This window comes from Brevibacillus ruminantium (genome assembly GCF_023746555.1).
Lineage (GTDB): Bacteria > Bacillota > Bacilli > Brevibacillales > Brevibacillaceae > Brevibacillus > Brevibacillus ruminantium.
This window is the reverse complement of record NZ_CP098755.1, coordinates 553,187-609,942: the sequence shown is the minus strand read 5'-3', so window position 1 is coordinate 609,942 and position 56,756 is coordinate 553,187. Positions and strand designations below refer to the sequence as shown.

Annotated in this window: 55 protein-coding genes and 2 riboswitches (2 of these 57 running past the window's edge); of the genes, 15 read left to right on the top strand and 40 right to left on the bottom strand. The window is 50.3% G+C overall.

Going from position 1 to position 56,756, the window contains the following annotated elements:
• Positions 1-1,202, bottom strand: partial view of an alanine racemase gene (alr, locus tag NDK47_RS03150; protein ID WP_251873495.1) — the 5' portion only. It extends 1 nt beyond the left edge of the window; only the first 1,202 of its 1,203 coding nucleotides appear in the window; the start codon lies at positions 1,200-1,202; only part of the stop codon is in view: it crosses the left edge, with 2 bases visible at positions 1-2.
• Between the two features lie 3 nt (positions 1,203-1,205).
• Positions 1,206-1,646, bottom strand: a complete 441-nt coding sequence (locus tag NDK47_RS03145) for a hypothetical protein (RefSeq protein WP_251873494.1) — start codon at positions 1,644-1,646, stop codon at positions 1,206-1,208.
• A 748-nt stretch (positions 1,647-2,394) separates the two neighbouring features.
• Here NDK47_RS03145 and NDK47_RS03140 point away from each other — a divergent pair.
• The gene (locus tag NDK47_RS03140) at positions 2,395-2,763 is read left to right on the top strand and encodes a hypothetical protein (protein ID WP_251873493.1); all 369 of its coding nucleotides are present in this window, start codon (positions 2,395-2,397) and stop codon (positions 2,761-2,763) included.
• Positions 2,764-3,020: 257 nt separating this feature from the next.
• On the opposite strand, the gene NDK47_RS03135 is transcribed toward NDK47_RS03140, so the two are convergent.
• The 3 genes from NDK47_RS03135 to NDK47_RS03125 all read right to left on the bottom strand — a co-directional run bounded on the left by NDK47_RS03135 (position 3,021) and on the right by NDK47_RS03125 (position 5,017).
• Positions 3,021-4,055, bottom strand: coding sequence for a DUF4367 domain-containing protein (locus NDK47_RS03135; protein WP_251873492.1), 1,035 nt, complete (start codon positions 4,053-4,055; stop codon positions 3,021-3,023).
• Positions 4,056-4,300: 245 nt separating this feature from the next.
• Positions 4,301-4,708: a holo-ACP synthase gene (acpS, locus tag NDK47_RS03130; RefSeq protein WP_251875941.1), complete on the bottom strand. Its 408-nt coding sequence runs from the start codon at positions 4,706-4,708 to the stop codon at positions 4,301-4,303.
• 117 nt (positions 4,709-4,825) lie between these two features.
• Positions 4,826-5,017, bottom strand: a complete 192-nt coding sequence (locus NDK47_RS03125) for a gamma-type small acid-soluble spore protein (protein ID WP_251873491.1) — start codon at positions 5,015-5,017, stop codon at positions 4,826-4,828.
• A 275-nt stretch (positions 5,018-5,292) separates the two neighbouring features.
• Here NDK47_RS03125 and NDK47_RS03120 point away from each other — a divergent pair, with 275 nt between their 5' ends.
• Positions 5,293-5,544: a glutaredoxin family protein gene (locus NDK47_RS03120; protein WP_251873490.1), complete on the top strand. Its 252-nt coding sequence runs from the start codon at positions 5,293-5,295 to the stop codon at positions 5,542-5,544.
• A gap of 23 nt (positions 5,545-5,567) precedes the next feature.
• Here the strand turns inward: NDK47_RS03120 and NDK47_RS03115 are convergent, their stop codons facing one another.
• The 5 genes from NDK47_RS03115 to pstB (NDK47_RS03095) all read right to left on the bottom strand — a co-directional run bounded on the left by NDK47_RS03115 (position 5,568) and on the right by pstB (NDK47_RS03095) (position 9,625).
• The gene (locus tag NDK47_RS03115) at positions 5,568-5,903 is read right to left on the bottom strand and encodes an ArsR/SmtB family transcription factor (protein WP_251873489.1); all 336 of its coding nucleotides are present in this window, start codon (positions 5,901-5,903) and stop codon (positions 5,568-5,570) included.
• Positions 5,904-5,996: 93 nt separating this feature from the next.
• Positions 5,997-7,634 carry a GMC family oxidoreductase gene (locus NDK47_RS03110; RefSeq protein ID WP_251873488.1) on the bottom strand — a complete coding sequence of 546 codons (1,638 nt, stop codon included), beginning with the start codon at positions 7,632-7,634 and terminating at the stop codon, positions 5,997-5,999.
• Positions 7,621-8,223 (bottom strand): gluconate 2-dehydrogenase subunit 3 family protein, encoded by a 603-nt coding sequence (locus tag NDK47_RS03105; RefSeq protein ID WP_251873487.1) that lies wholly within the window; start codon positions 8,221-8,223, stop codon positions 7,621-7,623. Before NDK47_RS03105 ends, NDK47_RS03110 begins: the two co-directional genes overlap by 14 nt.
• A 6-nt stretch (positions 8,224-8,229) precedes the next feature.
• The gene (locus NDK47_RS03100; protein WP_251873486.1) at positions 8,230-8,622 is read right to left on the bottom strand and encodes a hypothetical protein; all 393 of its coding nucleotides are present in this window, start codon (positions 8,620-8,622) and stop codon (positions 8,230-8,232) included.
• A gap of 250 nt (positions 8,623-8,872) precedes the next feature.
• Complete coding sequence (gene pstB / locus NDK47_RS03095) at positions 8,873-9,625, bottom strand: phosphate ABC transporter ATP-binding protein PstB (RefSeq protein WP_251873485.1); 753 nt, start codon at positions 9,623-9,625, stop codon at positions 8,873-8,875.
• Positions 9,626-9,833: 208 nt separating this feature from the next.
• On the opposite strand from pstB (NDK47_RS03095), the gene NDK47_RS03090 reads away from it, so the two are divergent.
• Positions 9,834-11,912: a methyl-accepting chemotaxis protein gene (locus NDK47_RS03090; protein ID WP_251873477.1), complete on the top strand. Its 2,079-nt coding sequence runs from the start codon at positions 9,834-9,836 to the stop codon at positions 11,910-11,912.
• A 98-nt stretch (positions 11,913-12,010) separates the two neighbouring features.
• Here NDK47_RS03090 and pstB (NDK47_RS03085) read toward each other — a convergent pair whose 3' ends face one another.
• From pstB (NDK47_RS03085) to NDK47_RS03070, 4 genes are all read right to left on the bottom strand, one after another.
• Positions 12,011-12,787, bottom strand: coding sequence for a phosphate ABC transporter ATP-binding protein PstB (gene pstB, locus NDK47_RS03085; RefSeq protein WP_251873476.1), 777 nt, complete (start codon positions 12,785-12,787; stop codon positions 12,011-12,013).
• 16 nt (positions 12,788-12,803) lie between these two features.
• Positions 12,804-13,694 carry a phosphate ABC transporter permease PstA gene (gene pstA / locus NDK47_RS03080; protein ID WP_251873474.1) on the bottom strand — a complete coding sequence of 297 codons (891 nt, stop codon included), beginning with the start codon at positions 13,692-13,694 and terminating at the stop codon, positions 12,804-12,806.
• Positions 13,691-14,686 carry a phosphate ABC transporter permease subunit PstC gene (gene pstC, locus NDK47_RS03075; RefSeq protein WP_251873472.1) on the bottom strand — a complete coding sequence of 332 codons (996 nt, stop codon included), beginning with the start codon at positions 14,684-14,686 and terminating at the stop codon, positions 13,691-13,693. The genes pstA and pstC overlap by 4 nt, the downstream gene beginning before the upstream one ends.
• Before the next feature lie 76 nt (positions 14,687-14,762).
• A complete protein-coding gene (locus NDK47_RS03070; RefSeq protein WP_251873471.1) occupies positions 14,763-15,713 on the bottom strand; it encodes a phosphate ABC transporter substrate-binding protein in 951 nt (316 codons plus the stop codon).
• 423 nt (positions 15,714-16,136) lie between these two features.
• On the opposite strand from NDK47_RS03070, the gene NDK47_RS27775 reads away from it, so the two are divergent.
• Entirely contained in the window at positions 16,137-16,226 is a 90-nt protein-coding gene (locus NDK47_RS27775) for a hypothetical protein (protein ID WP_407653426.1), read from the top strand.
• Positions 16,227-16,254: 28 nt separating this feature from the next.
• Positions 16,255-16,410 (top strand): DUF5050 domain-containing protein, encoded by a 156-nt coding sequence (locus tag NDK47_RS27770; protein WP_407653376.1) that lies wholly within the window; start codon positions 16,255-16,257, stop codon positions 16,408-16,410.
• Positions 16,411-16,551: 141 nt separating this feature from the next.
• Here NDK47_RS27770 and NDK47_RS03065 read toward each other — a convergent pair whose 3' ends face one another.
• Both NDK47_RS03065 and NDK47_RS03060 read right to left on the bottom strand, forming a co-directional pair.
• Positions 16,552-17,088: a GerMN domain-containing protein gene (locus NDK47_RS03065; protein ID WP_251873469.1), complete on the bottom strand. Its 537-nt coding sequence runs from the start codon at positions 17,086-17,088 to the stop codon at positions 16,552-16,554.
• A gap of 33 nt (positions 17,089-17,121) precedes the next feature.
• The gene (locus tag NDK47_RS03060) at positions 17,122-18,855 is read right to left on the bottom strand and encodes an N-acetylmuramoyl-L-alanine amidase (protein WP_251873467.1); all 1,734 of its coding nucleotides are present in this window, start codon (positions 18,853-18,855) and stop codon (positions 17,122-17,124) included.
• Positions 18,856-19,254: 399 nt separating this feature from the next.
• On the opposite strand from NDK47_RS03060, the gene NDK47_RS03055 reads away from it, so the two are divergent.
• Positions 19,255-19,680: a hypothetical protein gene (locus NDK47_RS03055; protein ID WP_251873465.1), complete on the top strand. Its 426-nt coding sequence runs from the start codon at positions 19,255-19,257 to the stop codon at positions 19,678-19,680.
• 42 nt (positions 19,681-19,722) lie between these two features.
• Here NDK47_RS03055 and NDK47_RS27680 read toward each other — a convergent pair whose 3' ends face one another.
• The 4 genes from NDK47_RS27680 to NDK47_RS03030 all read right to left on the bottom strand — a co-directional run bounded on the left by NDK47_RS27680 (position 19,723) and on the right by NDK47_RS03030 (position 23,834).
• Positions 19,723-21,099 carry a M28 family peptidase gene (locus tag NDK47_RS27680; protein WP_305883365.1) on the bottom strand — a complete coding sequence of 459 codons (1,377 nt, stop codon included), beginning with the start codon at positions 21,097-21,099 and terminating at the stop codon, positions 19,723-19,725.
• Between the two features lie 164 nt (positions 21,100-21,263).
• Positions 21,264-21,767 (bottom strand): hypothetical protein, encoded by a 504-nt coding sequence (locus NDK47_RS03040; protein WP_251873463.1) that lies wholly within the window; start codon positions 21,765-21,767, stop codon positions 21,264-21,266.
• A 21-nt stretch (positions 21,768-21,788) separates the two neighbouring features.
• Positions 21,789-22,049 (bottom strand): hypothetical protein, encoded by a 261-nt coding sequence (locus NDK47_RS03035; RefSeq protein WP_251873461.1) that lies wholly within the window; start codon positions 22,047-22,049, stop codon positions 21,789-21,791.
• Positions 22,050-22,184: 135 nt separating this feature from the next.
• Positions 22,185-23,834, bottom strand: coding sequence for a peptide ABC transporter substrate-binding protein (locus NDK47_RS03030; RefSeq protein ID WP_251873459.1), 1,650 nt, complete (start codon positions 23,832-23,834; stop codon positions 22,185-22,187).
• Between the two features lie 292 nt (positions 23,835-24,126).
• On the opposite strand from NDK47_RS03030, the gene NDK47_RS03025 reads away from it, so the two are divergent.
• The 4 genes from NDK47_RS03025 to NDK47_RS03010 all read left to right on the top strand — a co-directional run bounded on the left by NDK47_RS03025 (position 24,127) and on the right by NDK47_RS03010 (position 28,796).
• Positions 24,127-25,854, top strand: a complete 1,728-nt coding sequence (locus NDK47_RS03025; RefSeq protein WP_251873458.1) for an alkaline phosphatase — start codon at positions 24,127-24,129, stop codon at positions 25,852-25,854.
• An 80-nt stretch (positions 25,855-25,934) separates the two neighbouring features.
• Complete coding sequence (locus NDK47_RS03020; protein WP_251873456.1) at positions 25,935-26,624, top strand: ABC transporter ATP-binding protein; 690 nt, start codon at positions 25,935-25,937, stop codon at positions 26,622-26,624.
• A complete protein-coding gene (locus tag NDK47_RS03015; protein WP_251873455.1) occupies positions 26,621-27,919 on the top strand; it encodes an ABC transporter permease in 1,299 nt (432 codons plus the stop codon). Before NDK47_RS03020 ends, NDK47_RS03015 begins: the two co-directional genes overlap by 4 nt.
• A 13-nt stretch (positions 27,920-27,932) precedes the next feature.
• Positions 27,933-28,796, top strand: a complete 864-nt coding sequence (locus tag NDK47_RS03010; RefSeq protein WP_251873453.1) for a hypothetical protein — start codon at positions 27,933-27,935, stop codon at positions 28,794-28,796.
• An 84-nt stretch (positions 28,797-28,880) separates the two neighbouring features.
• Here NDK47_RS03010 and NDK47_RS03005 read toward each other — a convergent pair whose 3' ends face one another.
• The 11 genes from NDK47_RS03005 to NDK47_RS02955 all read right to left on the bottom strand — a co-directional run bounded on the left by NDK47_RS03005 (position 28,881) and on the right by NDK47_RS02955 (position 43,476).
• The gene (locus NDK47_RS03005) at positions 28,881-29,612 is read right to left on the bottom strand and encodes an NPCBM/NEW2 domain-containing protein (RefSeq protein ID WP_251873452.1); all 732 of its coding nucleotides are present in this window, start codon (positions 29,610-29,612) and stop codon (positions 28,881-28,883) included.
• A gap of 662 nt (positions 29,613-30,274) precedes the next feature.
• Positions 30,275-31,906, bottom strand: coding sequence for a peptide ABC transporter substrate-binding protein (locus tag NDK47_RS03000; RefSeq protein WP_251873450.1), 1,632 nt, complete (start codon positions 31,904-31,906; stop codon positions 30,275-30,277).
• A 176-nt stretch (positions 31,907-32,082) separates the two neighbouring features.
• Positions 32,083-33,741 carry a peptide ABC transporter substrate-binding protein gene (locus tag NDK47_RS02995; protein ID WP_305883389.1) on the bottom strand — a complete coding sequence of 553 codons (1,659 nt, stop codon included), beginning with the start codon at positions 33,739-33,741 and terminating at the stop codon, positions 32,083-32,085.
• Positions 33,742-33,886: 145 nt separating this feature from the next.
• Entirely contained in the window at positions 33,887-35,536 is a 1,650-nt protein-coding gene (locus NDK47_RS02990) for a peptide ABC transporter substrate-binding protein (protein ID WP_251873448.1), read from the bottom strand.
• Positions 35,537-35,795: 259 nt separating this feature from the next.
• On the bottom strand, positions 35,796-36,635 hold the full coding sequence (locus NDK47_RS02985; RefSeq protein ID WP_251873446.1) for a MetQ/NlpA family ABC transporter substrate-binding protein: 840 nt from the start codon (positions 36,633-36,635) through the stop codon (positions 35,796-35,798).
• A gap of 77 nt (positions 36,636-36,712) precedes the next feature.
• Complete coding sequence (locus NDK47_RS02980) at positions 36,713-37,372, bottom strand: methionine ABC transporter permease (protein ID WP_251873445.1); 660 nt, start codon at positions 37,370-37,372, stop codon at positions 36,713-36,715.
• A 3-nt stretch (positions 37,373-37,375) separates the two neighbouring features.
• Positions 37,376-38,389, bottom strand: coding sequence for a methionine ABC transporter ATP-binding protein (locus NDK47_RS02975; protein WP_251873443.1), 1,014 nt, complete (start codon positions 38,387-38,389; stop codon positions 37,376-37,378).
• A gap of 83 nt (positions 38,390-38,472) precedes the next feature.
• Positions 38,473-38,590, bottom strand: a riboswitch (SAM riboswitch).
• A 91-nt stretch (positions 38,591-38,681) separates the two neighbouring features.
• Positions 38,682-39,833: a Ger(x)C family spore germination protein gene (locus NDK47_RS02970; protein WP_251873442.1), complete on the bottom strand. Its 1,152-nt coding sequence runs from the start codon at positions 39,831-39,833 to the stop codon at positions 38,682-38,684.
• Positions 39,814-40,938: a GerAB/ArcD/ProY family transporter gene (locus NDK47_RS02965; protein WP_251873441.1), complete on the bottom strand. Its 1,125-nt coding sequence runs from the start codon at positions 40,936-40,938 to the stop codon at positions 39,814-39,816. The genes NDK47_RS02970 and NDK47_RS02965 overlap by 20 nt, the downstream gene beginning before the upstream one ends.
• A gap of 18 nt (positions 40,939-40,956) precedes the next feature.
• Positions 40,957-42,414, bottom strand: coding sequence for a spore germination protein (locus NDK47_RS02960; RefSeq protein WP_251873440.1), 1,458 nt, complete (start codon positions 42,412-42,414; stop codon positions 40,957-40,959).
• An 81-nt stretch (positions 42,415-42,495) separates the two neighbouring features.
• Positions 42,496-43,476: an LCP family protein gene (locus NDK47_RS02955; protein ID WP_407653425.1), complete on the bottom strand. Its 981-nt coding sequence runs from the start codon at positions 43,474-43,476 to the stop codon at positions 42,496-42,498.
• 215 nt (positions 43,477-43,691) lie between these two features.
• Here NDK47_RS02955 and NDK47_RS02950 point away from each other — a divergent pair, with 215 nt between their 5' ends.
• Complete coding sequence (locus NDK47_RS02950) at positions 43,692-44,939, top strand: MFS transporter (protein WP_251873439.1); 1,248 nt, start codon at positions 43,692-43,694, stop codon at positions 44,937-44,939.
• A 183-nt stretch (positions 44,940-45,122) separates the two neighbouring features.
• On the opposite strand, the gene NDK47_RS02945 is transcribed toward NDK47_RS02950, so the two are convergent.
• Positions 45,123-45,995: an aldo/keto reductase gene (locus tag NDK47_RS02945; RefSeq protein ID WP_251873438.1), complete on the bottom strand. Its 873-nt coding sequence runs from the start codon at positions 45,993-45,995 to the stop codon at positions 45,123-45,125.
• Between the two features lie 104 nt (positions 45,996-46,099).
• Positions 46,100-46,531, bottom strand: a complete 432-nt coding sequence (locus NDK47_RS02940) for a BrxA/BrxB family bacilliredoxin (RefSeq protein WP_251873437.1) — start codon at positions 46,529-46,531, stop codon at positions 46,100-46,102.
• 68 nt (positions 46,532-46,599) lie between these two features.
• Between NDK47_RS02940 and NDK47_RS02935 the strand changes: the two genes are divergently transcribed.
• Positions 46,600-47,385: a hypothetical protein gene (locus NDK47_RS02935; protein WP_251873435.1), complete on the top strand. Its 786-nt coding sequence runs from the start codon at positions 46,600-46,602 to the stop codon at positions 47,383-47,385.
• Positions 47,386-47,461: 76 nt separating this feature from the next.
• Here the strand turns inward: NDK47_RS02935 and NDK47_RS02930 are convergent, their stop codons facing one another.
• Positions 47,462-48,400 carry a bile acid:sodium symporter family protein gene (locus NDK47_RS02930; protein WP_251873434.1) on the bottom strand — a complete coding sequence of 313 codons (939 nt, stop codon included), beginning with the start codon at positions 48,398-48,400 and terminating at the stop codon, positions 47,462-47,464.
• Between the two features lie 176 nt (positions 48,401-48,576).
• The gene (gene rnjA, locus NDK47_RS02925; RefSeq protein ID WP_256481329.1) at positions 48,577-50,229 is read right to left on the bottom strand and encodes a ribonuclease J1; all 1,653 of its coding nucleotides are present in this window, start codon (positions 50,227-50,229) and stop codon (positions 48,577-48,579) included.
• A gap of 457 nt (positions 50,230-50,686) precedes the next feature.
• Between rnjA and NDK47_RS02920 the strand changes: the two genes are divergently transcribed.
• Positions 50,687-51,127, top strand: a complete 441-nt coding sequence (locus NDK47_RS02920; protein ID WP_251873433.1) for a hypothetical protein — start codon at positions 50,687-50,689, stop codon at positions 51,125-51,127.
• Positions 51,128-51,454: 327 nt separating this feature from the next.
• The gene (locus NDK47_RS02915) at positions 51,455-51,970 is read left to right on the top strand and encodes a hypothetical protein (protein WP_251873432.1); all 516 of its coding nucleotides are present in this window, start codon (positions 51,455-51,457) and stop codon (positions 51,968-51,970) included.
• A gap of 166 nt (positions 51,971-52,136) precedes the next feature.
• Here NDK47_RS02915 and NDK47_RS02910 read toward each other — a convergent pair whose 3' ends face one another.
• The 5 genes from NDK47_RS02910 to NDK47_RS02890 form a co-directional block, all read right to left on the bottom strand.
• Positions 52,137-52,760 (bottom strand): SCO family protein, encoded by a 624-nt coding sequence (locus NDK47_RS02910; RefSeq protein WP_251873431.1) that lies wholly within the window; start codon positions 52,758-52,760, stop codon positions 52,137-52,139.
• 27 nt (positions 52,761-52,787) lie between these two features.
• Positions 52,788-53,105, bottom strand: coding sequence for a rhodanese-like domain-containing protein (locus NDK47_RS02905; RefSeq protein ID WP_251873429.1), 318 nt, complete (start codon positions 53,103-53,105; stop codon positions 52,788-52,790).
• A 67-nt stretch (positions 53,106-53,172) separates the two neighbouring features.
• Positions 53,173-54,198: a cytochrome d ubiquinol oxidase subunit II gene (locus tag NDK47_RS02900; RefSeq protein WP_251873428.1), complete on the bottom strand. Its 1,026-nt coding sequence runs from the start codon at positions 54,196-54,198 to the stop codon at positions 53,173-53,175.
• A gap of 21 nt (positions 54,199-54,219) precedes the next feature.
• The gene (locus NDK47_RS02895; RefSeq protein WP_251873426.1) at positions 54,220-55,533 is read right to left on the bottom strand and encodes a cytochrome ubiquinol oxidase subunit I; all 1,314 of its coding nucleotides are present in this window, start codon (positions 55,531-55,533) and stop codon (positions 54,220-54,222) included.
• A gap of 193 nt (positions 55,534-55,726) precedes the next feature.
• A complete protein-coding gene (locus NDK47_RS02890) occupies positions 55,727-55,897 on the bottom strand; it encodes a hypothetical protein (protein ID WP_251873425.1) in 171 nt (56 codons plus the stop codon).
• A gap of 155 nt (positions 55,898-56,052) precedes the next feature.
• A riboswitch (SAM riboswitch) is annotated at positions 56,053-56,160 on the top strand.
• Between the two features lie 78 nt (positions 56,161-56,238).
• On the opposite strand from NDK47_RS02890, the gene NDK47_RS02885 reads away from it, so the two are divergent.
• Positions 56,239-56,756 carry the 5' portion of a homocysteine synthase gene (locus tag NDK47_RS02885; protein WP_251873423.1) on the top strand. 784 nt of this gene lie beyond the right edge of the window, so the window shows 518 of its 1,302 coding nt (coding positions 1-518); its start codon is at positions 56,239-56,241; the stop codon falls past the right edge of the window.

Here is a 56,756-nt window from a genome sequence, read left to right as displayed (position 1 = left end):
TAGTTATTTACACTTTCGGCTGGCATATGCGTCATCGCTAACGGATGGAACACTTCGGTCCTCTTTCCCTCTCGCTGATAGACGCGCGGAATCCGGTAATTCAGCATGCATGGTATCTCATAATTAATCGTCCCTACAAGGGCAGCCACCTCATCCAGCGAAATCTCCTCCTCCCCCTGACGACCGTACAACACCACTTCGTCGCCGACATGGGCGGTATCGCTTTCGATTTTGACCATGATCTGATCCATACAGACTCTGCCCACAATCGGAGAGCGTTTCCCAGCGTGTAAAACGGACCCTCGATTGGAGAGCGACCGGGAAAAACCATCCGCATATCCGATGGGAAGTGTGGCAATCTGTTCTCCCGGACTGGCTGTATACGTTGCTCCGTAACTGACCGTCATTGCTTCCGGAGAGGTTTTTACATGAGTGATGCGCGTCTTCAGGGACAATGCCGGCAGCAATGACACTGCAGAACGCTGCTTCAGATACGGCGAAGGATATAACCCGTATAAACCTATGCCCAAACGGATTGTATCATACCCCCATTCAGGAAAGACCATCGCAGCAGCCGTATTGCAGCAATGGACACGAGGAATCTCTTTTCCCGCATCCCGCAAGGCGGAGAGCAACGTCTGAAAGGATCGATGCTGCTCAATCGTATGAGTCGTGTCCTCTTCATCGGCACAAGCAAAATGGGTAAAAACTCCTGTCCACTTCAAATATGGCGTTTTTTCCAGAGCTTCCACGACACTGAGCAGCTCGTCTGACGTACGCACGCCCAGTCTGCCCATCCCGGTATCCGTTTTGATATGAATACCGACTGGTTGAGCTCCACTGTGTTTCAACTTTTCATGCGCCTGTTCGATCCACTCAGTATGATACGCAGTCAGCTCGATTCCGAGCTGGCTGGCCTGCTCTACAGACTCAACCGGCGTATAGCCCAAGACAAGAACAGGAGCGGTGATCCCAGCTTTTCGCAGCACAACGGCTTCATCGAGCATGGCTACAGCAAGCGAATCGGCCCCGCTTCGCAGCGCTTCCTCCCCTACCTGAACAGCTCCATGTCCGTATCCATCTGCCTTCACGACTGCCATGATCCCTGTGCCGGACGGAATATGCCTGCGAAAGCTCTCTACATTCGCACGAATGGCATCCAGATCAACCTCTATCCACGTGTCGCGATAAAACGGTTTCATCTGCTATCTCCTCTTCTTGCCCTTTTGATATAGGAATAATTGTTCATTCAGTTTGCTGAGAAATTGCCTCGAAACCATCAGCGACTCGCGTTTTCCGCTCAGTCTGTACAGATGGCGCCCTTCGAAGATCGGTTCCACCTCAGACAGCGGATAACGGGTTTCCTGTCCGCTGATGGTGACGATCAGATGTGTTTTGCTCAGCTTGTACGAAGGTCGCAGCAGAGACTTGTACAGAAACGGTGCCAGCCCGACAACTGCAATGGCAATCGCAAAAGCCATCACTTTGAATACATCCGTTCGGGTGTTGAAGAACTGGGAGAGCATGAGCATCCCTACCACAAAAGCCAAGGTTTCTGTCAGTCTCATCTTCATACTTTTCCGCAAAAGGAGATCTTTATATCCGGATTCTTCTTGATACAAAATTTCATTGTCCTGTTTCTTCATGGACGCCCCTTCACCTCATAGCATAGTTACTTTGACTTTATCTCTTTTGGACAGAACGTGTCAATTGAATGGAAGGGAATCCATCTGTTTTTTGCACAAGAAATGAACATTCGGTTCAAACTTTCGGTCGGATTTCGATCAGGTTCCGTGATGAGAAGAAGCATGCTTCCCTGTTTACTGCGCATTTCACCTGGCTTCAGATGGTCCCCCGCAGGGAAACATGGTTCTTCTTCCGTACATGGCTCCTTTCCCTTGTACGGTGCCAACCTTTTGGTTTGCCACGGTCCTGTTACCTACATTTTGGGTCCATTTTTTGTTCTGCACCCAGATGTTGCTATTTGGACTATACAAGAGTCCGAGCAAAATTTCATTGGGAACTGTTTCCCTTTGGGCAAACCTTTCAAGTTAAAGGAAAAAAGAGTGCTTTTCTGCGTGCGGATGCAGTGTTCTTTCGTTAGCCTCAGGAAGGAAAAATGGTCCGTGATACGAAGCCGTGGTGAGAAGAATCCTGTTTCCCTGCTTGGCTCCGTATTCCGCCCTGCGGGGAGGATTATACTGTCCGCTCCACAGCGGCTGGCGGGGGTCCGCAAAAGCCGTGTCGCTCTGAAGTCATCCCAAGGTTGCGGCCCTGTTTCCCGCCATCCGCTGCTCCGCTGAGCTGGGCTACACAGTCGCACCGCAGGGAAACAGGATTCTTCTCCAAACATGCTGCTTCTTCCCACTTTTTTAAATGAGGAAAGAGTTAAAAATGATTTTGGATGAAAAACCAAAAAGCTTCGGCTGTACGATAGCGGAGAAGCGTTCAACCACCGGATATCGACACTTAGGAATGATCCGGGTTTCTTTGGGTGGAAATAAATACGATAATTCCTCGGAAAGTGCTTTCTTTAATTGTTTTGTTCTATTGTTTTATTCAATTGTTTTGTTCATTAGCTTTGTTCTCTGGTTTGTTTTTCATTTTATTTTTAGGTTTTCTCAATCTTTTTCTACTTCGCTTCCCCCACAAATTTTAAAGCTCCGGCTTCATGAAGAAGCATGTTTCCCTGCGGTGCGACTGTGGAGCCCTGCCCCAGCGGAGGGGGGATTCGCGGGAAAAAGGAGCGCAACCTTGGGATGACCTCGGAGCTGTACTGCTTTTGCGATCCCCCGCGAATCTCCCCGGAGCGGACAGTATATGCTCCCTTGCGGGCGGAATACGGAGCTTAGCAGGGAAACATGCTTCTTCTCACTGCAGCCCCGTTCCTATAAATTTAATAAAAAAACAGTAAGTGATGTAAACGCAGATATAGACCCCAAAATCTTAATAAACGATTGTCACAAAAAAACACGCTGATCCTATTGAGGACCAAGCGTGTTTTCCGCAATATCGATTGGTTATTTTCCGCCCAAACCGTATGTCGATTGAGCAACCTGAACCATTTCCTCTTCAGGTAGGTCGCCCGTAAGCGTAAACTCGACACCATCCAGCTCCCAAGTCAAATAACGTTGATTATCCGCTGTTTGCATCAGCACGCCGAGCGTAAAGCCGAGGTTAACCGGCATACCCATTTCTGCCGTCACAGTTGCTTCTGTAGGCCGGGATTCGATCAGCCTGTAATTGTATGTTCCTTTGTACTGAAGCACGACGGTCTTTTGCCCATTTCGCGTGACGGATTCAATGTCGCCCTGCTTCACGCCTTCCGGCAAATAGCTGGGGACAATGACGCCAAACTGGCTGGAAGGCTGTTTATTTGCCTCTGCGCCTTGTGCCATCGTCGGGATCACAGACATCGAGCTGGTGCTCATGTTACGATCCTTGTCAAAAGAATCCTTGTCAAACGGTGGATTGAATACAAAATCGGTAAAATCAATCTTTACCAGCGTATCCAGGTTGGAATCCATAATCTCCGCGCGCTTCGGTTTCAAATCTTCGGACAGCCAGATTTTTTGTTTGGTAAGTGAGCGGTTTCCGCTGTAGTTTGCCTTTACCTCAAAGAGGTAATCTTTGTTTTCCGTGCTCATCTTGCGTTCTGCGTCGTCGATAATGCTGCGAGCGAGGGTTTCGTACAGGTACAACGGCCCGTTGTTCTCCGGCCATCCGCTTTGGAAACGGAAGCTTTTATTCAAATGGGGGGTCAGTACAAAAACACCTTCGTTATTTCGCAGTATGATTTGTGTAATTCCTCGCTGCTTCGAGGTAAGCGCTACCCGATAATTCGTAGGTTTTTCGTACCACACTTGCACATCATACTCCATCGGGGTAGAGCTTGTTTGCATGGTCAGAACCGCTTGTGACTTGTAGCCGGCCATTTTGTCCAGCGTACTGCTCAGATCATCGACAATGTCCTCCGGTGTCTTCTGACCGAAGCAGCCGCCGAGCAGCAGAGAGAATACCAACATGAGCGCCAATGGAAATGCTGCCCGTTTCATTCAATGAACTCCTCCTTGTCTGCATTTTTCGACGAAGAAGGGCTCGCCTGTCTATTTCCTGGGAAATCTGTCAGTCCGATTTCCGATCAGCGCGCATCCTGTCATTCTCTCTGTTTGTCGCACATTGAGGTCGACTTGATCCCGCTGATCAGCAGCAAACTCCCAGTCCCGCCAGAACAGGTAGTCCCTCCTAATCTACGCGATATAAATCTATGTGCGACCTCGTCCCAATATGCAGACAAGTTTCAGTTCTTCGGTGCTTCTCCTTCCGTCCATTCCAAAACGACCTGGGCTACGGCATATTCCTTGCTGTGGGAAATACTGAGATGAACCCGCAGATGTTCTGCGTTTCTTCCAAGTCTTTGACAAGCGGCTTCACTAATTGTCATTTCAGGCTTCCCGCTGGGTGTGGAAATAATCTGCATATCATGAAATCCGACTGTTTTCCCGATACCGGTTCCCAACGCTTTTGCACCTGCTTCTTTTGCCGCGAATCGTCCGGCTACATACTCTGCGAGCCTGACTTCGCCTTTTCCTGCCATCTGCTCTCTTTCTGATTCCGTAAAGATTCGGTTCAGCAACTGAGGCTGCCGTTTTACAAGCGTATGTATGCGCGTAATTTCTACGATATCGGTCCCGATGCCAAGTATCATGTCCGTCTCTTCTCCCTGACTAAAGTTTGCTGTCAACATATCACTCTCCATCCATGATTGGCAAGTATGCATGCAAACAACCCCCGCAAAAGCTGCGGGGGTAAATGCGAAAACTTGTTATTCAGTCGGTTGTTGTCCTTGAACGGGAGCTTTTTGCGCAGCTTTTGCAGCAGATTGCTGGTTTTGGCGGCGCACTTCCGACACGTTGGTCTCACTTGCAAATTCAGTTGCATTGGTTGCAGTCTGGTTTTGCATCGCTTGGTTTTGCATCGCTTGGTTCATAGCTGCTGGGTTGTTCTTTTTCGGCACGTCTATTCACCTCCTCCACGTCACTGAGTATAATGTGCGCGGAGTCATAGGCTTGTATGCACCTCATTTGTATCCAGGAATTGCAACTGGACTCACTAAAAGGGGCAAAAACCTGTCCTTTTCTTACTCTGTCCAGGCAAAATCCGGTTTCTGGTGAATGCTCCCTGATGCGATCCGGCACACTTTGGACACTCTATTCGAAAGGAATCAGCAGGAACCCGGCTTGTTGATCACGAATCATTTGGCAATCCCTTATTTCGAGAGGAGAATCTACTATGGCCCGTACCATTATTGTTTATACACAGCAAACCTGTGGCCCTTGCCAAGAGGAAAAAATGTGGCTCACGCAGCAAAATGTCTCCTTCGAGGATCGAGATATCCGTGAAAATGACATTTTTTTCCAGGAAGCAATTTCGCTTGGCGCCAATATGACCCCTGTTACACTAATCGAAGAGGAAAACGGGGACCGCACCGTCATCCACGGATTTGACAAGGAACAATTGAAAAAAGCGTTGGATCTGGGCTGATCCAACGCTTTTTTCGTTATGACTTATCTGAGCGAATGAGCTGCTGTTTCCTGTTTGACTTTAACGATTGGCGAAACATCCGGTAAATGCTGCAAAATTTGCCGGATGGTTGGTGAGCACTCCGTATTGAGGGAGTAATACACCCATGGTCCCTTGCGTTTTTCCTTGACCAATCCGTGTGTTTTCAATTTGGCTAAGTGCTGAGAGACAGATGGTTGGGACGTTTGCAGAATCTCGACGAGATCTCGCACACAAAAGGATTGTATTTGCAAGAGAGCCATGATCGTCAAGCGTGTTTTGTCACCGAGCAGCTTGTAGATCTCAGACAAATACAACACCTGCATCAGATCTGTGTCCATAAAAACCCACCTTTGCCTTGCGTATCTGACTTTCAGTATACTACACAGACATAAGGCAGGGAAGATATGATTCGACAAATCCATGAACGTGTCCTACAACTCCTGCTGTCTCATGGCTTCAATCAGTTTATCTGCAGTTCGTGCAGCCAGTGCCATTACTGTATTGGTCGGGTTGCTCCCGCTCGAGGTAACAAATGTCGAAGCACCAGCAATAAACAGATTCGGTATATCATGGGACTGCCCAAATTCATTTACTACCGATGTATTCGGGTCATTCCCCATTCGGCAGCCGCCCATCAAATGAGCGGTATCGTCAACCACATGCTGCGGCTTTCCGCCCATCGCTTCGATCAATCGATTCATTTGCTTAATTGCATGAGCAATCATTTTCTGATCATTTTCACCATAGCTAAAGGTTACCTTGGGTACAGGCATCCCGTATTCGTCTTTTTCTCCGCTCAGGGTCACACAATTTTGCGGGTTGGGCAGGACCTCACCCACCAGCGTAACACGGGCATAGTGGTTGTAATCCAGCATCGTTTCCCTGAGTGACTTCCCCCACAGAAAACGCCCATCCAGCCGTTCGGCGGCGATCCCGCCCGCCATAGATACCGGGCGAGAACCATGGGCGTTGAGTGTATATCCTCTGGCAAAGCCTCGCTCCCGATCGGTTTCATAAAAATGTTGGGTCAGCGCCAAGACAGGAGTGCCTTTGTACAGCCTGACCTCATCGGGCAGAATCCCATACACATCCTGACTGGAATGCGGCATGATCGCTTTTCCCACCCATCCGCTGGAATTGGCCAATCCATCGGGGAAATGAGGCGTAGCCGAGTGAAGAAGCAGTCGCGGTGTCTCGACCACAAAGCCGGCGAGAATAATCACCCTCGCAGTCTGTCTGTAGGTCTTTCCATCATGCGAAAACACCACGCCGGTAACCCGCGAGCCATCTGTCAAGATTTCGGTGACCATACAGTCGGACAACACCTCTGCCCCCTCCTGGATCGCCTTGGGGATGTGGTGGATCAATCCGCTGTATTTGGCGTTTGGCATGCACCCTTGGTTGCAAAAACCGCGGTTGATGCAGGGCGGCCGACCGTCGAACGGACCAGACAAAATGGCCAGCGGCGCTACGACACTGTCCATCCCCAGCTTGGCACATGCCTCGCGAAACAACTGCGAGTTTGCACTGATGGGTTCCCGTACCGGGTACGGATATGGTCCGCGAAAGGCTCCCCAGGGAAAGTGGTCGGGGCCAGAGACGGCAATTTCCCGATCGATTTTATCGTAGTAGGGAGCCAGGTCCTGGTAGCGAATCGGCCAATCCTCCCCGACCCCGTCCACCGTTTTTGTCATAAAGTCGCTTTCATGAAATCGCAGAAACACACCGGTAAAGTGAACCGTTCCTCCCCCGACGCCTCGACCAGAGTTGTTATGGCCGAGGCGCAGAGGGTTTTTCCCGTCCACCAGCCGGGTTTCTTGCCAGCCCAAATTTCTCATCGTCAATTCGTCGCTGGCAAAATCGGTCTGCGGATTCCAAAAAGGTCCCGCTTCAATGACGACCACCTTCAGCCCTGCCTGTGCCAGTTCATAGGCGAGAACTCCGCCGGCCGCTCCCGCTCCCACAATACAGACGTCAGCGCCATCTGCGTATTTCCGCTGATCAAGCTGCTTGGATCGATGGCCTTGGTAGTGGTCACTATGATGGGTGACCGGGTCACGATTTTCCATCCGCTTTCGCCTCCCAGGGGTCGGTCAACCCTTTTTCTACCCGGACATAGCCGCGCGGATAAGCCGGACCGCCGTACCCGATATCGGACCAGACCAGCGGATGAGAATAATACGCGCTGACTGTGTCGTGCAGCAGCTTTTGAAAGAAGTCTTTAGCCTGTACCTGTGACCAGGAAGAAGCATGACTGGCCCGGTTCGCCGCGATTTCCTCCAGTACAGTCTGCTGCTCTTCTCGTTTTAAGGCAATAAAATCAGTGTGGTAGTGAAAGTGGCTCTCCTCGTTAATCCCGGCAAGGCCCATGCGGAAGAGCTCTTTTTTCGGGGGAAGGCCCACTTTTCGCTGCGATTCGCCAATCGGACTGGCCAGTGACTCATCCAGATGCTGCGTGACGTACGTCAGCACCTCCAACCTGTGTTCATCTACCAACACACTGACGATGGTCTGGAGCAGCATCGACTCTTCCTTGGTCAAAAACTGGCAGGCCACCTGTGGCGTTTTTCGACTGCCTACAATTTTCCGAGTGTGGGGGTCCCACTCGCTGTGCTCCTCCCAGACATCGTAAGCAGGGTAGTGACTATTTTTTGCCATCGCTGTTCACCCCCAGTACAGGGCCAGCAGCCCGAGCGCTGACATCGCCGTCATCATAAGGGGGAGCATGATCGGCGGACCCACGAGAAAGTTTTGACTTTGGGAATAGCCCCCTACACGCTGACCTACTCCAACCGTATGCAGATAAGCGCCATACAAGCCACCGACCAGTCCAATCCACATGAACAGGGCAAACAAGAGGCGCAGCCAGCCTGCATTGAGAAATGCCAAAACAATGGCGGTTACCGCAAACAGAGGGGCTTCAATAACGGGTATCCACATCGCCCAGTGACGAAAATTCTGCCGGGAATGAAACATGGTTACTTGCACAAAAAGCATCGAAAACGCAAGCCCAACAAACAGCAACAAGACCCTCTCCAAGGGCCACCCTTGCCACATCGCCATCTCCTCCTGAGATTCATTCCTTCATTACCTGAAGTTGCAGTTCCTATTTTTCCCTCCCTAACGAATGTTATCCTCATTTTTCCAAATGTGTGGTCACGAGAATCCACCATTTGGTTCAGCGCTTTTCCTCCAACTTCAAAATAAAAAAGAGCGACCATGATCGTCGCTCTTCCTCTGTAATCGTTCTTTTGTTCATCGACTCTTCCGCTATCTCTCTTCTTCCTCATTTCCACTCTTGCCTTTTTTATCCAAAGCGTCCCGTAATGTAATCCTCTGTCCGCTTGTCACAGGGATTTTGGAAAATGACCGGCGTGGAGTCGAATTCCACCAGCTCTCCGTTGAGGAAAAATGCTGTTTTGTCCGAAATGCGCGCGGCCTGCTGCATATTATGTGTCACGATGACAATCGTGTAGGTCGATTTCAAGTCCGCCAGCAGCTCCTCAATCTTTGCAGTCGAAATCGGATCGAGTGCGGAAGTCGGTTCGTCCATCAACAGGATTTGCGGATTGACTGCCAGTGCGCGTGCAATGCAGAGACGCTGCTGCTGGCCGCCCGACAAGCCCAGGGCTGACTTGTGCAGAACATCCTTCACTTCATCCCACAGCGCAGACGCCTTCAGACTTTTTTCCACAATCTCGTCCAAGGTCTGTCGGTCACGGATGCCGTGCAGTCTCGGACCATAGGCGATATTATCGAAGATGCTCTTGGGAAACGGGTTGGGATGCTGAAACACCATCCCGATGTTTTTACGGAGATGCTCAACATCTACTTTTCCACTGTAGATATCTTCATCAAATACCTTCACGGTACCCGTAATGCGTGTGTGGGGAACAGAATCATTCATCCTGTTCAACGTGCGTAAAAAGGTTGATTTTCCACAGCCTGAAGGGCCGATTAATGCTGTTATCGAGTCAGACTCAACATCCAGATCTATATGATGAAGGGCTTGCTGCTTACCGTAGTAGAGGTTCAACTCCCGTACTGAAATTACGCTCATACGGTTTTCTCTCCTTCGTCTCTCTTCTGTAATTGGTACGCCTAAAACTATACCTCTCGATTGTTGTCGGATTGTTTATGAATTATTAAGTTTCCATAAAGATTTCAGTCCGGGTAAAGATTTGGTAAATCTTCCTGCGAACCAATCGACTCTCTCATAGGCAATACCTACAATAGGACTAGAGATATGGAATAGGGGAGAGACATTGATGATCAACAGAAGAGCAGAAGCAAGCGGTGCCTCATTTCAGTACAAATCCATTTTCGCCAGACTTTTCTTCGGGACTTTAGTCATGGTTGTCAGCATGATGGCCATCACTGCCTTTTTTATCGGCTCCCAGGCAAAAACGATGCTGAATGAAAAAACCAAGCAGCAGTTGCAAGAAGCTTCTCTCTCTACCTTACAAGAGGTAAACAGTCGCGTAGATACCATCGCTACTTCTTTGGAATCCTTTTCTTCTACTTTTCGAAATGCAAAAGTCACCAACAGTCAGGTGTTTTCCATTTTTTCCGATATGGTTGAGAAAAACCCGATGATTTCCGAATTGCAGCTGGCAAAGCCGGACGGACATTATCTTACTTTTCCGGGATCACCGGTCAGCAGTGAGTACGATCCGCGAAAATCGGACTGGTTTCAGCAGGCGAGCCAACAGAAAACGCCGTACCTATCTGATGTCTTCCGTTTTTCGGAGACGGAGTTTCCCAAAATCGCGATCTCTCTTGCTTTGCACGATGACAACGAAGAGTTCGCGGGGGTCGTTGTCGCTTTTGTCTCCGTGCCCAAGCTGAGCGAGTTCATCGAGAACATCAAACTGGGGGAAACCGGCTATGTGATGGTGGTTGACCGTCATGGAAAGCTGGTCGCCCATCCCGATAAAACGTATGCGCTGCAGCGGCCCTCCCTGGATCATCTCCCTCTGGTTGGCGAGGTGATCGCTGGCAAGACGGGTGTCGATTTAATGAACCTGGATGGGACGGACTATTTCGCAGCGCACGACTACGATGAGCACTTACAATGGGGGTTGATCGTTCTAAAGGCGGTCGCTGAAGTAGAAAAAGAGGTTCGCAGTCTCCAGCTGACCATCCTGATCGTCTCGCTGCTGGGTCTGGCTGCACTGACCATTTTCCTCTTCCTGTACGTTCGAAAAATCACAAATCCGCTCAAAGAAGTACAGGCCAAGCTGTTTTCTTTCAGTGAAGGAGATCTCTATCAAACCATGAAGGTGGATACAGATGATGAAATCCGGCAGCTTGCAGACAGCTTCAACCGGATGAGTGAACAGATGCGCTCCATCATCGGCAAGATACAGGTGGTGATCACCGACGTCAAGAAAGTAGCTGATCATGTCGGATCAGGCTCCCGCCAGTCTCATGCGATGCAAGCCGAGGTGGCTGCCGCAACAGAACGCCTTTCAGCCGAGATGGAATTGCAGCAATCTCAGGTAGAACAGATTGATGCGATTGTCGCTGACATTACCCATGAAATTTCCCGTATCGCCGCCTCTATTCAGACCACGATTGAGAAAAACCGCGAGTCACGGAAACAAACGGCATTGGGTACGCAGTCAATCGAGCTGCTCACAGGCAACATGCAGACCATCTCTGATGATATGAAAGCTTCCCTGGAAGCCGCTGCCTCACTCCAGGGAACGATGGATGACGTAAAAGAAATTCTCGAACTGATCATACAGATCTCCAAACGCACCAAACTACTCTCGCTAAATGCCCGTATCGAAGCGTCTCGGGCCGGGTCGGCAGGTTTAGGCTTTGGCGTCGTAGCAGAAGAGATCCGCCTGCTCTCCGAACAGACGGAAGATGCCACTACCCGCATCCAGGAGGCCATCTCTTCCGGCCAGGAACGCATGAGTCTCGTATCTGAGCGGATGGTACAGACTGATCTTGCCACTGTCGAAGGAATCCAGACCTTGCAAAAGGTTACCGGCATTTTTGCCCAAATCGTGAAAATCGGAGATACGCTCACAGAGGAATTTGAAACCATTGGCAGCTATTCGCAAGCAATCCACGAACAAAGCCAACGAATCAAACGACGGGTCGACAAGCTCTCCCTCTCTGCACAAGAGGTCGTGGCCAGCACGCAGCAAACCGTGGCAGCCACCCAGGAAAGCTCTTCGTTATCTGAACAGTTTCTGCATGATTCCAAGCATCTGGGGAACATCGTGATCGATCTGGAACAAGAAGTTCGCTTTTTCCGAACAGATGAGAAAGCGGAATCGATGGCCCCGCCACTTTCGACCTCCCCCCTCACGGCAATCCCCCTTTCCAAATAAGAAGCATGGTACACTTCATTACCATCTGTGGATTCAAAAAGTCCCCTGGCAGATGATCTGCCGGGGGACTTACCCTGTGAATAACGGCCTGAGCCTGATCAACCGAAGCGACCGCTGATGTACGCTTCTGTCTTTTCGTTTTCCGGAGAGGTGAACATCTTCGCAGTATCATTCATCTCAACCAGCTCACCCATCAGGAAGAACGCGGTTTTATCAGAGATGCGTGCTGCCTGATGAAGATTGTGCGTGACGATTACGATGGTATACTCTTCTTTCAGCTCCAGGACCAGCTCTTCGATTTTCATCGTGGAGATGGGGTCGAGAGCGGATGCCGGTTCGTCCAACAAAAGAATAGTCGGCTCCATCGCAATCGCGCGGGCGATGCAAAGCCGCTGTTGCTGCCCCCCTGACAAGGACAGGGCCGATTCACGCAAGCGATCCTTTACCTCATCCCAGAGCGCCGCTTTGCGCAAACTGCGCTCGACCAGCTCATCCAGCTCCTGTTTCCCCTTAATCCCGTGGAAGCGCGGAGCAAACGCGATGTTTTCATAAATCGATTTAAAAAAAGGATTCGCCCGCTGAAACACCATGCCAACGACCTGACGCAGACCTTCCATGTTCATTTGTTCGTGATTGATCACATCAATGCCGTCGATCACGATAGAACCCGTGACACGGCAGCTCGGCACCAAATCATTCATTCGGTTCATGCTGCGCAACAATGTCGACTTCCCGCAGCCGGATGGACCGATAAATGCGGTGACGGAATGGCGCTCAATATCCATGTTGATATTGGTGACTGCGCGTTTTTCCCCATAGTAAACGGAGACATCGCGCACTTCCATGATCGTGTCTGCTACTGTGTTTGCTTGCATCTTTCTCCCCCTCTTCCTACGATCTGCCCGATGTCATTTTTTTATAGAGCCAGTTGCCAAACCAGCGAGCCGACACGTTAAACAGCAGGACAGCCAGGATCAGAACAGCAGCCGCTCCATCGGCAACATCCCGCGCATCTGGCGTTAGACCTTCACTGTTGACTTTCCAAATGTGAACAGCCAAGGTTTCCGCTGGACGGAATGGATTTAACGGAGAGGTAGAGCTATTTAGGGTAAAATCAGTGAAATTGAGATCGGGAGAAGACATGCCTGCCGTAAACAGCAAAGCCGCAGCTTCACCAAATACCCGTCCGGAAGCCAGGATGGCCCCCGTGATGATGCCTGGCAAGGCTGCCGGCAATATCACCGACACGATCGTCTTCCATTTGGTGATCCCCAAAGCGAGACTCGCTTCCTTTTGGCTTTGAGGCACATTTCGCAGGGCATCCTCCGTAATTCTCACCAGTAACGGAAGGTTGAAGACGGTCAAGGCCAAAGCACCGGAGACCAGGGTATACCCCCATCCCGTCATCGTCACGAACACCAGAAGTCCAAACAGCCCCACAACAATGGAGGGAAGAGAAGACAGGACTTCAATACTGGTACGGATAAACTGGGTGAACTTGTTTTCCGGCGCGTATTCCGCCATATAGATACCCGCGCCGATCCCCAGCGGCAAGGCGAACAGCATGGTCAGAACCAGCAGATAGAAAGAGTTGAACAACTGCGGACCAATTCCCCCGCCAGCCTGTGTAATGCTAGGCGGTGAGGTAAGAAAATCTACGGTGAGCTTGTGCCCGCCCTGTGACAGAATAAACCCGAGCATGCCGACAAGGGCCATGATGATGAGAAACGCAATCAATGTGAGAACGACTGTTGCCGTGCGATCAAGTATCTTGGCTCTCATTTATTTACCAACTTCTTTCTGCTGAGAATGCGTAAGATCAAGTTGAATACAAATGACATCAATAAGAGCAGCAAGGCCATTGACCATAAGGCGTTATTATAAGGCGTTCCTTGAATCGTATTTCCCATATTCAGCGTAATTCCGCTCGTCAGAGTGCTGATCGGGTCGAGCAGTCCGCCAGGCAGCTTGGTTGTGTTTCCAATAACCATCTGTACAGCCAGCGCTTCCCCAAACGCACGAGCCATACCCAATACGATCGCGGTCAAGCATCCAGGCAAAGCGGAATGCAAGACAACATTCCAAATGGTTTGCCAACGCGTCGCTCCCAGAGCCAAAGAGGCATTGCGAAGATCTTGCGGCACGGCTTCGATGGCATCTGTAGCCACACTCGTGATCGTCGGCAGAATCATCAGCGCAAGCACAAGCCCCCCTGCCAACAGGCTGAAGCCCAGGACATCAAAATGGCCGCGGATAAACGGCACCAGCAGGGTAAGACCGACGTACCCGTATACCACGGACGGAATGCCCACCAGCAATTCGATAACCGGCTTCAATACCTTTTTTCCGAATCTCGGATAGATTTCCGTCATGAAAATGGCTGCACCGATCCCCAACGGTGCGGCAATGAGTGCTGCCAGCATCGTAACCAAAAACGAACCTGTAATAAACGGGAGCACACCAAAAGCAGCTGGCTCGCCTTCCGGGTCCCATTTTAATCCGGTTAAAAACTCTTTAATTTGAACCCCATCGAAAAAGAACGTTGTCAGACCTTTCGATGCAATAAAGTACGTGATCGATACGACCACTGCCACCAATAACCCGGCACAGATCATCGCAATCGTTTTTCCAGTCAGGTTTTGTACGTACTGGCGTTTGTTGCGCGTCAACAATTTCTTGGCCAGATAGTCGGTCCGCTCCCCTTTGTTTGGAGTGTGATGGTCGCTGATGATATTGCTTTTGATCACAGTGGTCCCTTCAGAACGACGACTCATAATCTCCCTCCATATACGTAGCAAAATGAGGGGTAGTGGGTCCCCCTCTATTCTGCTAGCAACATATTTCTCTCTCTTACTTTTGGTTTACCTTTCCGTCTGCCGTGCGTTCTACCTTCATCTCGGTGATCGGCAGGAAGCCCAGTTGAGTAATGGTTGTCTTTTGTGTTTCTTCGCTCATGATATACTCCAGGAACGCTTTTGCTGTACCTGTTGCTTCACCTTTTGTATACATGTGCTCATATGCCCATACTGGATATTTGTTCGTCGCGATGTTTTCCCCGTTTGCTTCGACGCCATCCAGCTTGAGAGGTTTGACTGTGTCATTGAGATAGGACAGGGCCAGATAACCGATGGCACCAGGTGTTTCTGCGATAATTTTGCGAACCGTACCGGAGGAATCCTCAGTGATGCCTTCTGCTTCTTCATTGCCGTCCAGAGCAAAGGTGTGGAAGGTTGCACGTGTACCGGAGCTCTTCGGACGATTTACCAGCGTGATTTTTTGGTCTTCTCCGCCAACATCTTTCCAGTTGGTGATTTTGCCTGTGAAGATGTCAATCAGTTGTTGCTTGGTCAGGTTGTCCACTGTGATTTTCGGGTTCACAACAGCGGCCATGCCTACTACTGCTACTTTATGGTCGACCAGCTCGTTTGCTGGAATTCCTTTTTTCTCTTCTGCGAAAATATCAGAGTTCCCAATAGTTGCTGCCCCACTTGCTACCTGGCTCAGACCCGTTCCGCTTCCGCCGCCTTGCACTTGGATTTGTGCGCCGGCATTTTTCGCCATGAAATCTTTTGCAGCTTGTTCAACCAGTGGCTGGAGAGCTGTAGAACCAACGGCCGTTACAGGTTCGCTGGACACTTCTGCCGGCTTTTCGGAGCTGCCTTGATTGGCGTCAGCAGGTTGCGCTGCCGGTTTTTCCGATTGTGCTGGCGCAGCCGGTGCCGCATTGTTGCCGCTGCCACATCCTGCGAGCAGTGCACCTACAAAAGACAAAGCGATAAACATTTTACTGAGTTTTTTCATCTGATGAAAATCCTCCTTAGAGATCTGTGTTTTTCTCTTTACATGACAAATCATACAGGCCGAATGTTGTTGTATTGTATTGGCTTTGTAAAGCTTTCTTAAAGATTGGGGAGATCTAGACTAAAAAATAGGAAGTGTGGGCAAACTGACAGGCTTTGCTCGTCAGCCAGATCGCGTGTACGCTGGTCGGGATCGCCGGCATTTACTCGATCAAATTTTGGGTCGAGGATCGGGAGCAAACCTAGATCCAAAGGCAAAGCCCGGAGTATTTGCACTCCGGGCTTTGTTTTTCAGTTTTTGGGCAACTTGTAGTGGATCAGTGCTTATTGTAGGAATTGACTCCAGATGTTGGTATAATTTGGAACAACGGTTGACGGGTGGTTTTATTACGCAAATAGCAGTGACGATTATAAATTATACAAAATAAAGTCGGATGGAAGTGAACGAACCAAATTGTCCGATGATAAGATCGGTTCTCTAGTCGTTGCCGGAGATTTGATTTTTCTACAGTAATTATTCTGACGGCGACAAATTATATAAAATGAAAACAGATGGAACGGGAAAAATAAAGATTTCCGATGATACAGCTACGCGAATAAACGTTGCTGGTGAATGGGTGTTTTATTGGAAAGATCGTTTTCGGGAGAATCTGTACCGCGTAAAGTGGGATGGAACCGATAGACAAAAGGTTCGATAAGCGATTACAGCTCCTTCCGGCAAGTGATCACAAAGCAAATCTTGATGGCTCGCCTTGCGTAATACGGAAAGGAGCCGAACATGGTATATGCTCGGCTCCTTTTGATAGATTCGCCTGTTGATCCTCTGGCGCTTACCTCTTTTAACGTGTCAACGGTTCGTCGATACTCACATGACCCATCAGCGAATCTGTCGGTTTCCCGTCTACCAGGATCACAATCTTCTCAATCTCTTTGAACTGAAACAGCGTTTCACGCAGCGCATCAATCGCCATTCCTTCTCCGCTTGAGCCGAGGTTGTAGACGTTTTTGCTGTCTGTATCAATCGTCAGAGTCCCTTTGTCAAAGGTGACGCTGTGATAGTGAAAGTCTTTCCACAGTGGAAAATGTTCCTTTTCTTTCGGTTTTTCCAGGAGTGTGATCGCCTGCTTGTATTTGTCCAGATCGTCCGCATACGCGATTTCCTGCTGCTCCTTGATCATTTCCATGAGATTGTCATCCGAGTAATAGACGGTGATGGTCTGCTTTGTTTTTTCCGGTTCTGCTGCAGGCTGTCCCGAGGTTCCGGGTGTCTCCGTTTGCTCTGCAGGCGGCTGTGCTTGCGGCGCTTTTCCCTGCCCGCATCCAGCTACCAGGAGTACGGCTACTGCCGCTGTCAGCCAAAAAGTTGTACGCTTCATTGAAAGCCTCCCTTTCCCAATTCCCTTCCAGCATTAATAGTAGGATTGATAGTACTCACGGATTGCTGCCGCAAGCGCTTCGGCTACTTTTTGCTGGAAAGCAGGGGATGTCAGTTTGGCATTCTCCCCAGGATTGGAGAGGAAGCCTGTCTCCGTCAAAACAGCAGGCATCTTCGTATGCTTAATGACGTAAAACCCTGTGTTTTTTACGCCGCGGTTCGGGAATTGCGTCGCTCCTTGCAGGTGGCGATGCACCACTTCGGCAAACGCTTTGCTGTTTGCATTATAGTAGAAGGTTTCTGTTCCTCCGGCCGTCTGGTTGGTAAACGAGTTGGCATGAATGGACAGGAACAGATCAGCATCCCGCTCGTTGGCAAACGCTACTCTTTCCTCCAGCTTCAAGTATTCATCGGTGGTCCGGGTAGCCTCTACCTGAAACTCCGGATACTGCTTCAGCAGCTGAACAAGCTTGTTTGCAACCGATAATGTGAATTCCTTTTCGTGGTTGCCGTTTACACCGCTTGCCCCTTTGTCGCTGCCGCCATGTCCGGCGTCCACCACGATCCGGAACCCGGTCTTTTTCGGCACCGGATTCAGCTTAACCTCGATCCCCTCGCTGGTATACTCCAGATTATACGCGCTCTTTTGGTTTAGCTCAATAACCACGCGTACGGTTTGCGGCGAAGAGCTGTATTGACTGTAGCGAACATCTGCGATCAGCTCTGATTTTCCGGCAGGTTCGCCTGAATCTTTTTGGGAAGCGTTCATTTCTGACACTTCTATATCCTCGTCCGCTTGTTCGGAAGTGTCTGCTTCTTGTTGGTTTTCTTTACTGACTTCGGTATGTACATCATCCCGGTCAGCCTCCAGCTCCTTGCTGGACACTTCCCTTTCGTCAGAGCGAGCCTTTTCGGACTGGCTTCCTTTTTCCAGCTTGTCCAGCAAATCCTGATCCAGCTCGGTTTGCGGAAGATCCAGAACAATTCGATGCGGACCCTGGAGTACAAACGCATTGGCTGTCACGGCGAGCGATGTCTGAATCCGCACGACCTTGTCATCATAACGAACTGCACTCAAATGGGCGAGACGTTCAATGTCGACCTGGTTTTTCTCCTGCTTCCAGGTAAATTGGCCGCCTAGCTCCTCTTCCAACACTTCCAAAGGCAGGGTCAGCTCACCATCGATGGTGAATCCACGCTCGGGATGCTTCCATACGTGTGCGCTTTTCCCCGCTGACTCAGCAACGGCCTGGGCTGACAGATAAAGCTTGTCCCCCTGTTGAAACCCTTTGATTCCTTTGGTTGGCTTGTTTCCATTGAAGCGTATGTCCGGGCTTTCATTGGCAATGACGGTGCGCGAAGCGTTGTCCCAGCCTACCGTTACCCCCAGCGATTCCGCGACGAAACGCAAGGGAAGCAGCATACGCTGATTCCGCATAAGCGGTACCGCATCCAGCTGGACTTTCTTTCCGTTTACCAGCGCATTTTTTGATCCGACCGTAAGCTGCAGCTTTTGCTGACCGAGTTCAATAACGGCGGTCCTGGTGTCCTGATTCCAATCCACCTGCGCTCCCAGACCTTCTGCAATCACTCTCACCGGTACCAGGGTGCGCCCTTGTTCGATGATTGGCGGCACATCCGGTTTGACCGCTTGTCCGCCGATCAAAAGCTGAACGGCCTGCTCCGCGTTGTTCCCCGCTGCGGCTGCCCACCCGGGGAAGATCAGCAGGAACAACAGTGCAAATAGTGGATACAAACGTGTTTTCATTCTGACCTCCTTCTTGATGTTGTACGTTTGGCAAATGAAACCCAGTTCTGTTGCGCCATATGGTTAGACGCATGAGGACACGCAAAGTTTGTAGTCTTTTGGTACCAAATCCGGTCGGAAAGTATAAAAAAGTGCCGAAAAACGGCACATGATCGCTTCGACCTTCCTGGCCGTAGTTGACGGTTTCGGATAAATCCTTGCGGAGACTTTGGTTCTAACCCCATCAACGCCATTCCCTACCTACCGCTGTGATTTCCTTCCCTTTCGGCCCAAGTCTCAGTCCGCCATTAGTCAAAAATTGTTGAATCATGGCGAAAACTTTCGGGTTAGACAACACGTTTGTTTTCACGAAGACGGTATAATGGGAAGACGCTATAATAGGTAGAAAGGGAGGATATGATGATAAAAAAACAGCTACTTTGGCTTGTTGTTTGTCTACTCCTTATCGGTTGTAATAAAGAAACGGCCAATGAACTTTCCCTGGATACCGTTGTTCAGGCTTTTTCGTCTAACAATGTGCAGCTTGAAAAAGCTGAGTATGATGGAGATTATTTCCGTCTTCACCGCCAAACACCATCCAAATACGTGTTAAATGGGAATGTTTTATTTATCTACACTTTTGCAACCCCTGAGGATGCGCAACAAGGGTTGAACGATTTCTTTACCCAAACTGAACAATTGAACATCGTGATTCCTAAAATTTTTCAAGCTAGGAACGCTTTGCTTTTCTATCTTACTTCTGAACCGAGAACGGACCCCTTTTTGCAAAGAGATCTGGATATCCTGGCGGTCGTCACTTCCCTCAACGAGGATATTCAAGGGTAAGGGCTGCCGAAAAAACTCGGCAGCCCGTAGCGGTCTCTCCTGCTATTCTGTTTCCTGTTGACTGCTTTCAAACTGATTGAAGAATCCTTTTTTCGGGCCAGCTTTCGTCTTTTTCACTGGCGGCGTATCTTCGTGTGCGATCAGATAGACGGCAGCTCCGACGATTTCCGCTACCTCCTGCAGTTTTGCCTTGCTGATCTTGTCGATTGTGTCCTCTGGCGTATGGTACCACGGCTCAGTTGGCGAATGGATAAAGAGCGCAGCCGGAACTCCTACTTCCGAGAAAGGCACGTGATCGCTTCGACCTTCCTTGCCGTAGTTCACCTTTTCCGACAGGCGAGCGCCCACACCTGATCCCAGATCGGTGACGATATTCGCCTTGCCATCTACGGTAAACATCGTCAGCTTGCCCGCATCGCGGCTGCCAACCATGTCCAACTGGAACATCCCCACGGTGCGCCCAATCTCATCCTCCGTCAGTGTGTCAACATAGGCGTAAGAGCCGAGCAATCCATTTTCCTCTGCACCAAAGGTGATAAAGCGCAGCTCGGTATCGTTCGGTATATCAGACAGGACTCTCGCCAATTCCAGAGTCGTAGCCGTACCGGAAGCATCGTCATTGGCTCCTGGAGCACCTTCCACTGAGTCATGGTGAGCACCTACGATGACAATCTGCCCGCTATCCTTTTCTTTATCAGGTTTCTTCGTAGCGATTACATTGTGGGAGGTGCTTTCACTCACCTCTGCTCCTTCAACCGCCACGGTCACTGTCAGGGTTTCACCTGCCTCCAGCTTCTCCAGCAGCTCCTCACCCTGTGCTTTGCTCAGACCCAAAACAGGCACAAAATCACTGTTTGTTCCTCCCAATGTCCCATTCATTGCACCCGAGGCGTTGTTGAATATCACAACCGCTTCGGCGCCTGCACGCGCCGCATTCAGGACCTTGTCGGCAAAGCTGATATCGCCGCGTTTGATCAGCGCAATCTTGCCGCTCAAATCAACTCCTTCCAAGTCGCTGGCGAGTCCTAACCCCGCGTAAACAAGTTCCCCTGTGGCTTGTCCATTTACGCCGTATGAAAAGTTACTGATCTCCCACTCGACATCCTCAAGCTCGCTGATCGAAAGAGAAATATCATCTGGCCCTTTGTAGCTTTGGAACGTAAATGGTTGCACCTGTGTGTCATAGCCGAAGGATGTAAATTTTTCCTCGATGAATCTCACTGCATTGTGCTCAGCTTCCGTCCCTGACACTCGCGGCTCCTTGGACAGATAATCAATCGTGTTATAGATGTTATCAGCATTGATCCTCTTCAGAATCTTGTTGTCGAATCCACTGTCAGGCTGTGGTGCTGCATATGCAGGGAGACTAAAGGCAAGGCTGGCTAAAATCGCGAAGGGGAGCATCTTCCTTTTTAACATTTTTTCTTCTCCTCCCAAAATTTGGTATTACCTTCTATTATCAGCGTATTCCTGTTGTTTGTGTAGTCTGAATCACCAGACAATTTCGCTGTCCATCCGACAGATTATACAAACTCCTCCTTCGACAAAGAAAGGCTTCGCCCATAAAGAGCGAAGCCTATTTTCTATCTCCATATACGCCTTTCCCTGCGACTTACCGGTGTGATTCCCTTTCCTTTCAGCCCAAATCCCCCCAATCCCCCCAGTCCACCATTGGCCAAAAATTGTTGAATCATGGCGATAACCGCCGGGTTGGACAACACTTTGATCGACTCGCTTACCTTGGGGTTCTTCAATTGCGGAATCACCCCCCCGAGCTGTGGGAGCAAGGGAAGCAAATCCTCTAAAGGAAGTGCACTCTTTGGTTTTGGCGGTTCGATCTCGACCGGGGTCGAACGCCGTCTGCCAAACAAGAACCCACCGCGTGGACGGAAAGGCTTCTTTACCTGTATGCGACTGAGGGTATCCTTCATCTCCTGAATATCCGAACGCATTTGCTGCATTTCCCGCAAAACTTGTTCGTTACCGGAGTTTTGAGACTCGGCTATCCGGTTGATCGCTTCTTCCAGTCTGGCATGCGCAAGGTTTTTTTTCGGTTTCCCCTTTGTTTTTGTTGCGATCGGACCCACCTCCCTCCTTTCATTTCGCCATTATTTTTTGAATTTCCGTTTGATGGCGTTCAGGTCGTTGGCGCTCACTCCTTTTTTAGACAATTTGTTCATCAGGCTGCCGACATTTTCGTTTCTGGCCATCTTGCGAAACTGCGCCACATACCCGTTCAGTTCCTGCTCGGTAAAATTCTTTCCGGACTTTTTCCCCACCTCGCGAATCACTTCTTTTATACCGCTGTCGGTCTTTAGCTTATCTTTGGGGATAGAACCCACAATACTGAGCAATTTCCCGATATCCATCTTTTCTTCCCCTTCCTGTGTATCTGTACTCCTTTTTACTCTATGTAACGAAAGGGGCGGGGGATTGGTCATTTGTCCCATGCGGGCAAAAAAAGAAGAGAGCACGCAGTGTGCCCTCTTCTCCCAAAGACTTTCTTATTCCACAGTAGCCCATTTCCAGTCTACGTCGCCGAGACCGCTGATGACTACGCCTTTTACATTGTCTTTTTGTACCCAGGATTGCGTGTAGAAGTAGATCGGCATGATCGGCATTTCATCCATCAGGATTGCTTCTGCATCGCCGAGAACTTTCATACGCTCATCGTGGTTTTGGATCGTAGCGGATTTGATCAGGAGCTCCTTGTATTTAGGATTTTCCCAACGAGTATCGTTGTTTCCGCCGTCTTTGTCTCTATACAGCTCGAGGAAGTTGATTGGATCGTTGAAGTCACCCAGCCAGCCCATGCGGCCGACTTGGTAGTTTCCTTGGTGCAAGTCTTCCAGGTAAACTTTCCACTCTTTGTTCTCCAGCTTTACATCTACGCCGAGATTCTTTTTCCATTGGTCTTGAATCGCTTCGGCGATCTTTTTGTGACCTTCGGAAGTGTTGTAGGAAAGAGTGATTGCTGGCAGTTTGCTGAGGCCCTGCTCTTTCAGACCCTCTTCCAGGAGTTGTTTCGCTGTTTCGATATCGTGATCTTTGAAGTAACCGTCTTTGTTGATAGCCATGGACATTGGCAGAGCACCCATTGCCGGGATTTGACCGGTTTGCAGGATGTTGTCGATCAAAGATTGACGATCGATCGAGTATGCAAAGGCTTTACGGATTTTGGCGTTGTTAAAAGGTGCCTTTTCCGTGTTGAATTTGTACCAGTAAGTACCGGCGATCGGTTGAGACTTCATTTTGCCAGACTCTTTCAATGCAGGGATTGCATCGGTCGGCAGCGCGCTCGTAGGAGAACCGGCCCAATCGATTTCACCGTTGTCAAACATGGACAGCTCGGTATTCTCGTCTTCTACCATCGCGAATTCGATTTTGTCCAGCTTCACAGTGTCTTTATCCCAGTAGTTATCATTTTTCACGACAACCAGTTTGCTCTTGTGCTCCCAGGACTCCATTTTGTAAGGACCGTTACCCACGTGGGTTTTGGCTTCTGTCGCCCATTTTGCGTCAGCTTCCACAACTTTTTGGTTCACAGGGAAGTAAGTTGGGAATGCAGTCAGCTCCAGGAAGAACGGAGTTGGGTTCTCCAGTTTCACTTCCAGTGTTTTGTCATCCAGCGCTTTTACGCCTACATCGTCCTTGCCAGCTTTGCCTTTGTTGAAGGCTTCACCATTTTTAACATAGTACAGCTGGTAAGCGTAGTTGGAAGCTGTTGCTGGATCAAGGGCACGTTTCCATGCGTATTCAAAATCCTTCGCGGTTACTTCATCGCCATTGCTCCATTTGGAATCGCGGAGATGGAAGGTATATGTGAGACCGTCTTCAGAAGTTTCAATCTTTTGTGCCACGGATTCATGAGGTTGACCGTCAGCACCAACGCGAGTCAAGCCGTCGAAGGTTGCACGGATGATCGCTGCGGAAGTCGTGTCCTCAGAAATACCCGGGTCTGCTGTAGGCGGTTCGGAGTGAAGATTCAGTTTCAGAACTTTCGGACCACTCTTTTCCGGAGCTGCCGCTTGCTGATTGTTGTCGCTTGGCTTTTGACCGCTATCAGCCGGTTGTGCGCTGTTACCGCCGCAACCTGCGAGGGCTGCACCCAGAACGAGAATGGAGCTCATTGCTACGAAAATATTCTTTTTCATGCCACTTGTCCCCCTTGTCTAAATCTTTTATCAATATACATCCTTTTATATTCTTTTTAAATAAGTTTTACGATGATTTAATAAAATTTTATTTGTTTATAAAAATTTTTATAAATTAATAAAAAAATATTTATTGATCGAATCTCATGCATCGCTCTATTTATTTTTTCTAATCCGCTCCATGACCAGTTTTATCAAAATCTTAATTGTTTTTTAAAGGTAGTTTATCAATTCATTGTTATCCTTTTTAGGAAATCCTCCCCATCACTCTTTTTAAGAAAGGAATGTAACGATGAAAAAAACAAGAAAGATCGCTGCACTCGCGGTATTGTTCGGGTTGACGCTGTCCATTCCCTTTCAAACCAATTCGACAGAATCACTCATGCTTGCCAAAGCCAATGCAGAAACCAAAGTGGCCAAATCCAAGAATGTCATTCTGATGATCGGTGACGGGATGGGCCCGACACAGGTAACGGCAGCACGCCTGTATGCCAACAAGTTTTACAAGCAAGAGAAACTGGAGCTCGACAATTATCTGGTGGGTGCAGCTACGACATTTGCTGATCCGGGCGTAGCCGACGGAGTCTTTCAATCCGGGATCGTAACCGACTCTGCTTCCGCAGGCACCGCCTTTGCAACGGGCAATAAAACGTACAACGCCGCCATCTCTGTTTCCAACGCGGATGTTTCCCGTCCCTTTGCTTCCTTTATCGAGGCCGCTCATGATCAGGGGCTGGCCACAGGTCTCGTCACGACCGCCCGGATCACGCATGCGACTCCCGCTGTTTTTGCCAGCCATGTCAGACAGCGTGATAATGAAACCGCTATTGCCTCTCAGTATCTGACTTCCGGAGTTGACGTACTGATGGGCGGCGGCAAAAGCTTTTTTGTCACCAAAGAGGAAAAGGGAAAGCGCACTGACAAGAATATTATCGAAGACTTTACAGCAGCCGGGTACAAGTACGTGGAGGACAAAAAAGGCCTGAATGCGATTAAGCCAACGGATGGCAAGGTGCTTGGACTGTTCGCCAACTCGCACGTAGATTATGTCATTGACCGTAAAGAAAGCACTCCATCCCTGGCAGACATGACGAAAAAGTCCTTGGAGATCCTCTCTCAAAATAAGAAAGGCTTCGCCATCATGGTAGAAGGCGGCCGGATCGACCACGCTGGACATGCCAACGATATTCACAGCAATGTCGAAGAGACACTGGACTTCGATGCCGCGGTGAAGGTAGCCATGGATTTTGCGAAGAAAGACGGAAACACGACCGTCATTATTTCCGCTGACCATGAAACCGGAGGACTCTCTCTGTCCCGTGACAACATCTACGAAGTGAATCTCGAGGATTTCAAAATGCTGAACAGCTCCTCTGAAGTGATTGGTGCGGAACTGAATAAGGAAACGGTGAAAACAAAAGAAGATGTGAAAAAAATCCTGTCTGCCTATACCACGTTTTCGTTTACAGATGAGGAACTCCAGCAAATCCTGGACGGCGACGGCTCTTCCTACAAACGCGAGGGTGCGCTTAATGCTGTTGTTGCGAAGCATGCCATCATTGGTTGGACAGGTCATGGCCACTCCGGTGTGGATGTCGGCATTTGGGCATTCGGTCCGGCAAAAGAAAGCCTGCGCGGCCTGCATGACAATACAGAACTGGCAACCGTCGCTGCACAAACCATTGGTGTCGATCTGCAAAAGGCCACGAAAAAACTGCAAGACAAATATCTCTACCCCGTCTTTAAAATTGATCGGGAAGGAAAGGTGCTGTTCCCGGCTGCCGAAATGTATGCTGCCTTTGGTTTGAAACAAAACGGAGATGTCTTCGAGAAGCCTTCCCTCTCGATTACGGTTCCGAAAACAGGAAACACGATCACGGTCAACGGAAAGCCTTTGCAACTGTCTGCTCCGATCGATGTGGATAACAACAGCGTCTATCTGCCACTGGAGGCTTTTGAACAGGCGATCGGCAAAAAACTCTCGTGGGATTCCCTGTCTGAGCGAATTGTGATGGAATAAAACACTGCGACACGATCAGGAGGCAGGTATTTTCCCTGCCTTCTGCTATTTTTCTGCTTTCCAGGCAAGGAGGTTGAAAGATGATACTCGTACAAAATCTGAGGAAGACATACCGGATAAAAGCGGAGGAATTGCCCGTGCTGGATGTCCCCTCTTTTCATGTGGAACAAGGGGAGCAGGTCGCGATCATCGGGCCTAGCGGTTCCGGGAAAAGCACACTGCTCCATCTGATTGGCGGCGTATTGTCGGCGGATAGCGGACAGCTTCTCGTAAACGGTCAGGATCTCACCAAAATGAATGAACGGGAACGCGACCATTTTCGCTCGACACAGATCGGGTACATTTTTCAGGACTTTCACCTGATCCCCAGCCTGACCGCGGAAGAAAATGTGCGGCTTGTCTTGCCCAAAGGTGATGCCCAGACTCAGAAAAAATTGCTTCAGGAATGGTTTGGGCGGGTCGGTCTGGAGAAAAGACGCACTCACCGTCCGACCGAGCTTTCTCGTGGCGAGCAGCAGCGTGTGGCGATGATCCGTTCCCTCATCAATCAACCCCGTCTTGTTCTGGCGGACGAACCTACGGGAAGCCTGGATTGGGAAACGGCGCAGCAGATGATGAGTTTGATGCTGACGCTTTGTCGGGAGGAAAACCTGACGCTTCTCTGCGTTACGCATGATCTGCCATTGGCGAAACAATTTCCCCGTATCGTCCAGATCGGAGAGATCAACCAGACGATGCATGCATCCAGAAAAGAGGTGGCCATCCGATGAACGCCTTTCAGCTCATCTACCGGAACATCCTTCATCGGAAGACTTTGTCTCTTCTCTCACTGCTCTCGATCGCCATCGCATCCAGTCTGCTCGTGCTGATTTTCCTGGTTCAAAACAGCACAGAAGAAGGAGCCGCCAAGGGGTACGGCCCTTTTGAACTGGTCATTGGTGCATCCGGCTCGGATACGCAGCTGGTATTGAACACCTTCTATCATGTCGGAGTGCCAGTCGGGAATATTCCGTACGCCCTGTACGAAGAGGTAAACGGCAATTCAAATGTAGATGTCTCCTATGCGATGAACAGGGGTGACTCCTGGCGGGGCTACCCGATTATCGGGATCGACTCCGGGTATTTTCAGACCCGTTATCAGATCGCCCCGCAAAGCGGTCAATGGTATCAGCATACAGGTGAGGCTGTCGTCGGTTCTCATGTGGCGCAAGCATTAGGGGTAAAGATCGGCGATACGTTTCACGGAAGCCACGGAATGGTGGCTGGACTGGATGAGCATGAGGAAGACGGTCATGGCGGGCAGGATGAGCATGCGGGACATGAGGAACCTGCGGGACATGAAGAGCATGCCGAGCATGACGGGCATGACCAAGCCGAACATGCTGCGCAGGGCCACGGCGACCACCATCATGACTTTCAATACAAAATCGTCGGCATCCTCCCGCCTCTGCACACGGCTGACGACAAAGGGATTTTTACCACGCTGGATTACGCCTGGGCCGTTCACGGCGAACAAGATTCTCCCGATAAAATGATCACGTCGCTGCTGGTGAAACCAAAGGGGCTGCTGGAGCTGCAAACACTGAAATTGAAGTACAGCAAAGCAGAAGGAGCACAAGCCGCATACAGCAGCAAGGTCGTCGCCAATCTGTTGAACATGATCGATTCCGGCACCGTAATTGCCCGATTTATGGCGATGGTCTGCTTTGTCCTGGCCGCCATCTCTCTCCTGCTTTCCCTGACAGCCGCCTCCTCGGAGCGCCGTCGCGATGTAGGTTTGCTCCGACTGCTTGGCAAATCTCGGTTGTTTGTCATGAACACCATCGTGCTGGAAGGGATTTTGCTGACAATCACTGGCGTTTTGCTCGGGCTCCTGCTGGGTCACGTCGGGGCCTGGCTGCTGCATGATGTGATCTTTGATGCTACCGGCATCTCTGTAAAAGCATGGAGCTTCTATGCCTATGAAGTCTATTTGCTGGTTGGCGCCGTCGTTCTGGGAACACTGGCCTCTTTATGGCCTTCCTTCAGAATGTATCGCGTCCATCCCGTGGAACTTTTTCGGTAAAGGAGGAAGTAGAATGATCCACTCTCGTCAAATCGTCTGGTTGCTCGCGGCTGTTCTGCTCGTGCTGCCGGGATGCGGCAAACAGACCGCTCAGGTGGTCGTCTCCGAAGAAGCACCGGCCCCGGATTTAGCCGAAGCCAATCCGGCACTGGCGGAGCCAGCCATTTCGGAAGAACCGCAGGAAAACCCGGAAATGCAGCCGGAACAAGCTGAGACGAAGACGGAAGCAGAGACAGAAGCAGGAACACCCCCTCCATCTGAGACAAACGATCCTCTCGAAGACGCACAAGCGTCTTCGGAGCAGCAGGATGAAAAACAGAAGACACCGGCTGACTCGGCGAAAGAACCCGTTCGGGCAAAGTCCGCAAAGCCAACCAATCAGCAAGCGGCTGGTGCTGCCCCAAACAAACCGGCTAAGCCGGCTGTAGCCGTCCAATCACCAAAGAAGCAAACAGATGCGGTGGCAGCGGCAGCATCCCCTCCCCCTCCGAAGGCAACCAAGGTCAACGCAGAGGGCAAGCCGATCATTTCCTTCAACGATTTTTTTGACAATGGGGATCGCTCTACACCGTCTGATCGATTTTGGGATCTGAAAGGCACCGAGGTCGAGATCAACGGATTTATGGGTGAAGTGATTTCTCTGGAAAAGCACTGGTTTTTATTGATTCCCGAGCCGGGAGCAGAGTGTCCTTTTGACAATGACGATGGAACGCTGTGGAATGAGATCATGATCGTTTTCGTGAAAAAGGAAGACAAACTGCGCTATACACAGGGGCCAATCAAAGTGAAAGGGACGCTGGATGTCGGCATCAAGGTCGATCAGTCCGGGTACCGAACCATGTTCCGGCTGCAAAATGCTTCTTTTGAAACCATGTAGAAAACGGGAAAACCAAAAAAGGTGATAACCCTGTGTCTTTGGACATCCTGGTCATCACCTTTCTTTTTTTGCCGCCTGCCTCTTTTATCGCAACAGCGGATTTCCGAAAAAGGCATGGATATTCGCTTTATCGCTTCCTGATACCTTCCGCATTTCCAGCTCCAACGTCTTGACTCCCGCCACGTTGACTTGTACGGCCTGACTTTGTCCAGCCGTCATACGCTGACTTTCATGCAGCAGCTTTCCGTCCCCTTTGATCCGCCAAAGGATCGGGTCCGTTTTGTTGGGAGACTTATCATCGACTGCAACAACACCAGAAAGCTCTTTGTAGCTTCCGTTCAATTCAATCTTAAATGCTTGTCTGGTGATGCTGTAGCTGTCATTTGCGACCGAAGTGATGTTTGTGTAACCCAGTCCGTGATCATAAATGGTTCCTCCTGCTGAGAAAACACCTTTATCCCAGTTATCCTTAAAGGCACTGATCAAATACCCGTCTTTGATCGAATATTTCAGCGACGACAATCTGGTCTCGCTGCCAACCGACTCTGCCGGTCCTCCGATGGTCACTGTGCTGGCATTGGCATCCCAGGTGACTTTTTTCCCTGCAGCCGTGCCGACAAAAGCAACAGGTGCATAAGGTACACCATTATACAGAAAAGCGTCATTGGTCTCCCGCAGTTTCCCGTCTACCATGAATTTGATCGGCTTGAAGTCGACGGGGATAGACTGTGTCGCCGCGTATGTAAGACCGGAAAAGAAAATGGACCCCAGCAAGAACCCCGACATGAACCCCAACTTCGTATTTTTCTTCATCATCAATCGCCCCCAACTTTCCAAATCTACCCAGAGTATATCATTCTTTCCTGCATTTGTTGGTGCGACCAACGGAGGATTTTCCTTGCTTTTGTTGGGTCTAATTTCCTGTCCACAGGGGGTGGATTGTTAGTGGTACAAACGGGGCTGCAGCGAGAAGAATCAAGCTTCCCTGCTCTGCTCCGTACTCCGCCCTGCAGGGAGGATTCACTGTCCGCTCCACAGCGGCTGGCGGGGGTCCGCAAAAGCCGTTTCGCTCCGTGGTGAATCAGGGTTGCGTCCCTGTTTCCCGCCATCCGCTGTTCCGCTGAGTCGAGCTTCCTCACAAATGTTTGAAAGGCTCCGGTTTCGTGAAGAAGCATGTTTCCCTGCGGTGCGACTGTGGAGCCCTGCCCCAGCGGAGGGGCGATTCGCGGGAAAAAGGAGCGCAACTTTGGGATGACCTCAAAGCGATGCGGCTTTTGCGTCTCCCCCGCGAATCGCCCTGGAGCGGACAGTGTATGCTCCCTTGCGGGCGGAATACGGAGCTAAGCAGGGAAACATGCTTCTTCTCGCTACGGTTCCGTATCCGCCAACTTTCCTTTCATTGACGAAAAAAAGGAAGAGTATTAGCTACCCTTCCTTGTTGCAGATGCTTCCAAACAGCTCAAGCTGTCCGAATGCTCTTATTCGATTGTTGCCCACTTGTAGTCAACAAAGCCCAGACCGTCAAGAACAACGCCTTTCACTTTGTCGTTTTTCACGTAGGAGTGAGTGTAGTAGTAGATCGGTGCTGCCGGCATTTCATCCATGAAGATTTTCTCAGCATCGGCGAGGATTGCTTTGCGCTTCGCTTCGTCTTTCTCCACTGCGGATTGGTTCAGCAGTTCTTGGAACTTCGGATTTTCCCAACGAGTATCGTTGTTTCCGCCATCTTTGAACTTGAACAGCTCCAGGAAGTTGATCGGGTCGTTGAAGTCTCCGCTCCAGCTGGAACGTCCGATCATGAACTTGCCTTGGTGCAGGTCGTCCAGATATACTTTCCACTCTTTGTTTTCCAGTTTTACATCGATATCAAATGCCTTTTTCCACTGGTCTTGTACAGCTTCGGCAATCTTCTTGTGACCTTCGGAAGTGTTGTAGGAAAGCGAGATTGTAGGCAGTTTGGTGAGGCCCTCTTCTTTCATGCCTTCTTCCAGCAGTTTTTTCGCAGTTTCCAGGTCATTGTCTTTGAAGTATGGCTCTGCGGTTACAGCCATGGTTGGCGGTACGAGACCCATTGCTGGTTGCTGGTTCGCTTGAGTCACGTTGTCCACAATGGACTGACGGTTGATTGCATACGCAAATGCTTTACGGATTTTCGCGTTGTTGAATGGCGCTTTTTCCGTATTGAATTTGTACATGTAGGTACCGGCAATCGCATGCACCTGCATTTTTCCGGAGTCTTTCAGTGCAGGGATCGCATCGGTTGGGAGCGCGCTCAGCGGTGCGCCGGCCCAGTCGAGGTCGCCGTTGTCAAACATGGACAGCTCGGTATTCTCATCCTCTACCATGGAGAAATCGATCTTGTCCAGTTTTACAGCATCTTTATCCCAGTAGTTTTCGTTTTTCGCAAGAACAATCTTGCTCTTATGCTCCCAGGACTCCATTTTGAACGGACCGTTACCCACGTGGGTTTTTGCTTCGGTCGCCCATTTCGGATCGGCTTCCGCCACTTTTTTGTTGATTGGGTAGTAGGTGTAGAAAGCAGTCAGCTCCAAGAAGTACGGAGTTGGGTTTTCCAGTTTTACTTCCAGTGTTTTTTCATCCAGTGCTTTTACGCCAACTTCATCAGCACTTGCTTTATTTGTATTGAATTTCTGAGCATTTTTGATGTAGTAGAGCTGGTATGCGTAGTTGGCTGCTGTTGCAGGCTCCAACGCATGTTTCCAGGCGTATTCAAAATCTTGCGCGGTAACAGGATCACCGTTGCTCCATTTGGAATCACGAAGATGGAAGGTATACGTGAGGCCGTCTTCGGATACATCGATTTTTTCTGCCACGGACTCATGCGGTTTTCCGTCTTCGCCAATGCGGGTCAGACCGTCAAAGGTAGCACGCAGAAGTGCACCGGAGGTAGAGTCTTCAGCCAATGCAGGATCGGCCGTAGGCGGCTCCGTATGCATGTTCAGACGCAGAACTTTTGGTCCTGTGCTCTCTTCGCTCGTTTGTGTATTTCCCTGAGCATTGTCAGCAGTTTTGTCTCCACCGCCGCAACCGGCAAGTGCCGCACTCAGTACGAGAATCGAACTCATCGCTGCAAAAATACTTTTTTTCATATGAATGTCTTACCTCCCCTTATCAACCATTGGTACACGATATTAATATACTTTACTTTTAGTAATATTAAAGCGATTTTAATTAAATTTAATTTTAGTTTATGTAAACATTTATTTGCGTAAACGAAAATAAAAACCGTCCCATTTTTGGAACGGTTCAGAAAGTATTGATAGTTTCATTGGATCATCTCTGCCCACTTAAGGTCGACAAAACCAAGCGGATCAACCTGTACGCCTTTTACCTTGTCGCTTTGCACCCAGACATCTACGTCCGTGAACATCGGGATGAGCGGCATTTCGTCCATCATGATCTGTTCAGCTTCACTAAACATTTGTGCCCGCTTTTCCGGGTCCAGCTCGGCTGCTGCCTGGATGATCAGCTCTTTGTATCGGGCGTTCTCCCACCCCATATCATTGTTGCCCCCGTCTTTGTCGCGGAACATTTCCAGATAGTTGATCGGGTCATTGAAATCTGCGCTCCAGCCGATCCGTCCTATTTCATAATTCAGCTCGTTTAAATCCTGGAGATGCACTTTAAACTCTTTGTTTTGCAGCTTGATGTCGATCCCCAGGTTGCGCTTCCACTGGTCTTGCAGAGCTTCGGCAATCTTCTTGTGACGATCCACCGTATTATAGGAAAGCGTCAGAACAGGCAGCTTGTCGAGGCCCAGCTCTTGCAGTCCTTCAGCCAGCAGTTTTTTTGCTGTCTCCACATCATTGTCCTTGAAGTAGCCCTCTGGCTTTAAAATCATCGTCTGTGGCAGTATGCCCATAGTCGGTACCTGTCCTACCTGGGTGACGTTATCCACGATGTCCTGGCGGTTTACCGCATAGGCGAGTGCTTTCCGGATTTTGATATTGTTCAATGGCGGTTTGGTAGTATTCATTTTGAACCAGTACATGGACGCTTCCGGATGGATGACCAGCTTCCCTTCCGCTCTCAGGGAAGGAATGGCATCCGTCGGTAGTCCGCCTATCGGTTGCCCGGCCCAGTCCAGTTCTCCTTTTTCAAACATCGCCAGTTCTGTGTTGTCATCCTCAATCATCACGAATTCAATCCGGTCCAGCTTCACCGCCTGTTGATCCCAGTAGTTTTCATTTTTCTCCAGCACCATCTTGTTTTTATGCTCCCAGGTCGTTACTTTAAACGGACCGTTGCCGACGTGGGTCGCTGCTTCCAATGCCCAGTTCGGATTGGCTTCGACTACCTTTTGATTCACCGGATAGTAGGTGTAAAAAGCCGTCAGCTCCAGGAAGTAGGGCGTTGGATTGACCAGCTGAACTTCGAGTGTCTTTTCATCCAGGGCTTTTGCGCCCAGTGTATCCGGCGAAGCCTGCCCGGCATTGATTTCCTGGGCATTTTTGATGTAGTAGAGCTGGTAAGCGTACTCGGAGGCCAGCTTGGGGTCAAGCGCCCGTTTCCAGGCGAAGACAAAGTCACTCGCTTTTACGGGATCGCCGTTGCTCCATTTGGCATCACGCAGGGTAAAGGTGTATGTCAGGCCATCCGCTGAGGTCTTCACCTCTTGGGCAATCGAATTCATCGGCTTCGCCTTTGCATCCAGTCTGGTCAGCCCATCGAAGGCTGCACGTACAACCGTCCCTGAGGTATTGTCCTTGGCCAGACCGGGATCGATCGTCGATGGCTCACTGTGCAAATTGGCCCGGAATACACTGGGTGTTTTGGGTTGCTGAACGGCATTTGTGCTGGTTTGGCCTGTTTGATCAGGTGGCGGTTGCGCGGTCGAGGTAGAACTTCCTCCTGTGCATCCACCCAGTACGGTGGCAGTAATCAGGGCGAGACCAACAATAAGTGGAGCTGCCTGTCTTTTCATCATGAATGACCCCCTGTCATATTTATCTTGCATAAAAATGGCAGCCGCGAATTGGTTTCCCTCATTCTGGCTGCCATTTTTGCTTTTACTTGTACACCGTCTGTTCTTTTATCCGTTGGTTTGTCGTTTTTCGCTTATTTATGTTTTACTCGGTAATCTCGGCCCACTTGAGGTCGATAAAGCCAAGAGGGTCCACTTGTACGCCTTTTACTTTATCATTTTGCACCCATACATCCACGTCCGTGAAGAGCGGGATGACTGGCATGGCATCCATGAAAATCTGCTCGGCTTCCGCAAACATTTTCATGCGGCTTTCCGCATCTGGAGCGGTCGTAGATTGAGCCAGCAGTTCTTTGTAGCGGTCGTTCTCCCAGCCGGTATCATTGGTACCGGTATCCTTGTCGCGGAACATTTCCAGGTAGTTGATCGGATCGTTAAAGTCCGCATTCCAGCCCAGACGGCCGATTTCGTAGTTCAGTTCATGCATGTCTTGCAGATGCACTTTGAACTCTTTGTTCATCAGCTTCACATCGATACCGAGCCCTTGCTTCCACTGATCCTGCATAGCTTCAGCGATTTTCTTGTGACGGTCCGTCGTGTTGTAGGAAACGGTGATGGTTGGCAGCTTGGTGAGGCCCAGCTCCTTCAATCCCTCATCCAGCAGTTTTTTCGCTGTCTCGACATCGTTGTCTTTAAAATAGCCCTCTGGCTTCACAGCCATGGATTTCGGCAATAGCCCCATCGTCGGCACCTGGCCCACCTGTGTTACGTTGTCCACGATTGCCTGGCGGTTCACTGCAAGCGCCAAGGCTTTGCGAATATTGGCGTTGGCGAGAGGCCCCTTCGTGGTGTTGACTTTGTACCAGTACATGGTCGCCTTCGGATGGACTACCAGCTTGCCCGCATCCTTCAGGGCCGGGATAGCGTCTGTCGGCAGTCCGCCGAGCGGTTGACCTGCCCAATCCAGCTCGCCGTTTTCAAACATGGAGAGTGCTGTATTGTCGTCTTCAATCATCACGAATTCAATTTTATCCAGGTTGACGATGTCTTTTTCCCAATAGTTTTCGTTTTTCTCCAGGACAATCTTGGCTTTATGCTCCCAGGCTGTCATCTTGAACGGACCGTTTCCGACGTGCGTAGCAGCTTCGTTTGCCCACTTCGGATCGGCCTCGACTACTTTCTTATTTACGGGATAGTAGGTGTAAAAGGCTGTCAGCTCCAGGAAGTATGGCGTCGGGTTCTCCAGCGTCACTTCCAGTGTTTTGTCATCCAATGCCTTGACGCCCAATGTGTCAGGGGTGGCTTTGGAGCCGTGTACCTTCGCTGCATTTTTGATGTAGTAAAGCTGGTAGGCGTACTCGGCGCCCAATTTTGGATCGAGAGCACGTTTCCAGGCGTATTCAAAGTCATGTGCTGTGACCGGATCTCCATTGCTCCATTTGGAATCGCGCAGGGTAAACGTGTAGGTGAGCTTGTCGTCAGATATCTTCACATCGCTGGCGACAGAATTCATCGGTTTGGCGTTTCCGTCAAGACGGGTCAAACCGTCAAAGGTCGCGCGAACGATTGTTCCTGACGTAGCGTCCTTGGCCAAACCCGGGTCAGCCGTTGAAGGCTCACTGGTCAGATTGGCGCGGAAAATCTGCGGTCCCTTCTTTTTCTCTGGCGCCGCCTGTGAGGTCCCCGTCGCCGGCTTGTCTGCCGGTGCCGACTGACCGCCGCTGCCACCGCATCCCGCGAGTGCAGCGCTGATCACTAGCGATAGCCCCAGCGTCATTGCTGATAACTTTTTCATCTGAAAATTCCCCCTTATCTAATAAAAGTGTTGCCCCCAAAATATACCTGCAAAAAACAGGAAAGGGAATGGGCTTTGTTTAGATTTAATTAAATTTTACGAATATTTTATCTATTAATGAAAAAGTATAAACGGAATAGCTTAACTATCAAGGAAAATAAAGTCATTTTTGTCCAATCCGCGTCCCAAAAATCAAAAAAGGACCCGAATCCCATCAGGACTCGGGTACCTCCTCTGTCATGCCAAGCGTTGATCTGCATTAGAATGCAGGAACAACTGCTCCTTCATACGTATCTTCGATGAACTTTTTCACTTCTGGTGTATTCAGTGCTTTTGCCAGCTTTTGAATGGCCTCATCATCTTTGTTGTCAGGACGTGCTACCAGGTAATTCGCATACGGAGACTCTTTGTCTTCGATGAACAGCGCGTCTTTGGTTGGAACCAGTTTTGCTTCCAAAGCATAGTTGGTGTTGATCAGCGCGAGGTCGACTTCATCCAGTACGCGTGGCAGCATCGCTGCTTCAACCTCTTTGAATTGCAGGTTTTTCTTGTTTTCTACGATGTCTTTTACCGTACCGTTGATGCCTACGCCGTCTTTCAGTTTGACGAGGCCGCTCTTTTCCAACAGGGCCAGAGCGCGACCATTGTTGGTTACGTCGTTTGGCAGAGCGACAGTGGCACCGTCAGCCAGTTCATCCACACTCTTTACTTTTTTGGAGTAGGCGCCAAATGGCTCAATGTGAACAGGCACGACTTCTACCAGATCCATGTTTTGATCTTTGTTGAACTGCTGCAGATATGGAAGATGCTGGAAAAAGTTTGCATCCAGTTGTTTTTCATGTACTTGTACGTTTGGTTGAACGTAATCGGTAAATTCTTTTACTTCCAGATTGACGCCTTCTTCTTTCAGCTTGGGAGCGACGAATTTCAGAATCTCAGCCTGTGGAACAGGTGTTGCAGCGACCGTCAGTGTCACTACTTTCTGCTCTCCCTGGGAACCGTTCGCCGCAGGCGCAGGAGCTGCTTCATTTTTGCTGCCGCAAGCAGCCAGAGAAAATGCCAATACAGTGGACAATACGGAAACTACCAATTTCTTCACAGATGATTTCCCCTTTCTCTTTTTACGAACTGTTTTTTTAAGCTGATAGAACGGCTTACCTTTCTATGGACAAGATCTTATTTCCGGCTGAATTTGATCACCAAGCGATCACCCAGCGACTGCAAGATCTGAACCAACACAAGCAATATGAAGACAGTCACAATCATGACATCGGTCTGGAAGCGCTGATAGCCGTAGCGGATCGCCAAATCCCCCAAGCCCCCGCCGCCGATGACACCTGACATGGCCGTGTACGAAACGAGTGCCACTGTCGTAATGGTGATCCCGGCGATCAGACCCGGTCGCGATTCCGGCAGCAGGACGCTGCGGATAATCTGCCAGTTGGACGCCCCCATCGATTGAGCTGCTTCGATCACACCCCGGTCTACCTCACGCAGAGATGTTTCTACCAATCTGGCAAAAAACGGAGCTGCACCGATGACCAAAGGAGGGATAGAGCCTTTTACTCCGAGTGAAGTGCCGACGAGCATCTTCGTTACGGGAATCAAGAGAATCATCAAAATAATGAAAGGCACGGAACGCAAAACGTTTACGACAAAGGATGATACCGAATAAAACAAGCGGTTTTCCAGCAGTTGTCCTTTGGACGTCAGGAATAGCAGGATTCCCAGCGGAAGTCCGATAATGACCGTGAACAAGGTAGAGAACCCGAGCATGGTCAGTGTGTCAATTGAGCCCTTCCATATTTCTGTCCAATCCACATTTGTAAACGACATGCCCTATATCACCTCCACTTCCAGCCCGCGCTGTCGCAGTGTCTCGATCGCTTTGTTGTTTTGGCCCGAATTCCCGCCCAACTCGACCACGAGCTGACCGTATGGGGTGTCTTTCATCCGTGAGATGGTCCCCTGCAGGATGCTGAATACCGTCCCTGTCTCCTGCATCGTTTCAAAAAGGATCGGCTGGTAGGTTTGCTCGCCCAGGAAGGTCACGCGAAGAATCATCCGTTCGCCCGACGCTTTTTCCAGGGAAACGACTTTACGCAATTCACTGGAGTCCGCTACCTGCTCGACAAACTCCTGTGTCGTCGGATGCTGCGGCTTCAGGAACACTTCCAGAACCTCGCCGGTTTCGACGATATGTCCGCCGTCAATCACACCTACCCGATCACAGATGGAGCGGATCACATGCATCTCGTGGGTGATCAGCACGATGGTCAGTCCCAGTTTTCGGTTGATATCGAGCAAGAGAGCGAGAATAGAGTTGGTTGTCTGCGGGTCGAGAGCTGAGGTCGCCTCGTCGCAGAGCAGCACTTTGGGGTCACTCGCCAGTGCACGGGCGATGCCAACGCGCTGTTTCTGCCCACCCGACAATTGTGACGGATACTTGTCCCGATGCTCACTGAGCCCCACCAGCTCCAGCATTTCCTTAACCTTCTTATCAATTTGGTTTTTGGGCCGCTTCGCCAGTTTTAACGGAAAAGCCACATTCTCCGCTACGGTCGCGGACGACAGGAGGTTAAAATGCTGGAAAATCATCCCAATATGTCTGCGCTGCTCCTGAAGCTTGCCCTCGTCCAGTTTCGTCAGATCGACTCCATCGACGATCACTCTGCCTGATGTCGGGCGCTCCAGCAGATTGATACAGCGGATCAGTGTGCTTTTTCCCGCCCCGGAGTGTCCAATGACCCCGTATATTTCTCCCTTTTTGATCGTAAGGTCGATCCCTCGCAAAGCAGGTATCGCCTTTCCGTTGACCACGTAGTCTTTTTTCAGATCATGCAACTGTATCATCCGCTCACCTCCCGTATAAAATAAAAACCCCTTTTTCCTATACGAAAAAGGGGCTGCACCGTAATATACGATCGCATCCACCCTTCTCATCTGTACAAGATCTACATCTTGTAGGAATTGGCACCGCGCCACCCATCGAATGATCGATGAGCCGGTTGCCGGGCTTCATAGGGCCTTTCCCTCCGCCTCTCTGGATAAGAAGAATATCTACGTTAGATTCAATTAATAGAAATGTACCGTCTTGATACAAATTGGATTATATGCTATCGCGAAATAAAAAGTCAATGAGAATTTAATCCATGACTCCATTGCGGATGACCTCGGCATCTACGTGAAAGCGGAACTCCGCCTCTTGAAAACGTTTTTGCAATTCTTCATGTGAAAGCTTTCCCGCTCCCCGCACTTGAGACCGGTACCTTTCCCCAAAACCAAACGGGTCCACACCCATTTTTTGGATCTTCCGAACGACCTTCTCCAGCTCTTGTTTCAGATTTTCTGAAAGGACCTTGTCGAGTTGCTTTGTCATTTTCGGATTCTCCAGCTTTACTGGTTCCGACATCTCCAGAATGCGGGCCTTCAATTTGATTTTGACGTCAAATATCAGTGGTTTCTGGCTGACAACCTTGATGCTTGCCTTGCTGCTGATGGTGTCAAATACCAGCCGAAAATCCGTTTCTTTGTCTCCACCGGAGTTTGGCTCAAGCTCCAAGCGCTTCCGCGATGTTCTCATCTCATAGGTGGCCGTTCGATAGTTTTCATGTACCAGTTTAATAAAAAAGGCTTCCTTCGGCGGTACCCAATCGACGTACTTATCATCGCGAAACAAGGCCACTCCTTTAATCCCCACGTTTTTTCCCTTTTTCTCAAGAAGGGGAAGGTATGGATCAATGCCCTCGCCAAAATAAGTGCGTATGAATTCATGCAGTGTCGGGGATGGAATTTTATCCTGCTCGACGTTGTGCTCAATCATCCGATAGAGGTACATGCCGACGTTCCCTTTCGCTTCGAACCTGGTCGAGAGCAAATCCTTCGTCAATCCATCAAACACACACAGATAGACGCGGCTGCCGACCGAGGGGTCCCGGTACAGGGTGTCCACCAAATTGCCTACGCCCTTCTTGGCAAGCTCTACATTGTACATCACGACGCGCAGCTGCCCGCTTACCATCTCTTTATCTGACTGAAGGTTTGCTTTGTCGCGAAAGCCTTTGGTGGTCATGCTTTCGCCTGAGAGAATCTGCACCTTTTCTTTGGCCTCTGGATTGATTGTCGGGATGACCGCCGTGCCGTAGATCCGATCGTCGTTCAGCAAATCGTATCCCGATACCGTCATCAACCCCAGATCGTCAAAAATCTCCGTTTTCACACAGCCCGTCATCAGGAGTGCAAGCAATATCAGCCATACCTCCCGCCGCAGATAGCGCTCACCTCTGCATCTCCTCATGATTCGTCTCCTTTCTGTTCCGGCGCTGTTTGATCAAAACCAGCAGAAACAAGATAAAGGGGTAGTACACAGCGACGTACAAGCTGATTTTCGACATGTAATCAATGATGAAATTGATCGATTGCCTGGTGGAAAAAAACTGCATCGCGATAAAAATCACCATCATGAGAGCATACAGGACCTTTTTCTGCTTCCAGCCAAACAGTCTGTAACAGCCTTTGGAAGCAGACCAGATGTACAGCATGATGTTCGGCAGGACGATGAAGACCCACAATGAAATCCCCAAAAGTTCAAGCCGCTCCAGAAAGGGAAAGGAGACGACGGTTTTGATCATCAGCGTCGGCCAGATAGTTCGCTGGAGCTGTTCCTCGCTGAAAAAAACCAGCGTGATGACCATCACCGCGATGTAAATGATGTTCGTACACAACACGCCAAGCTGCGCACTGCGATGAATCCGCTTTTTGTCCTGAACATATGGGTAAACGATGTATAAAATCTCGTAACCCACCGAAGTAAACGCCATCACCAAAGCCCCGGCAATCAACTGCCTGAAATCAGCCTCCAAGATCGGCAGCAAATAGTACCACCGGGCATAATGAAGCGTGAAATAAAGATCAAAAAACAGCCAAATGGTAATAAAAACGGAAAGGATCACATACCCCGTGATGATGCGAATCCCGCCGAGAACTGTATAGAGGGTCAGGAACACCAGAATGATGCCCAGCAGCCAGGTAGCGAGCTGGGGAAACATCCAGGATTGGACCACTTCAATGTACCCGCGCAAAAAGATCAGTGTCATCCCGCTGAAATAGAGGATATACATCAGACTGAGCAACCTGCCGAGGAATTTTCCATAGACATCCTGATGGATGCCAAACAAATCGGCTGAAGGATACTTTTGCAGGGTGCGACAGATAACCCACACCGCGAGATGCGAAATGAGACCCGCGATGATGACGGAAATCCATGCGTCATGGCCCGCTCTGGCTGCGACCGGCCGTTGATACCCCAGCATCCCCAATCCCACTTGATTGGCGAAAATCAGAAACCCCACCATATACGGAGCGATGGTAGTTGTAAGACTGTGCTGGACATTGACCTTCATTTGTCTGATCCCGCTCCCCTACTCGTCTTCATCCAGGTTATGAATTTGGTGCGCTTCTTTCCTTCCATAGCGAAGCGGATTGCGGCTTTGAAAAATCGAGAGCCGTTTCGCCAAAAAAGAGTACGGAGCTCGGAAATAGGTGTTTTTCCAGTCACCCAAGCGAACCGGATACAGAGGGGACATATACGGCCGTCCCAGACTGGTGATTCTCAGCAGATGACTGATCAAAAAGCTCATAGCCACCATGATCCCCATCAACCCCAAAATGCCTGCCAGCACAATAACCGGGAAGCGAATGACCCGAATCGTAGACCCGATCACGTAGCTGGGCGCGATGAAGGATGACAATGCGCCAAAAGCGACGATGATAATGAGAATATTGCTCGTAATTCCCGCCTGGACGGCTGCTTGCCCAATCACAATCCCTCCCACAATCCCGATCGTTTGCCCGACCTTGGTCGGCAGTCGGGCCCCGGCCTCCCTCAGCAGTTCGATAATAATTTCCATCATGAGTGCTTCAAACAAGGGCGGGAATGGCACGCGTGCTCGCGACTGAGCCAGAGACAGCAGAAGATCAGCCGGAATCATTTCGTAGTGAAAGGTGAGCGCTGCCACATAGAGCGGCGTGAGGAGCAGGGACACCAGCATGGCTATCATTCGAAGCAGTCGGGTAAATGTACCGAGGCTCCAGCGAAAATAATAATCATCCGGAGACTCAAAAAAATGGAACAGTGCAGTGGGACCCAAAAGGACAAAAGGACTGCCTTCAATCAGAATCGCCACCTGCCCGTTCTGCAAACCATCCGCCACCCGATCCGGTCTTTCTGTCTGAAGCAGGGTCGGGAAAAGGGAGAGCTCGTTGTCCGAAATGTACTGGGAGAGCATGTTGGTGTCTATAAGCCCATCTGTCTGTAAATCCTGTATACGCTGCCGAATGGTCTGTACATTCTCAGGGTTGACGATCTCTTCCATATAAAGCAGCGCCACTTCTTGCCGAGCGCTTTCCCCGACCCAGAGCTGCTCGTGAAACAACTGGGGAGAGGTCAGGTATTTTCGGATGATCGCAATATTGGTATCCAGATCTTCAACAAATGCCTGCTGCGGCCCAAGAACATTGGTCTCGATCTCAGGTCTGGCAATGTTTCGTTTGTTTTCAGCAGCCACAGGTATCGCCAGCCCATAGGGGGCCTGGTTGACATGGATATAGACAGACCCCTTCAAGAGGTGGTTGATCACATCCTGTTGCTTGGCCAAGCGCTGGGAGGTGGGCACACCGAGATGACTCTCCACGTCTTCAATCTTCAAGGGATGGGGCGAAAGCTTGCGAAGCTCAGGCAATATCTTCGTGTAAATGAGCTTCGTGTCTGCCATGCTCTTTAGAAAATAAACGCGAACGTGCGAATCCCTCTCCTCGATGTCCTCGATGATCAGTTCTGCTGTATGGGAAAACCATTTGCGAATGATCTCGGTATTCACCCGTCCCCCTCCTTTTTGATGAAAGGATAAAGGTAGTTTTCCCACTTTTTCCGAAAACATGGCAAAAAGAAAACGACACGCTCAGCTTTGCGTGTCGTTTGGTGTTTTTTTCGTTGCTGTTGTTGAACCGGGCTCCTTATCTTCCGGAGGCGCTGGCTGGAGTGCTTCCTGGATAAACTCCTGAACCTGCTCCACATCCGGAATGAGCACCGATCCCGCTCGATGCGATTCATGAAAGGCCCCCATCGGCGGAAGCTGGTATTTGCCAGGATTTTGCGTATCCAGCGAAAGGCCCAATCCGGCCAGCTTCAGCATATCCATCGAACTGATATTGGTCTGGATGTACGGCGTCACCTGCTTCAAAATAGACGGAAGCTGGAACAAGGTTGTACCGCTTTTCATCTGACTGGCCAGTGCCGACATCAGCTTTCGCTGACGCTCGGTCCGCGTATAGTCAGATGTAGCATCATGCCGGAAGCGTACATACTGGAGAGCCTTGGTGCCATCCAGCCGCTGCACGCCCTTTTTCAGATTGATATCATACACACCTTTGTCCGTAGGATCATGATAGCGCATGTTTTTTTCTACATCGATTTCCACCCCGCCAACGGCGTCTATCAGATGCTTGAACCCTTCAAAATCCGTAATGACATATCTGTCTACATCAAGACCGGTCAGATTGCTGACCGTTTCCATGGCTAACTCCGGCCCGCCTTCCACGATGGCCGCATTGATCCGTGAGCTGCCGTGATCAGGAATATCCACATAAGTGTCTCGCAAGATGGAAAAAAGATCATATCGTTTGGTGACAGGATCGACACTGACCAGCATCATGCTGTCTGAGCGGGGAAGTCCACTGTTTTTCATCCCTCGCCGGTCTACACCCATGAGCAGAATATTGACCCGTTCCTTGCCATTCCAAACGGGCAGCTCGGCTGCTTTGGTCTCACCCGGTTCCAGTCGGTGATCGACCAGATTCGGCTGCTGGATATCTTCCGCAAATTGATAAAACGCGTATCCGTAATAGCCCCCTGCCAGAATGCCAATCAGGAGCAGAAACATAACCAGTCGTTTTATTTTTCGAATCAAGGGAAACTCCACCTTTGTTCTAACAAGATAACCAAGACGATTCCACTTTGTTTAGTATACGCGAATCATGTTAAAATGGGGCAGCCTTTATTTGCCTGATTCGATCATTTTTTAAACTTTTTAGTTTACAAAGTATGTAAAATGAACTATACTATTTCCAAAACCTACCGAAAAGGGGGAGGCCTCCTATGATTTCACCCAAAACCTGGCTCCACCGCTATCCCCGCGAAGCCTGGCTCTTTTTGATCGCCAGTTTTATCAATTCCTCGGGCAGCGCCTTTATGTGGCCGTTAACGACTTTATACGTTCATACCCAGTTGCATCGCTCCATGACGGAGGCGGGTTTTGTCCTGATGATGCAATCGCTGGCAGGAATTGTCGGTCAATTTACCGGCGGCACCCTGTTTCACCGGATCGGGGCCAAACGCTTGATTGTCGGTTCCCTGGTCCTGCAGGCAAGCTGTATGCTGGGCATCCTGTTTACGGATAGCTGGTATGTGTACATCGGTTTCATGGTGGGGCTCGGCTTTCTGTTTAATGTGTCCAATCCGGCGATCCAGGCCTTTATTGGTTTCCGTTGGAAAGAACAGCGGCGGGAGCTGTTCAATATTGTTTATGTCGGCAATAATCTGGGGATGGCTGTCGGTACCGCTTTGGCCGGAGTGATTGCAGCGATTTCCTTCAGCTTTACGTTTTTGTTCAATAGTGTGAGCACGTTTTTATTTGCCGCTTTTTTCTTCCTATTCATGCGAAACCTGTCTCATGAACAATTAATCGGGGCCGCAGATGAACGCAAGGCCAAACAGCGGCAGGAAGGCTCTCTGCATCTGTTGTTGCGGTATCGGGTCTATCTGTTTATGGCTTTGGGATCTGCTTTTATTTTCTTCTCCACTACCGTTTGGAATACAGGAGTTGCTCCCCATCTCACCTCTACCGGAATGCCGCTTGCCGCATACAGTTGGCTGTGGACGGTGAATGGCATCATTATTTTTGCCGGACAGCCTGTCGTCTCCTGGATTAAAAGAATTTTGAAGCAGAATCTCTCTTCCCAGCTTGTCGCAAGCGCTGTTCTCTATGGCAGCGGATTTGGCTTCATGTTGTTTTTCCACCAAAGCTACGCCGCTTTCATGACGGGCATGGTGATTACGACTTTTGGCGAAATGCTGATTGCTCCTACGGTTCCCACATTTATCAGCGAAAAAACAGGCGAGTCCGCCCCGTTTTATCTGGGCGCTGTCGGATCGATTACTTCGGGAGGCCGGTTGCTGGGTCCGCTCTTTTTTGGGCAGATGTACGATGCCGGCGGGATTGTCCCGGCACTGACACTGGCGACGGTGATTTCCTTTGCTGCCGTCATCCTGTGCCTGATCCACGCATCTTTTCACCGCGAGCGAAAAGGGAGGGCGAATGTGGTTCGAGGTGTATTGAGGGGATAGTTGGGGACATACTTTTGAGACCGAAACATGCACTCTTGTTTCGGTCTCTCTTTTGTTAGCCTAATCGGGTATCCGTATCTCTGATGCATTGATTTTTAACACTGAGTTTGCCAGAGAGTATCGCCATAATCTACCTGTAGAGCGTACTTCTTTATAATTTCTCCATTCAAATTCTTCGCCAGCTTACCGGTTCAGCTCCGGGAGCTTGTACCACTCGCCAGACATCCACTCGCTTGCTTTCCAGCGCAATACATCCGCTCGAACCAACGGCATGATTTCCTGAAAAAACTGGACTCGTTCAATATCGGTCATCGGGGTGAACCGCTTGGCAATCTCCACATCCGCTTCCAGCTGGTCCATTTTGCTGACACCCAGAATCGCAGTGGAGACAGGCAGGCTCCAGGTGTAGCGAAGCGCCTGCTCTGTCCATGGGGCCAACTGTCCCAGCGCCATGACCTTCATCCCGATTACCGCTACTCCCTTTTCCACCGCCAGCGGGACGAACTCATGCGCGAAGCTGTAGATGAAATGATCCAGGGCGGACAGCGCAACCAATGCACTGTCAAACGGAAAGCGGCGAATGGCTTCGGAAAGCAGTCTCGGGTCGGTATGTCCGCTGATGCTCAGTTTGCGGACCACCCCCTGCTCCCGCGCCTCGACCAAGGCTTCCAGCGCTCCGCCTTTGGCAAAAATCGCGTCCAGATCATGCGGCTGCATGACGTTGTGGATGCGCCATTCATCGATGTAGTCTGTGCCCAGCCGCTTCAGACTGCCCTCCAGATCCTTCCACGCCAAATCTCTTGTGCGGCCGCCTGTTTTGGTGGCAATCCAAACCTGGTCGCGCAAACCGCGCAAGCCCATTCCGACCCGGGCTTCTGATTGGCCGTCGCTGTAGCTGGGCGCTGTATCAAAATAGTTGACCCCCAGCTCCACGGCACGCCGGATGATCGCAATCGCCTGCTCCTCTGTGCAGTCATGCTCATCTACGATGCGCTGTGCGCCGAAGCCGAGCAGGGAGACCTGATGGGGGTCGCGTCCGAACGAACGGGTATGCATCTTTCTCTCATCCTTCCTAAAAAAGGGGCTTATGATGTAACGAGACGCTCCACAGGAGCGTCTCGTTGGTGTCTATTATTCTCAAATGGCCGCTGCTTGGGCCCTTATTCGCAATAGGTGTCGTAGGCGTCTGTCAGCAGCTTGGAAATAGTGCCCAAATCATTGTTCTCGATTTGGTGGCGCTCGATCATGGTCATGATCTTGCCGTCCTTCATCACAGCAAAGGATGGCGAAGACGGAGCATAGCCTTCAAAATACTCGCGTGCTTTTGCCGTCGCTTCTTTATCCTGACCGGCGAAGACGGTGTACAGATGGTCCGGCTTTTTCGCATGGTTCAAGGAGTGAGCTACTGCGGGACGAGCCAGTCCAGCCGCGCAGCCGCAGACGGAATTGACGACGACCAGAGCCGTTCCTTTCAGCTCAGACAGTGCTTTTTCCACTTCTTCTACTGTTTTCAGTTCGGTAAACCCTACGCGTGTCAGTTCATCACGCATGGGCTGGATTACTTGACTCATATATGCCTCATAGGACATCATTGGCACTCTCTCCTTTGTGTATCACGTTTCACTTATTCTTATTATACCCTGTCTGGGGGAGAAGGAGAATGTCGGAAGTGTATATTCGATTGATGAATTTCCTTAGCAAGCCAGCCCGTTTGTTGCTGCCCATGGAAAAAGGAGCCGTTTTGGTCAGTTTCATACTCCTCGCCCTTATTGGCGGATGCTCAGGTGCGGTCGCTCCCGACACATCGGTTATCGAGGACGAAGCCCCTCCCTTCTCACAGCCCGAAAAATTGAGACTGAGTGATGACGGGCAGTCGCTGGAAATCCCGCTTCACGCGCTTCCCGAGCTGGAAGCCTATCTGGAAGCCTATCTGGAACTCTATCAGGGAGAAGAGCGTGCGAAGGAGCTGGCGCGGATACAAGCCCGCTTTGTTTATACGGATCAGGATCATTCCCGTTTTTTTGTGGTGATGTCTGGTTGCGGGAACAAACTGTGCGATTTATCTCTGGTCAAAGAATCAGACGGACGGCTGCAAACCCGTTTTCTCATGGAAGCGGCGATGTTTTCCGGTATCGAGCCATCGCCTGATCGTTCAAAGCTGCTGTTCCAATTTGGCCGAAACGAAGGCGAACAGGTAATCCGGCATTCCCTTCTGGTTTTAGACAGCGCTGATCTGTCTTCCGTTGCGAGAAAAGAAAACCGTGAGTCTTCGGACGATGTCGACCTGTTTGACAGCCAATTTCGCTGGCCCGTTGTACACCTTTCATGGAAAGACGAAGTTACGCTGGAAGTGAGCATACCCGATGTGGCGACCTCTGCCTATGAGGACATTTTGACCTGGAAGAGTAGTGACGGCCCCATCCGGACCATTCACATTGAATTCTAGGGTGCTCATCGTGTTTTTTCGCCCGCTTTCCTCGGCAAAATAAAAAACACCCGCAATGGGTGTTTTTTTGTGCAGCTTATGATTCTTTGTCGTTTTTCATCCGGCTGAAGATCGTCGCCACGATTGGGCCGGAGATATTGTGCCAGACGCTGAAAATCGCGCTGGGAACTGCGGACAGCGGTGAGAAGTGAGCCGTTGCAATCGCTACGCCCAACCCGGAGTTCTGCATGCCGACTTCGATGGAAATTGCTTTTTGTTTCGCCCGATCCATGCCGAACAGTTTGCCAAAGAAGTAGCCAAGCAAAAGCCCCAAACCGTTGTGCAGGATCACAACCGCAAAAATGGCAAGTCCTGTGGTCGCGATTTTTTGCTGGCTGCCTGCTACTACGGCTGCCACGATCGCCACGATCGCAAAGGTGGAGATCAGCGGGAGAGCTTTCGCCCCTGCTTCCGCTGGCTTTTTAAACAACGTTTTCACTATAAAACCGAGAACAATCGGAATGATCACAATTTGCAGAATGGACCAGAGCAGCGCCATTGCATCCACCGGCACCCATTGGCTGGCAAACAGCAGAATCAGTGCAGGTGTGACGATCGGCGCCAGCAAGGTGGTAACCGACGTAATCGACACAGACAACGGGACGTCCCCTTTGGCCAGGAAAGTCATGACGTTGGATGCGGTACCGCCCGGGCAGCATCCGACCAGGATGACACCAACGGCGATTTCAGGCGGAAGCTGCAGTCCTTTCGCCAAACCAAAAGCCAGCAGCGGCATGATCAGAAATTGGCCGAGCACCCCAATCGCGACATCCTTGGGACGGCGGAATACCTCCCGAAAGTCGGACGGTGATACGGTCAGCCCCATCCCGAACATGATGATACCGAGCAAAGGCGTGATGTATTTGCCGATCCATTTAAACGTATCCGGTGAGAAAAATGCCAGGCAAGCAAATAGCAGAACCCAGATGGCAAACGTCTTGCCGACAAAATCACTAACTTTCTCCAGCGTTTTCACTCTAAACACTCCTATTTATATATATTTAAAAAATTAACTATCATTATAATTCACCGAATTCAGAATATCCAGTGTAAATTGTCGAATGATGTAAAATCGTCGGTCCATACACACAAAAGGCCACTATCATTTGCTCACAAATGACAATGACCTTTTTACTTACATGTTCACGCTGCCTAAACTTCCATCAGGATTGTCAAGATCATCGGATTTCGTCCCGTTTTTTCATAAATGAACGGCTTGATCACTTCATTTATCTGCGACTTCAGCTCGGACCATTCCTTGATCTTTTTGTCCAGCGCCTCCTGCAGTCGCTGGCGCACCAGTACGGTTGCCTCCTGGATCAGTGACTCCGACCCGCGCACGTAGACGAAACCTCGGCTGACGATGTCAGGTCCCGTGAGGATTTTGAAGTTTTTCATGTCCAGGCTGACCACGACCACCATCAGGCCATCCTCCGCCAGATGTTTGCGGTCTCTGAGCACGATATTGCCCACATCGCCCACACCGCTGCCATCAATCAGGACGATACCTGCCGGAACCTTGCTGAGCCAGGCTTTTTCGCGGCTGCAGTTGAGAACTTCCCCGTTGTCCATGATGTAGATGTTGCTCTCGTCAATCCCAACCTGCTGTGCCAGCTTGGAGTGTGTCTTCAGCATCCGATACTCCCCGTGAATCGGGATGAAGTACTTCGGCCGGATGAAGTTTAGCATCAGCTTCAGCTCTTCACTGCTGCCGTGACCGGAGGCGTGGATGTCAAAGACGGAGCTGAGCACGACATTGGCACCGGCGCGATACAGTTTGTCAATCGTGCGGCTGACATTGACCGTGTTCCCCGGAATCGGCGATGCCGAGATAATCACTGTGTCTTCCGGGTAGATCGTCACACTCCGATGGGAACCGGAAGCGATTCTGGTCAGTGCGGCCATCGGCTCACCCTGGCTGCCTGTGCAGATAATCAGCACCTGGTTGTCCGCGTAGTTGTCGATATGCTTGATGTCGATCAGCATGCCCTCGGGCATCGTGATATACCCCAGCTCTTGGCCGATGAGAAAGACCTTTTCCATGCTGCGGCCGATGACCGCTACTTTGCGGTTGCACTCGGCTGCGGCATCCACGACCTGCTGCAAGCGGTGTACGTTGGACGCAAAAGTAGCCAGGATAATGCGTCCCCGCGCTTTTTGGACGACGTCCAGAATGCCTTCGCCGACAGTCCGCTCCGACATCGTAAACCCGTAGCGCTCGCTGTTTGTACTGTCGGAAAGAAGCGCGAGCACATCTCCAGAGCTTCCGATCCGGGCGATTTTGCCGTACTCTGTAGTCTTTCCGACCGGGGTCATGTCAAATTTAAAGTCCCCTGTGTGAATGACCATTCCCTCCGGTGTATCGATCACAACCCCGAATGAGTCCGGGATGCTGTGATTGGTCCGGAAAAACGTCGCCTTCAGTTTCTCAAACGGAATTTCCGTATCCTCCGAAATGGGAATCAGGGTCACGTCATTTTGCATCCGGTGCTCTTCCAGCTTTGCCTTGACCAAGCCCAGGGTCAGGCGTCCACCGTAAATCGGCACCTTGATTTGCTTCAACACGTACGGGATGGCGCCAATGTGATCCTCATGGCCGTGTGTCAACAAAAGCGCCTTGATCTTATGCTGGTTGTTCACCAGATAAGAAACGTCGGGGATGACCAAATCAATCCCGAACATCTCGTTTTCAGGGAATTTCACCCCGCAGTCGATAATCACGATCTCGTCTTCGTACTCGACACAGTACATATTTTTCCCGATTTCGCCGAGACCGCCCATCGCGAAAATCTTCACGTCACTCAATCTGCTTTCCTCCTACCTCAACGTGCATGTTTTGTTGGAAACCCGAACCAATGCATGCCACTCTTATTGTATCACAACGCGGGGCGTTCTTTTCATCCAGTCTTGCCAAAATTGCAGGCGGGGAAGACCTCCCCCTTTTTCTCGTACACGCATGATCTGCGGAATAGCTACATACTATTGCCACAAAAGCCTTTTGCCATACATGCTATGCCCGGGAGTTTTATTGCTCGCCTATCTGGCTGCTTGATTGAGCCGTGATTCATTGTTTAACAGCTAGCAGGAGGAATAAAAGAAAATTTGAAAGGAAGCGTTGCCGCAGAGCAAAAATTGGCTAGAATCACAATTGGGACAAATTTACAAACCATGCATTTTGTGTTATACTGAGCGAAGTGCTCGTCTGATTGGGCCGTCCAAAAGCAAGACCAAAAATACCGGTTAAGAAGCAGGTGGTAGCGTAATGAAAAAATTGGCTACTGTGGGCACTTGTGCCCTGCTGGTCGCCGCGACACTCGGCTGGAATTACTCGACAACCCGTGCTGCAGAAGACGACTTCACCGGAGAATTGCCGATCGAAAGATTTGCCTATGACAAAAGCAAAAAAGAGAACCGCCCCATCAGCCCCAACTTCCTGAACTACAAATCGATCCCTGTCCGGACCATCATGGGCAACGACAAGGACGAAGATTACGAGGATGCCGTCCGCTCCGTCGTCGCCTCCAAACAAAAGGACAGTGTGATTACCTCTCTCTACCTCAATGATGATGCAGACGAAGGCTACGTGCTGGAAAATACCCAGGAGGGCATCTCCTATGTCCACGTCCTCAAAAAGGAGAATGGGGACTGGCATGTAGACAGGGTCGAAAAGCTGGAGTGGAAGAAAAAGAAGCGCGGGGAATAGGTGAAATTGTGAGCCTGGTCGCATCGTTGACCGGCTCTTTTTGATTGGGAAAAACCTTGACCAGTTGTGAGCGGTGTTTTGGAGTTTTCTGTGCAGGAGGAGAGCAGATTGTCAAAATTCTTTCCGATTTTGGTTCTTACCATTTTGTTTGAGTTTCCTTTATTCGTAATTGCTGAACCTTTTTTTATTGAGATTAATCTCGTTATCATTGTGGCATTGCTTCTAACCATAATATACAAAAAAAGGTAGCCACATGGATTTGCACTACCTCTTAAAATTACTCACCTTTAGGCTTCACTCCCCATAACAAATAAAGGAGGTCTCGATATGAACATCCTTCTCGCTCTCGTTCTGACTCTCGCTCCACAAGTTGTCCTGACCGATCAAGTAAACACATACGTCATCCAAAGGAACGAGCAAATCGGGAGCGCCACATCGTTTTTACAAGAGAAAGGGTATCAAATGAAAGCTGCTCTTGGTTTGTATAAAAGCTATACTCTAACGAATGAGCTGCTGGTCGAAGACGAGATGGCATTCTGGTTTGTACAGCCTTTTTCACCCGATGAGTACATTGGGAAGAAGATACAGGTATACTGGTTTGAAGTAACGAACCATCCGCTGGAGAAGCGACTTGAACAGTATCACCCCAAAGGTGTCAGCGTTTTTCTCTTCATGTCCGGAAACAAAGTGATTGGTGGAACCTCCTTCCCCATAACAGAGGAACCGTTGTACGGAGGACCTTATTACCTGGACGGCAGTAATGGCTCCCGTGGCGAGGAGTATATAAAAGAAAGCGACTCCTGGAGAAAGAAATACAGCCCTCCGGTTCATAACCGCAAATAGAGAATACATGCCCAAACATACAACACTCCGCTGACAAAGGTGTGAGCAGCCCCTAAGCACGCACACACTTCCATCAGCGGAGTGTTTTTTTCCGGGCCGAACACATCCGACCACATTCCACGTTTCTTCCCTCTATCAGCTAACGAGTTGCCCCTGTCTACTTGGCCTACTTCGCCAACTGGCTCATCTCTTGCAAGATCAGATCCTGATCCATATCCGACGCCATACCGTAAGCGCGGCGCATTTTTCCCTCTTTGTCGATGAGGAAGATGCGAGCCGTATGTGCAAAGGAGCCGTCCGGCTGTTTCAGTACAGCCATGCCGTAATCCTTTGTCACCTTTTCGATGTCAGCCTCTTCTCCCCGAAGGAAATGCCAGCCGCTGAAATCTACGTTGAATTGCTCCGCGTATTTTTGCAGAACGTCGACCGTATCGCGTTCGGGGTCAAACGTGATGGTCACAAACTCGACTTTGTTGCCAAAAGTCCCCTTTTCCTTCAATTTCTCTTGCAGCTTGGACATGTTAAAGGTGGTCGCCGGGCAAATGTCCGGGCAGTGGGTAAACATAAACTCCACCAGCCGCACCTTTCCATTATGCTCAAACATGGTGTATTTGGAACCGTCGATGCTGTCCAAGGTAAAGTCATTCGTCTGTTTTAAAACGGGAATCTGGCTTTTTTGCATATACTGGTAGCCAAAGACACCCACGACCAGCAGGGCCAACACTCCAGCCGCAACCGTAAACCAGTGCCGCTTCCAAAACGAGACCTGCTCTCGGCTTATTTCGCTCAAGACAATCCTCTCCCTGTTTGCTCTTTCTTACTCCACTTCTTTTTCTCCCGGCCAGGCGAGCATGCCGCCTACCATGTTGGTCGCGTCAAAGCCCAGATGGGTCAAGTACGCCGTCGCGTTGTGGCTGCGTGCACCGCTCCGGCAAACCAGCACAATCGGCACATCCTTATCCAGCTCATCGACACGATGCGGCAAAAAGCCGAGCGGAATCAGCTGGGCCTCTTTGATATGGCCGGAATTCCACTCCTCCACTTCGCGCACATCTACCACTTGCAGTTTCTCTCCCGCTGCCAGCTTCTCCATCAGTTCCTGCGGGGTCATTTCCTTTACGTCTTGCTCGCTCATCTCAAATGCCTCCTGTATTCGAGTATACTCTCGATTTCACTGTCTCCCATCATACCATAGGCACGGCCTATTTTTGAATCGGACGACCCTGCACGTATTTGGCGTCAAAGAGGAACAGCTTCAAGAGCAGAATGAGCGACGGAATCAGCAGGAATAGTCCTGCGATCAAGCCAATCACCAGCGCCTGCCCCATGGCCGGACTGTTGATGCTGTCCGTAATCGTGACATACGGGTAAAGCAGGTACGGCAGATGAGCGATGCCGTAGCCAAAGAAGGCAAAGGCAAATTGCAGCATGACCAGGACGAACGCCCAGCCGTAATTGCGCCTTTTCAGTTGCAGGGCCAAGGCACCGCAGAAGCTGGCAAAGGAGAGCAGAAACAGCCAGCTCACATCCATCATTTTGTCAAAGTGCTCGGGGTTGTGCCGGTGAATCGAGAGAAACACCAGGAAGCTGGCAAAGATCGTCGGCAGGCTCCAGCCGATCGCGAAAGAGCGAAGCAGCTTGACTGCCGCTGTATCTTGCGCCCGGTCTGCATAAAAGGTCAGGAAGCTGGCGCTGATGTACAGCACGCTGACCAGGGCGAGCGCCACCACGGACCACGAATAGGAGCTGGTCAACAGCTTGCCCATGTTCAAGATCACTTCACCGCCAGCCGTCTGCTCGATATATCCGCCCTCCGAAATCGTCAGGATGGTGGACAAAGAGGCCGGGATAAACAGACCCGTCACCCCGTAGACAAAGAGGTACGCCGTACTGTTGCGCGCGCCGTAGTGGGCAAACGCGTAAAACGAGCCCCGTAGCGACTGCAGAACGAGAAAGATGCTCCCAGGAACCAACAGTGCGGTACCGTAGTAGTACGCCGTATCCGGGAAAAACCCGATCAGGCCGACCATGAAGAAGATCAAAAAGACGTTGGTCACTTCCCAGACAGGCGACAGATACCGCTCGATGATCCCGTTGACAATATGGTCGCGCTTCGTGATTTTGCTGAAAAACGAGAAGAACCCGGCACCAAAGTCAATCGAAGCGACGATGATGTAGCCGTACAGGAAAATCCACAGCACCGTGATCGCCAATGTTTCCATAGACATGTCAAAGCCCCTCCTCTCCTGTTACTTCAGTTCCAGCTCAACTGGCTTGTTTTTGAACATCCGCTTCAGCACAATCGAGCTGACGATCGCCAGGAACGCGTACAGAAGGCTGAACATCACGAGCATTTCGCCGACGTTGTCTGCTGTCGTCGCCGCGTGCTGCGTCTTCATGTAGCCGACGAGAATCCATGGCTGCCGTCCGATCTCACTGAAAATCCAGCCCAGCTCGATCGCCAGGATCGCCAGCGGAGCGCCCCAGAAGATCGCATGCAGAATCGCTCGCGGCACCTGCCCTTTTTTCCAGCGGCGCCAGATAAAGTACAGAATCGGGACAACCAGCATGTACATGCCGATGGCGACCATGCCGTCAAAAAGATAGTGAATAAACAGCGGCGGCCAAAGCTCCCGAGGGATTTGGTCCAGTCCCATCACTTCCCCGTTAGGTGAACCGGTCGCCAGGATACTGAGTGCATAGGGAAGCTTCAGGGCGTTTCTCACTTCCATGGTCTCGGGGTCGAGAACTCCGCCCAGAATCAAAGGAGACTGCGGCTTTGTCTCAAAATGCCACTCGGCTGCGGCCAGCTTGGCCGGTTGGTATTTGGCCAGATACTTCCCCGCAAAATCGCCGTACAGCGCGGTTCCAAAGGAAAACAGCAGGGCCAGTGCCACGGTAAAATTCAGCGCCTTGCGATGGTATTCGTGCCCGTTTCCCCGGAGCAGCTTCCACGCTGCAATCGCCGCAAGGACAAAGGCCGAGGTCGCATACGAGGACAAAATCATGTGGCCCGCTTTGGTCGGCGTCGCCGGATTGAACATCGCTGCCAACGGTTGAACGTCGACAATCGAGCCGTCTACCAGGGTAAAGCCCTGAGGCGCATTCATAAAAGCGTTCACCGTCATAATGAAGAAAGCAGAAGCCGTCGAACCGATGACAACCGGTATCGAGAACAGCCAGTGAATATACGGATTTTTAAACCGATCCCAGGTATAGAGATAGATCCCCAGGAAAATCGCTTCAAAGAAAAAAGCAAACGTCTCCAAAAACAGAGGCAGGGCAATGGCCTCACCGGCTACCTTCATAAAGCTTGGCCACAGTAAGCTGAGCTGCAGACCGATACATGTACCGGTCACGACACCGACCGCAACGGTAACGGTAAAGCCTTTTACCCAGCGGCGGGCCATCAGTGTATACATCGGGTCCTTTTTGCGGATTCCCAGCCACTCGGCAATCGAAATGATAATCGGAATACCGACGCCCAATGCCGCGAAGATGATGTGAAATCCCAGCGTCAGCGACGTCAAAATGCGTGCAAGCATGGTATTATCCAGTTCCATCGTTGTCTCCCCTCCCGAAAACAACCTTCTCACAGTGCTTATGTGAATGTGATCACAATCACTTTTATTATATGGCTGATTCCGGCTGCTGGCTGTGAACAACGAAGGACGAATTGGTTACGGAATCAGGTCAAATTGGTTACGGAAATAAGGCAGAAGTTCCTACCGGGCAGTTTCCGTAAGCCCTTATCCTCTATTCTTTTGCTTCCGGAAGTTTGTCCCAGACGACGATGATCAGCGTAGCGATCGGTCCGAGAAACAGCGACAGAAAAAACCAATTCAGCCCGCTGCGGTTCTTCCCTTGGGCCAAGCCTGCGTTAATCAAGGCCAAGGTGCCCCATCCCACAAAACACTCATTTTCCATAAGCGATCTCTTCCTTTCATAAACAATGCGCCTGTAGAAAACGCACAGACAGAAAATCACTGAAATTCCCCTCAGCTTAGTCGGAAATTTGATTGACCTCGGGCGATCGTCCTATTATAATAGCAGATAAGAAACGCTATACGAAAATTTCAAACATTTCATCAAGAGTGGTGGAGGGACAGGCCCAATGAAACCCGGCAACCTGCGTTTTTGATACGCTTGGTGCCAAATCCTGCAGAATCATTGATTCTGAGAGATGAAACCGCGCGGTATGACCGAAGCCTTCCCTCTCAGGAGAAGGCTTTGTTTTTTTATAAAATGGATGAGAGGAAGAGATAGCCATGTCAGAACAAAAACAGTGGAAGCCGGAAACCATTGCCCTGCACGGAGGACAGTATGTTGACCCTGTGACGGGTTCCCGAGCCGTCCCCATCTACCAAACCACCTCTTATGTGTTCCGCGATACGGAGCATGCTGCCAACCTGTTTGCCCTCAAAGAGCTGGGCAATATCTACTCCCGCATCATGAACCCGACACAGGATGTGTTTGAACAGCGCGTCGCGCAGCTTGAGGGCGGTGTCGGAGCCCTGGCAACTTCATCGGGCCAGGCGGCCATCACTTTCTCGATCCTGAACATTGCGGGTGCCGGAGACGAGATCGTTTCTTCCAGCCATTTGTATGGCGGCACTTATAATCTATTTGCTCATACGCTGGGGAAACTGGGCATCAAGGTTCATTTCGTCGATCCCTCCAATCCAGAGAATTTCCGCGCTGCGATCAATGACAAAACAAAAGCGGTGTTCACGGAAACCATCGGGAATCCGCGAATTGATGTGGTTGATCTGGAAGCGATTGCGGC

What these genes read in the sequence shown, in the direction of transcription:
- NDK47_RS03145 (WP_251873494.1), bottom strand. Translation starts at nt 1,646, where the DNA reads ATGAAGAAACAGGACAATGAAATTTTGTATCAAGAAGAATCCGGATAT.
- NDK47_RS03140 (WP_251873493.1), top strand. Translation starts at nt 2,395, where the DNA reads ATGATTTTGGATGAAAAACCAAAAAGCTTCGGCTGTACGATAGCGGAG.
- NDK47_RS03135 (WP_251873492.1), bottom strand. Translation starts at nt 4,055, where the DNA reads ATGAAACGGGCAGCATTTCCATTGGCGCTCATGTTGGTATTCTCTCTG.
- acpS (WP_251875941.1), bottom strand. Translation starts at nt 4,708, where the DNA reads ATGATACTTGGCATCGGGACCGATATCGTAGAAATTACGCGCATACAT.
- NDK47_RS03120 (WP_251873490.1), top strand. Translation starts at nt 5,293, where the DNA reads ATGGCCCGTACCATTATTGTTTATACACAGCAAACCTGTGGCCCTTGC.
- NDK47_RS03115 (WP_251873489.1), bottom strand. Translation starts at nt 5,903, where the DNA reads ATGGACACAGATCTGATGCAGGTGTTGTATTTGTCTGAGATCTACAAG.
- NDK47_RS03110 (WP_251873488.1), bottom strand. Translation starts at nt 7,634, where the DNA reads ATGGAAAATCGTGACCCGGTCACCCATCATAGTGACCACTACCAAGGC.
- NDK47_RS03105 (WP_251873487.1), bottom strand. Translation starts at nt 8,223, where the DNA reads ATGGCAAAAAATAGTCACTACCCTGCTTACGATGTCTGGGAGGAGCAC.
- NDK47_RS03100 (WP_251873486.1), bottom strand. Translation starts at nt 8,622, where the DNA reads ATGTGGCAAGGGTGGCCCTTGGAGAGGGTCTTGTTGCTGTTTGTTGGG.
- pstB (WP_251873485.1), bottom strand. Translation starts at nt 9,625, where the DNA reads ATGAGCGTAATTTCAGTACGGGAGTTGAACCTCTACTACGGTAAGCAG.
- NDK47_RS03090 (WP_251873477.1), top strand. Translation starts at nt 9,834, where the DNA reads ATGATCAACAGAAGAGCAGAAGCAAGCGGTGCCTCATTTCAGTACAAA.
- pstB (WP_251873476.1), bottom strand. Translation starts at nt 12,787, where the DNA reads ATGCAAGCAAACACAGTAGCAGACACGATCATGGAAGTGCGCGATGTC.
- pstA (WP_251873474.1), bottom strand. Translation starts at nt 13,694, where the DNA reads ATGAGAGCCAAGATACTTGATCGCACGGCAACAGTCGTTCTCACATTG.
- pstC (WP_251873472.1), bottom strand. Translation starts at nt 14,686, where the DNA reads ATGAGTCGTCGTTCTGAAGGGACCACTGTGATCAAAAGCAATATCATC.
- NDK47_RS03070 (WP_251873471.1), bottom strand. Translation starts at nt 15,713, where the DNA reads ATGAAAAAACTCAGTAAAATGTTTATCGCTTTGTCTTTTGTAGGTGCA.
- NDK47_RS27770 (WP_407653376.1), top strand. Translation starts at nt 16,255, where the DNA reads ATGAAAACAGATGGAACGGGAAAAATAAAGATTTCCGATGATACAGCT.
- NDK47_RS03065 (WP_251873469.1), bottom strand. Translation starts at nt 17,088, where the DNA reads ATGAAGCGTACAACTTTTTGGCTGACAGCGGCAGTAGCCGTACTCCTG.
- NDK47_RS03060 (WP_251873467.1), bottom strand. Translation starts at nt 18,855, where the DNA reads ATGAAAACACGTTTGTATCCACTATTTGCACTGTTGTTCCTGCTGATC.
- NDK47_RS03055 (WP_251873465.1), top strand. Translation starts at nt 19,255, where the DNA reads ATGATAAAAAAACAGCTACTTTGGCTTGTTGTTTGTCTACTCCTTATC.
- NDK47_RS27680 (WP_305883365.1), bottom strand. Translation starts at nt 21,099, where the DNA reads ATGTTAAAAAGGAAGATGCTCCCCTTCGCGATTTTAGCCAGCCTTGCC.
- NDK47_RS03035 (WP_251873461.1), bottom strand. Translation starts at nt 22,049, where the DNA reads ATGGATATCGGGAAATTGCTCAGTATTGTGGGTTCTATCCCCAAAGAT.
- NDK47_RS03030 (WP_251873459.1), bottom strand. Translation starts at nt 23,834, where the DNA reads ATGAAAAAGAATATTTTCGTAGCAATGAGCTCCATTCTCGTTCTGGGT.
- NDK47_RS03025 (WP_251873458.1), top strand. Translation starts at nt 24,127, where the DNA reads ATGAAAAAAACAAGAAAGATCGCTGCACTCGCGGTATTGTTCGGGTTG.
- NDK47_RS03020 (WP_251873456.1), top strand. Translation starts at nt 25,935, where the DNA reads ATGATACTCGTACAAAATCTGAGGAAGACATACCGGATAAAAGCGGAG.
- NDK47_RS03015 (WP_251873455.1), top strand. Translation starts at nt 26,621, where the DNA reads ATGAACGCCTTTCAGCTCATCTACCGGAACATCCTTCATCGGAAGACT.
- NDK47_RS03010 (WP_251873453.1), top strand. Translation starts at nt 27,933, where the DNA reads ATGATCCACTCTCGTCAAATCGTCTGGTTGCTCGCGGCTGTTCTGCTC.
- NDK47_RS03005 (WP_251873452.1), bottom strand. Translation starts at nt 29,612, where the DNA reads ATGATGAAGAAAAATACGAAGTTGGGGTTCATGTCGGGGTTCTTGCTG.
- NDK47_RS03000 (WP_251873450.1), bottom strand. Translation starts at nt 31,906, where the DNA reads ATGAAAAAAAGTATTTTTGCAGCGATGAGTTCGATTCTCGTACTGAGT.
- NDK47_RS02995 (WP_305883389.1), bottom strand. Translation starts at nt 33,741, where the DNA reads ATGAAAAGACAGGCAGCTCCACTTATTGTTGGTCTCGCCCTGATTACT.
- NDK47_RS02990 (WP_251873448.1), bottom strand. Translation starts at nt 35,536, where the DNA reads ATGAAAAAGTTATCAGCAATGACGCTGGGGCTATCGCTAGTGATCAGC.
- NDK47_RS02980 (WP_251873445.1), bottom strand. Translation starts at nt 37,372, where the DNA reads ATGTCGTTTACAAATGTGGATTGGACAGAAATATGGAAGGGCTCAATT.
- NDK47_RS02975 (WP_251873443.1), bottom strand. Translation starts at nt 38,389, where the DNA reads ATGATACAGTTGCATGATCTGAAAAAAGACTACGTGGTCAACGGAAAG.
- NDK47_RS02970 (WP_251873442.1), bottom strand. Translation starts at nt 39,833, where the DNA reads ATGAGGAGATGCAGAGGTGAGCGCTATCTGCGGCGGGAGGTATGGCTG.
- NDK47_RS02965 (WP_251873441.1), bottom strand. Translation starts at nt 40,938, where the DNA reads ATGAAGGTCAATGTCCAGCACAGTCTTACAACTACCATCGCTCCGTAT.
- NDK47_RS02955 (WP_407653425.1), bottom strand. Translation starts at nt 43,476, where the DNA reads ATGTTTCTGCTCCTGATTGGCATTCTGGCAGGGGGCTATTACGGATAC.
- NDK47_RS02950 (WP_251873439.1), top strand. Translation starts at nt 43,692, where the DNA reads ATGATTTCACCCAAAACCTGGCTCCACCGCTATCCCCGCGAAGCCTGG.
- NDK47_RS02945 (WP_251873438.1), bottom strand. Translation starts at nt 45,995, where the DNA reads ATGCATACCCGTTCGTTCGGACGCGACCCCCATCAGGTCTCCCTGCTC.
- NDK47_RS02940 (WP_251873437.1), bottom strand. Translation starts at nt 46,531, where the DNA reads ATGATGTCCTATGAGGCATATATGAGTCAAGTAATCCAGCCCATGCGT.
- NDK47_RS02935 (WP_251873435.1), top strand. Translation starts at nt 46,600, where the DNA reads ATGTCGGAAGTGTATATTCGATTGATGAATTTCCTTAGCAAGCCAGCC.
- NDK47_RS02920 (WP_251873433.1), top strand. Translation starts at nt 50,687, where the DNA reads ATGAAAAAATTGGCTACTGTGGGCACTTGTGCCCTGCTGGTCGCCGCG.
- NDK47_RS02915 (WP_251873432.1), top strand. Translation starts at nt 51,455, where the DNA reads ATGAACATCCTTCTCGCTCTCGTTCTGACTCTCGCTCCACAAGTTGTC.
- NDK47_RS02905 (WP_251873429.1), bottom strand. Translation starts at nt 53,105, where the DNA reads ATGAGCGAGCAAGACGTAAAGGAAATGACCCCGCAGGAACTGATGGAG.
- NDK47_RS02900 (WP_251873428.1), bottom strand. Translation starts at nt 54,198, where the DNA reads ATGTCTATGGAAACATTGGCGATCACGGTGCTGTGGATTTTCCTGTAC.
- NDK47_RS02895 (WP_251873426.1), bottom strand. Translation starts at nt 55,533, where the DNA reads ATGGAACTGGATAATACCATGCTTGCACGCATTTTGACGTCGCTGACG.
- NDK47_RS02890 (WP_251873425.1), bottom strand. Translation starts at nt 55,897, where the DNA reads ATGGAAAATGAGTGTTTTGTGGGATGGGGCACCTTGGCCTTGATTAAC.